Here is a 57,671-nt window from a genome sequence, read left to right as displayed (position 1 = left end):
GTATAGTGCACAGCCCGCTCAGTACAAACCGGCGGTTTTACAATATGAATCAGCGCGTTTTTATGCTGTTTTGTCCGTTCGCTTAAGGTTACCAAATCGAGAGTGGTCATTGCGTCATCCTCTTAAAATTGCGGTAAGACCCTTGTCACGGGCATAACTTTCCGCAAAGGCCAGCAGGTCAGGAGAATCTAAAGGTGTCTTGGCTGCCAGATACTCTTCACCCAGCAGTGAATATTTGTTGATGCCCAGCGTGTGATAAGGCAAAAAGTGAATCTCTTTCACGCCAATTTCATCCGCAGCAAAATCGACAATGCCTTGTACCGAGCGGCGGTCAGCATTGAAATCTGGGATTAAGGGCACCCTTACGGTGATATTGGTACCTGCCGCCGCTAATTTGCGAAAATTTTCCATCACCCGCCTGGCTGAACCGCCCGTCCACTGTTGAAAACGTTGCTCATCGGTGTGTTTCAAATCCGCCAGCATCAAATCAAGCCATGGTAAAGAAGGGGCGATATAGCGCCACGGGGTATGCAGGCAAGACTCAACCGCAGTATGGATACCTTGCTGGTGACAGCGCTGCAATAATTCAGCCGCCACCGCTGGTTGCATAAAAGGCTCACCGCCGGACAACGTTACCCCACCGCCGCTACGCCGATAAAATGGCAAGTCGCGTAACAATGTCTCCATAGTGGCATCAATATCAATCGGGCTGCCACACACTGTCAGGGCACCGCTAGGGCAGCGAACCGTCAGTGCCTGAATATCGTTTTCTGCTAATTGCTGGCGATGAATAACAATTTTATTATCAATACGTTGGATGGCTTGCGGGCAAGTTTGCTGACACAAGTCACAGCCTGCTAAACACAGGCGCGAGTCAAATAACACCTCTGGCTGGCGTGAGCGACTTTCTGGGTTTTGGCACCAGCGGCAGCTCAGTGAGCAGCCTTTGAGAAATACCACGCTGCGAATACCGGGGCCGTCATGGGTGGAATAACGTTGTAAATTAAAAATCATCTTATCCCTCCCATTGGCTGTGATTGCGCCGACATTGCCGCGTTAACTTACTTTCATTGGCAACCAGTATCTGCGTAATATAGGGAAAGAAAAATTGATGAAATTTGCCGAGGAGTTCCTCTTTTATGTCTACCTCTCGCCTGCAACAACAGTTCATTCGCCTCTGGCAACGTTTTAGCGGTTTACCAACAGAAACCACCTTGCAGGAGCTGGCCGAAGTGCTGTGCTGTTCGCGCCGCCATGTGCGTTCTTTGCTGGGGAGCATGCAGCAAGAAGGGTGGCTTAGCTGGCAGGCGGAAGCGGGCCGAGGTAAGCGCTCACAATTGACCTTTCTCTATTCCGGTTTAGCCTTACAACAACAGCGGGCCGAAGAGTTACTGGAACAAGAGAGTATTGATCAGTTGGTGCAATTGGTCGGGGATAAAAAAGCGGTACGCCAAATGCTGCTATCTCAGTTAGGGCGCAGCTTTCGGCAAGGTAAACATATTCTACGCGTGCTCTATTACCGCCCATTACAGAACCTCCTGCCCGGCACAGCGCTACGCCGATCAGAAACCCATATGGTACGGCAGATTTTTAATGGTCTGACGCGGATAAATGAGGAAAATGGGGAACTAGAACCAGACTTATCTCATCACTGGCAAGCCATCAGCCCATTGCATTGGCGCTTTTATTTACGCCCGGCGATACATTTTCACCACGGCCGTGAGCTGGAAATGAATGATGTGATTACCAGTCTGACCCGATTAATCCCGCAACCGCTGTTTTCACATATCACGGCGGTGCGTTCACCCACGCCGTATGTCATTGATGTGCATCTTAGCGCCCCAGATAACTGGCTGCCGTGGTTGTTGGGCAGTGCGCACGCCATGATCTTGCCACAAGAGTGGGAAAATCAACCTGATTTTCGTCGGCATCCTATTGGGACTGGCCCTTATTCTGTGATTCGTAATCACCAGAGCCAATTGAAAATTCAGGCTTTTGATAACTATTTCGGTTTCCGTGCACTGATTGATGAGGTCAATATCTGGGTGCTACCAGAGCTATCCGAAGAGTTGGTTTATTCCGGCGTACAATTGCAGGCTGACGATACCAGCAAAAATGAGCTGGAAAGCCGGCTGGAAGAAGGCTGCTATTTTTTACTGTTTGACCAGCGCTCTCCCCTGACCCGCAATCCTGCTATTCGCCGCTGGCTCTGTGAACTGATTACGCCCGTCGCTCTGCTCAGCCACGCAGACCCTTTTTATCAGCGCTATTGGTCACCGGCTTACGGCATGTTGCCACGCTGGCATCACAACCGGCTCACCGCTCTGGAAGCGAAACCGGAAGGTTTAACCGAACTGACTCTCACCTTTTACAGTCACCATTCAGAGTTTGATGCCATCAGTCAGACGCTAACAAAATTGCTAGAAGATCAAGGTGTTAATTTAAAAATACATGTGGTGGACTACACACAGTGGTATCAGGGGGATGCCCAGAGCGACATGTGGCTTGGCAGCGCAAACTTCTATCTGCCACTGGAGTTTTCTCTGTTTGCCACTTTATATGAGCTGCCGCTACTGCAATATTGCCTGGATGAAGAGTTACACCAAGATGTTGAATTATGGCGCAATAATACCTTGCAGATGGCGGATTGGAGCCAACGACTGGTCAGCCAAAATCAATTCCATCCCTTGTTCCATCACTGGCTAGAATTATACGGGCAACACAGTATGCGTGGTGTACGTATGAATACACTCGGCTGGTTTGATTTCAAATCGGCCTGGTTTACACCGCCTGAGACTTAAAACTCTATTCACTTTCCCTGCGGAGAATAATACCCTGCGGGGATGTTGATAATAACAACTTCAATTAATACATTGGACGGCACCATCTCCTTAACGATATAATACCAACTGACGCAGAATAAGGAGATAGCGCGGTGACAGATAGCGAAATGGAAAAAGAACTGTTAGCTAACGGTTTTACGGAAAAAGAAGTCAATAGATTAAAAAAAGTTCTGACCCATGAGCATGTTAATGATGCTGGAGGTGAGACATTGGAATCGCTCATCCTTGATTTAAAGAAAGGTTTTATTCCAAGTTGTATTGTTATTGGGACGATTCCATTATTATACCCGCTAATAGTTACCGAACCTGTTAGAATAGGGGCAATAGCTTTCTCAGTAGTTGCAATAATGTTATTATTTGGTATTAATTTAATTAACCCAATAAAATTGTCATATAAGTCATATATGTTTTTAAAAAAACAAAGCAGAAATTAAGGGGAATAATTCCCCTTACCTATTATTTTAAATAACTAACATCATCATGCTCGTTAATATCTGAAATGATACGTACTTTATTTCCAGCACCAGCAATTTTCAGTAGTAAAGCGCCCTGACTCATTTTTGTATAGTTTCTATAGTAATCACTCGGAATATATTTATATAATCGCCATACATCAGGTTTTAAACTCAGGGCAACCACACCATACAGTGATGATGCCATATCTACAGCATGATAAGCCATCGAGCCTGCTTTTGGCTCAAATCCCATAAACTTAGCGGTTATTCTGTAACCTTTTTCCATAAACCCTACATAGTTATCTTGACCGAGTAAATGATATACTTTTTCAGCGACTGTACTAGCACCACTAAGCGTTAAATGTGCGCCAGCCAATTTTCCTATAACAAATCCCGACTTTACTATAAGTCCTACCCCGGAAATAGCTTGTAATCCCCCACCGACAACACCAATGGCATTTATGGTATAACCAATTTCATTATTGTATTTTTCCATATTAATCGTCATATAGACTTTTGCTCTATCCAGAGAAAGCATAGTGCCTTGCCTTTCTATATTGGCACACTCATCCTGGATATTACTGATCGCAGTCCGACACTCCGAATCGGTTTTTGCATTACGAATAATATTTAGATTGCCATCTGACAGTTGTTTTACTTCACTTTCAAATCGCGCTTTAAGGAAGAAATCCTTAATATGGCGGGAGGAAACAATCTTTGCTGTTTTCATTAAGTCATTGGCCGCCGAGTGAGCCAATGCAAGAAAGTAATTATTGTCCCTTTCTCTTCTATTTAAGTAAATATCCATCAGTATCATCCATAATTAAATTATCAAAAAGAGATAATATCTTATCTTCCAAGCGGTATCACTGGGGCGTCTACTTATAGATGTCTATTTCAGCCTTTGCGTGGGTTTATCTCTCTATTTTGAGAATACACCCCGGGCGTTAATCTGATTTATTAATATTCTATTGGTATTTAATATTGGGTAATTATTGACTGCATTTACTGGCTCATAAACATCTTATCGACCAACAATGCCCTTTCCCCTACTCGAATTAATCTCTACAATAGCGGCGTCTCAACGGGGTGCTAAATTGTAGAAAGGCCACAAGTTAGCTGAGAGCAAACCCGTCGAACCTGATCCGGTTAACACCGGCGGAGGGATTTGAGAAAGATAACGCCGGTACTCCCTATGGATACAGATGTTAGCTACCGCCTCAGATACCTTTGCCACCTTTATCCTTAAGGAGTGCAAAGTGTTTAAACGCCTTATTCCCTGCTTGTTTTTGCTGTCTGCGGCAGCCGTCGCTGCTGATAAACCCACATTGACAGTGTATACCTATGACTCCTTTGCCGCCGATTGGGGGCCAGGGCCTGCCATTAAAAAAGCCTTTGAAGCCGAGTGCGATTGCCAACTTAAATTTGTCGCGCTGGAAGATGGCGTTTCACTGCTAAACCGCTTGCGGATGGAAGGTAAAAACAGTCAGGCCGATGTCATTTTAGGTTTGGATAACAATTTAGTACAAGCGGCGGAACAAACCGGATTATTCGTGCCAAGTCAGGTAGATATCAGCAAACTGACCTTGCCGGAAAAATGGCAGAATAAGACCTTCGTCCCATACGATTATGGCTATTTTGCTTTTGTGTATGACAAAAACAAATTAAAAAACCCGCCGAAGAGCCTGCAAGAATTAGTCGACAGTAAAGAGCCGTGGAAGGTCATTTATCAAGACCCACGCACCAGCACGCCTGGCCTTGGCTTAATGTTGTGGATGCAAAAAGTGTATGGTGACAAAGCTCCGCAAGCATGGCAGCAACTGGCGAAGAAAACCGTTACCGTGACCAAAGGCTGGAGCGAAGCCTATGGCTTGTTCCTGAAAGGTGAAGGGGATTTAGTGCTGAGTTACACCACCTCTCCGGCTTATCATCTGATTGAAGAGAAGAAAAGTCACTATGCCGCCGCCGATTTTAGCGAAGGCCACTATTTGCAAGTGGAAGTCGCCGGTGTGGTGGCATCCAGCAAGCAGCCGGAACTGGCGCAGCGCTTTATGCAATTTATGGTCACACCTGCATTCCAGAATCATATCCCGACCGGCAACTGGATGTATCCAGTGATCAAAATGGATTTACCGGCCGGATTTGACACCCTGACCGTGCCACAAAAAGCATTACAATTTGATGCTAAAGACGTGGCTGATAATCGTGGCAAATGGATCCAGGTATGGCAATCCGCCGTCAGCCGCTGATCCCCGCGTGGTTATGGCCGGGGCTACTGGCCGCTTTGCTGATAGTCGGTGTCGCTTTGCTGGCGTTCACGGCTATCTGGCGGCACGCCCCGGACACGAATTGGCAAAGCATCTGGCACGACAGCTATCTGTGGCATGTGATTCGTTTCACTTTCTGGCAGGCGTTTCTCTCTGCATTACTGTCAGTTATTCCGGCGATTTTTTTGGCGCGCGCTTTATACCGCCGCCGCTTTCCCGGCCGCCAACTGCTGTTGCGCTTATGCGCCATGACACTGGTGCTGCCGGTGTTGGTCGCCATCTTTGGTATTCTGACCGTTTATGGTCGCCAAGGTTGGTTGGCGGCGCTATTTGGCGGATTGGGGCTGAATTACCGCTTCTCGCCTTATGGCCTACAGGGGATCTTGCTGGCGCATATTTTCTTTAATATGCCGCTGGCGACCCGCTTGCTATTGCAGTCATTGGAAAGCATTGCCGTTGAACAGCGCCAGTTAGCTGCACAACTGGGCATGAATGGCTGGCAGCATTTTCGCTGGGTTGAGTGGCCCTATCTGCGCCGCCAGATCCTACCCACTGCCGCACTGATTTTTATGCTGTGTTTTGCCAGCTTCGCCACTGTGCTCTCACTCGGCGGCGGGCCGCAAGCCACCACTATCGAACTGGCTATTTATCAAGCACTCAGTTATGACTACGATTTGGGGCGTGCGGCATTATTGGCACTGATTCAACTGGGGTGTTGCCTGGGATTGGTGGTCATGAGCCAACGGCTAAGCTCAGTATTGGCGGTGGGCAATACTCATGGACAAATCTGGCGCAGCCAGCAGGACAGTGCCTGGTCGCGCATCAGCGACACCCTATTAATCGGCGCGGCATTATTATTGATGGTGCCGCCATTACTGGCAGTCGTGATTGATGGCAGCAATAAAACGATATTGACCGTGCTCCAGCAGCCGGCACTGTGGCACGCCTTCTTTACCTCACTGACCATCGCCATTGGCGCGGGGCTATTGTGTGTCACTCTGACCATGATGCTGTTATGGAGCAGTCGTGAACTGAAACTGCGCCACCACACGGCTTACGGACAAGCCATGGACGTCAGCGGCATGGTGATTCTGGCGATGCCGGGTATCGTGCTGGCGACCGGCTTTTTCTTATTACTCAATGATACGTTGGGCTTACCGCAATCCCCCTATGCACTGGTGATTTTAACCAATGCGCTGATGGCGGTGCCCTATGCTTTAAAAGTGCTGGATAACCCGATGCGGGATCTTGCCGAGCGCTATACGCCGCTGTGTTTATCACTGGATATTCGCGGCTGGCACCGGTTGCGCCATATTGAACTCAGTGCGCTAAAACGCCCTCTGGCTCAGGCGCTGGCCTTCGCCACGGTACTTTCCCTTGGGGATTTTGGTGTGGTGGCGCTGTTTGGTAACGAGCACTTCCGCACCTTGCCATTTTATCTTTATCAGCAAATAGGATCTTATCGCAGCAATGATGGCGCAGTGACTGCCCTATTGCTGCTATTACTGTGTTTCCTGCTGTTTACTCTTATTGAACGACTGCCGAGCCGCCATGTTAAACCTTGAGAAAATCACCTATCTGTATGACCACTTACCGATGCGCTTTGATTTGCGCATCCAACCGGGTGAGCGGGTGGCTATCCTTGGCCCAAGTGGAGCGGGTAAAAGCACTCTGCTAAGTTTGATTGCGGGATTTTTGGCACCGGCCAGTGGCCGTATGCTGCTGAATAATCAAGACCACACCATGACTCCGCCCGCCCAAAGGCCGGTATCGATGTTGTTTCAGGAAAATAATCTGTTCGCGCATTTAACTGTCGAACAGAATATCGGATTGGGATTGCATCCGGGGCTAAAGCTCAATCATGAGCACAAGTTGCTGCTCGGCCTAATAGCGCAACAAGTCGGATTGGAAGCGTGCCTTGACCGGCTACCGGCACAGCTTTCTGGCGGCCAACGCCAGCGGGCGGCGCTGGCACGTTGCTTAGTGCGTAGCCAGCCTATCCTGTTGCTGGACGAGCCGTTTTCTGCATTAGACCCGGCACTGCGCAATGAGATGCTGCAATTGGTCAGTCAGGTGTGTACTAACCGCAATCTGACATTACTGATGGTGTCACACAATTTGGATGACGCCGCCCGCATTGCCGAGCGCACTTTATTGGTGGTCGATGGCCGCATTTACTACGACGGCCCCACTCAAGCACTGGTTAACGGCACCGCCCCCGAAGCCAGTGTGCTGGGTATTTTTAGCCGGCGAGCACCTTCCACAACAAATGACGATAAATCGGCATAATGGGCTGCATATGCAACCAGATAAAGCTGGCAATGGCCACGATAATAGAAAGCACCGTCACCCAACGCAAGCGGGCCAAAGGCAACCATTTGCTCAAGCGATCCGGGCTGCGTTTGCCAAAACGCCACCAGCGCCAGGACAACCCGCACGCCAGCCAAATCAGCATCACCACCACAAACAAGAGCCACTTAAACATGTAACTGTTGGCATTCGGTGGGATATCAATCGCCACGCCCGCCAATATACCGGGGAAGAAATAGAGCGGTGGCCAGGTCAGGCAACCAATCACATTTGGTAAGGCAAATTTTACCGGCGGTAGATTCAGCATCCCCGCGACCATCGGGACAATAGGCCGTGTCGGGCCAATAAAACGCCCCAGCAGCACGGTAGCCATACTGTGGTTATGCAATGCATGCTCAGTTTTTGCCAATAGCGATTTATGTTTTTTCAGAAAAGACCAGCGGTGCAACGGCTCTTTGAAGCGGCGACCAATAAAGTATGAGAGCCAATCCCCCATCAGGCAACCTACTGTCGCGGCAGCCCAGGCGGTATAAAAACCCACTTCTCCACTGCCAATCAATGCGCCGACACTGGTCATCATGACCGTGCCGGGCAGTAACATGCCCACCAGCGCCAACGATTCTAAAAAAGTGACTAACATGACGACAAATAGCGTGAAAGCCAGAGATTGCGTCAGTAAATGTAATAAATAGGCTTCCATAGATTTGTCCGTTGGTTAACACCCAAGGCTCAGGGGCGAGGATTGTCCGGCGTGCCGCGAAATGAGTCAATCAGCGAATTGTATGTATTATTAGTAAATCATCATTGAAATAGACAAATACTGTATAAATACCCATACTATTATAGTATAAATTTTCAGGCGTAATAGCCTGTACATTATTTCATTTAAAGGTATACCGTGGTGCAAACTCGTCAGGGCTTCCTGCTCACCCGCCACTGGCGCGACACGCAGGTAGGCACCGAAGTTGAATTCTGGTTAGCCACCGATGAAGGCCCGCAGCAAGTCAGACTGCCGCCTCAACCCTCGGTAGCGTTTATCCCGGCCGAACAGCGGCAACGGGCTGAAACCGTGCTGCGTGATGAGCGCCGCTGGCAACTGCGACCGCTTGACCTGACCGATTTCCATCAACGCCCGGTTCTGGGCTTGTATTGCAGCCAACATCGCCAACTTATTCGCCTGGAAAAACTACTCAAAGAAAGCGGTGTGAATGTCTACGAAGGTGATATTCGCCCACCAGAGCGCTTTCTTATGGAGCGTTTTATTACCGCGCCGGTCTGGTTTAGCGGCGAAGACAATGGCAATGGCCCACTGCTCAATACCCAAATGAAACCTGCCGATGACTATCGCCCGACACTGAAGCTGGTGTCGCTGGATATCGAAACCAGCGAACACGGCGAGCTTTATTGTATTGGTTTGGAAGGCTGCGGCCAGCGGCAGGTATACATGTTGGGGCCGCCCAATGGCAATCAGGCCGATGAAGCGGCACTGGATTTCAATCTGGAATATGTCGCCAGCCGCCCGCTATTATTGGAAAAACTCAACCAATGGCTGGAACTGCACGATCCCGATGCCATTATCGGCTGGAATCTGGTGCAATTTGACTTGCGCGTGCTACAAAAGCACGCTGACCGCTATCAAATCCCACTGCGCTTTGGCCGTGGCGGCAACTTGCTGGAATGGCGGGAGCACGGTTTTAAGCAAGGGCACTTTTTTGCTTCGGCCGCGGGGCGGTTAATCATTGATGGCATTGAAGCACTGAAATCCGCCACCTGGAATTTCCCGTCATTCAGCCTGGAATCGGTGTCGCAAACCTTATTGGGCGAAGGTAAAGCCAGTGATAGCCCCTATCAGCGGATGGATGAAATCAATCAGCGCTTTGCCAATGATAAAGCGGCTCTGGCGCGCTATAACTTGAAAGATTGTGAACTGGTGACGCGGATTTTTGCCAAAACCGAATTACTCAGTTTCTTACTTGAGCGCGCAACGGTCACCGGGTTGGCCGCGGATCGCAGTGGTGGCTCAGTCGCGGCCTTCACCCACCTTTATATGCCACGCATGCACCGTATCGGCTATGTTGCGCCTAATTTGGGCGAGTTGCCGGAAGAGCACAGCCCCGGCGGCTTTGTGATGGATTCTCAACCGGGTTTGTATGATTCAGTGCTGGTGCTCGACTATAAAAGTCTGTATCCCTCCATTATTCGCACTTTTTTGATTGATCCGGTGGGATTGGTGGTGGGAATGTCCCAACCTGATGAGCAACATGCTGTGCCCGGTTTTCGCGGGGCCTGGTTCTCGCGCGAAAAGCACTGTCTACCGGCGATTGTTAACCAGATCTGGCAAGGTCGGGAAGCGGCAAAACGTCAGCAAAACAAGCCATTATCCCAAGCCTTAAAGATAATCATGAATGCCTTTTATGGTGTTCTGGGTTCCAGCGGATGCCGCTTTTTCGACCCCAGACTGGCTTCGTCAATTACTATGCGCGGCCACGAAATTATGCGAAAAACCCGCGAATTAATTGAAGCACGGGGCTATCAGGTCATTTATGGCGATACCGACTCAACCTTTGTTTGGCTGAAAAACGCCCACAGTGAAGAACAGGCCGCCAGTATCGGCAAAGAGCTGGTGCAGTATGTAAATCAATGGTGGCAAACCCATATCCGTGAAACCTTTGATCTGCCCTGTGCGCTTGAATTGGAGTTTGAAACCCACTATCGACGTTTTTTGATGCCCACCATCCGGGGCGCGGAGCAAGGCAGTAAAAAACGCTATGCCGGATTGATTTCAACCCCTGCGGGTGACCAGATGATCTATAAGGGGCTGGAGACGGTACGCACGGATTGGACACCTCTGGCCCAGCAATTCCAGCGCGAACTGTATCTAAAGATCTTTCAGCAGCAACCTTATCAGGACTATGTACGGGATTATGTCGCCCGCACCCTCAATGGCGAACTAGACGAGCAACTAATTTACCGTAAACGCCTGCGTCGCCGGCTGGATGACTACCAGCGCAATGTCCCACCCCATGCCAGAGCTGCGCGGCTGGCGGATGAGTTTAATCGCAAGCTTGGGCGGCCATTGCAATATCAAAACGGCGGCTGGATTAGCTATGTTATGACCACCGCTGGCCCCGAACCGCTGGAAACCCGGCAATCGCCCATCGATTACGATCACTATCTGACACGTCAGCTACAGCCAGTAGCAGACGCTATACTTCCCTTCATGCATGATGACTTCACCACACTGATAACCGGTCAGATGGGGTTATTCTGATACCTTATATCCTAAATAATTCGAGTTGCAGCAAGGCGGCAAGTGAGAAAGTCCCGATAAGCTTACTGTAGTGGATTATTGAACGCAGCCAACGCACATGCAGCTTGAAGTATGACGGGTATTTTACAGGTGACGCGGCGCTCTGCTTCCATTACCATAGCGCCCTTGCCAAAATTCGCATCAATCATATTTACCAGACTTTTCTATTCATAACAGTCCAACAAAAAAATCGAGCCGATAATTTATGCCTTTTACACTTGGTCAACGCTGGATCAGCGATACAGAAAGCGAACTTGGATTGGGTACTGTCGTTGCCATTGACGTACGCATGGTCACCTTACTGTTTCCCGCAACCGGTGAAAACCGCCTTTACGCCAGAAATGATTCTCCAATTACCCGTGTCATGTTTAATCCGGGCGATACCATCACTCACCACGAAGGCTGGCAGCTGAAAGTGGAAGAAGTGTCTGAGGAGAACGGGCTGATTACCTATATTGGTACTCGCCTGGATACCGAGGAAACCGGCGTTTCCATGCGTGAAGTTTTGCTCGATAGCAAACTGACTTTTAGCAAACCGCAAGACAGGTTATTTGCCGGCCAGATTGATCGCATGGATCGGTTTGCCCTGCGTTTTCGCGCCCGTAAATACCAAAGTGAGCAGTTCCGCCTGCCCTGGAGTGGTTTGCGCGGCATCCGTGCCAGCTTGATCCCACACCAATTACATATCGCCTATGAAGTGGGTCAACGCCATGCGCCACGCGTCTTGCTGGCCGATGAAGTCGGGTTGGGTAAAACTATCGAAGCGGGGATGATTATCCATCAGCAACTGCTGTCAGGCCGTGCTGAACGTATCCTGATTGTGGTGCCGGAAAGCTTGCAACACCAGTGGCTGGTGGAAATGCTGCGCCGCTTCAATCTGCGCTTCTCGCTGTTTGATGACAGCCGCTATTCCGAAGCCCTGCTCGACAGCACCAATCCATTTGAAACCGAACAGATGGTCATTTGCTCGCTGGACTTTGTGCGCCGTAATAAACAGCGTCTGGAGCAATTAGCCGATGCATCCTGGGATCTGTTGGTGGTGGATGAAGCACACCATCTGGCCTGGAGTGAAGAAGCACCGAGCCGCGAATATCAAGTGATTGAACAACTGGCCGAGCATATTCCCGGCGTCTTGCTGCTGACCGCAACACCAGAGCAACTGGGCCAACAGAGCCACTTTGCTCGCTTGCGTTTGCTTGATCCTGACCGCTTCCACGATTACGAAGAATTTATTAATGAGCAGCAAAAATACCGCCCAATTGCCGATGCTGTCACCTTGCTGCTGGGTGGTGAGCGCTTAACTGACGATAAGCTGAATCTGCTCGGTGAGCTGATTAACGAGCAGGATATCGAGCCACTGCTGAAAGCAGCAAACAGCCAAACTGAAGATAGCGAAGCGGCACGTCAGGAGTTGGTGACCATGCTGATGGACAGACATGGCACCAGCCGTATCCTGTTCCGTAACACCCGTAATGGGGTGAAAGGCTTCCCACACCGTGTCTTGCATCAGATTAAGTTGCCACTGCCGACTCAATACCAAACGGCCATTAAAGTGTCAGGCATTATGGGGGCTAAGAAAAGCCTCGAAGCACGGGCCAAAGACATGCTTTATCCAGAGCAAATCTACCAGGAATTCGAAGGCGAAAACGCCACCTGGTGGAACTTTGACCCACGGGTTGAATGGCTGCTTAACTATCTGATTGCTAACCGTAATGAGAAAGTGCTGGTTATCTGTGCACAAGCCGCCACCGCATTGCAGCTTGAACAAGTGTTACGTGAGCGCGAAGCTATCCGTGCCGCAGTGTTCCATGAAGGTTTATCACTGATTGAACGTGACCGCGCGGCGGCCTATTTTGCCTCCGAAGAAGACGGCGCACAGGTATTATTGTGTTCAGAAATCGGCTCTGAAGGGCGTAACTTCCAGTTTGCCTGTCAACTGGTGATGTTCGATTTACCTTTTAATCCGGACTTGCTTGAGCAACGTATTGGTCGTCTGGATAGGATCGGCCAAAACCGTGAAATCCAAATAATGGTGCCGTATCTGGAAAATACCGCGCAGGCGGTACTGGTGCGCTGGTATCACGAAGGTTTGGATGCTTTCGAGCACACCTGCCCGACAGGCCGCACTATTTATGATAGCGGTTATCAGGAATTGATTACTTATCTGGCGACGCCAAATGAACAGGAAGGGCTGGATGAATTTATCCACACCTGCCGCCAGCAGCATGAAGGGCTGAAACTGCAATTGGAACAGGGCCGTGACCGCTTACTGGAGATGCACTCCAACGGAGGCGAACATGGGCAAGAACTAGCGCAAATCATTGCGGATCAAGACAATGACGTCAATTTAGTCAGTTTTGCGCTGAACCTGTTCGATATTGTCGGGATCAACCAGGAAGATCGCAGCGACAATTTGATTGTGCTGACACCATCTGACCATATGCTGGTGCCGGATTTCCCAGGATTACCACAAGATGGTTGCACGGTGACATTTGATCGCGAACAGGCGTTATCGCGCGAAGATGCTCAGTTTGTCAGTTGGGAACACCCGATCATCCGTAACGGTTTGGATCTGATCCTCTCCGGTGACACCGGAAGCTGTGCGGTTTCGCTATTGAAAAACAAAGCATTACCAGTGGGTACTCTGCTGGCTGAATTGGTCTATGTGGTTGAAGCGCAAGCACCGAAACACTTGCAATTGACCCGCTTCTTACCGCCAACACCGGTACGGATGTTGATGGACAAAAACGGCACCAATTTGGCGGCACAAGTCGAATTTGAAAGTTTTAACCGCCAGCTTAATGCCGTCAATCGCCATACCTCCAGCAAGCTGGTCAACGCGGTTCAGCAAGAAGTTCACGCGATGTTGCAGCAAGCAGAAGCATTGGTGGAAGAACAGGCGCGTTTGCTGATTGAAGCGGCCAAACATGAAGCGGACGATAAATTGAGTGCCGAGCTGGCACGTTTGGAAGCCCTGAAAGCAGTTAACCCCAATATTCGTGATGACGAAATAGAGACTCTGGAACATAACCGTAAAATGGTGCTGGAGAATCTTAATCAAGCGGGCTGGCGTTTGGATGCCATTCGTCTGGTGGTGGTGACACATCAGTAATGGAACCCTATAACCCTCCGCGCGATCCCTGGCTGCTCATCCTGTATCAGGATGAGCACATCATGGTGGTGAATAAACCGAGCGGATTGCTTTCGGTGCCCGGTCGCGCACCAGAAAATAAAGACAGCATAATGACACGGATTCAGGCTGACTTCCCGACGGCTGAATCTGTTCACCGGCTAGATATGGCGACCAGCGGCGTGATTGTGGTGGCGTTGACGAAAGCGGCAGAGCGTGAGTTAAAGCGGCAATTTCGTGAGCGTGAACCTAAAAAATCTTATATTGCAAGGGTTTGGGGACATTTAGCACAAGATGAAGGGTTGATTGATCTGCCGTTAATTTGTGACTGGCCGAATCGGCCAAAGCAGAAAGTGTGTTATGAAACCGGTAAACCCTCGCAAACGCTGTATCAGGTACTATCACGGGATGCTGACGGCAGTACGCGAGTCAAGTTATCCCCGATCACCGGGCGCTCACATCAGTTGCGGGTTCATATGCTGGCGATAGGTCACCCTATTCTTGGTGATGGCTTCTATGCCCCTCCGGAGGCCAAAGCCATGGCATCCCGGCTACAGTTGCATGCGCAGGAATTATGTATTACTCATCCGGAGTTTGGGACGGTAATGCATTTTAAATGCGAACCCGAATTTTGATTTTTCAGTAGAAAATCGATTCAGAATCAAACCAGATCGGAACAGCGGCTCCGATCTGGTTTTTACTTTCCTGACACAAGAACTGTTACTTGAATCCCTTCTCACGCTTGATCAAATCATACGCAGCCTGGATCTCTTGGGCTTTTTGCTTAGCCATCTCCATCATTTCAGGCGGCAAACCTTTCGCCACCAGTTTATCCGGATGATGCTCTCCCATAAGCTTACGATAAGCACGTTTGATGGTGACACTATCATCGGTACTGCTGACCCCCAGCACCTTGCAGGCATCCTCTAATGTCGGGCCATTTGATGTTTGCTGGTAGCCACCTTGAGAGTATCCTCCCTGCTGACCATGCCAGGCACCACCGCCAAACTGACGCCCACCTTCGATCATGCTCAGGAACTGATCAAACTGACCGCGGGAGATCCCTAACTCTTCAGCAATGACATACAACACTTGCCGTTCATTAGGATGCAATGAGCCATCAGCAAATGCGGCCTGTAACTGAATTTCCAGAAACATCCGAATTAAATCAAAACGACCAAAGCAGACACCACGTAATTCCTGCAACCGCTCACGTAACGGGAACCCACTCTCTTTCCCCTCACGAAATGCTTGTTGTGCCGCTGTTCGGGCCTCGCCATGCAATTGCATTCTATCCATCAATTGGCTGGCGAGTTGAATATCAACCTCCGTTACCCGACCTTTAGCCTTGGTTAAATGCCCCATGACCTGAAAAGTGGTGCGGAAAAAAATTAATTGTCGTGTTTGTTGATCGGCAAAAAAGCCGCGGCGCTTTGTGCTACGCGCCCTGTCGACCATATGGCCGACAAGCAACCCAAGTATCGCACCCCAGACTCCACCGGACAGAAAGCCCAATATCAGACCGAGCAGTTTTCCCCAATACTGCATATACTCCTCAATTCATCATGCCGTCAGTCAAAATTTGCATTATCATACTCGGCATTCAGCTCAGCGCCTAACAGCGAGACGTGTAAACGGCCGGATTTAACACTAGCGCAACTGTGATGAGTAATATAGTCTCAGACCGTTTGCCGGCATGATGCCCCCCGATGACGGAACACCAAAACCGCGTATGAAAAAAAGATTCCCAACACTGCTGGCCACATTGATATGGACGGCACTATATAGCCAGCACACTCTGGCTGACCTTGCCGAGCAATGCATGCTTGGCGTACCTACTTATGACCAACCTTTGGTCACAGGCGATCCGAATCAGCTACCGGTTCGTATTAATGCGGATAAAACCGAAGCCAATTACCCGGACAACGCCCTGTTTACCGGCAATGTTATTGTCGAACAAGGTAATAGCACGCTGACGGCCAATCAGGTGGAGCTGACACAGGTACAAAAACCCGGTGAAGCGATCCCGATTCGTACCGTAACAGCCACTGGCGACGTTAATTACGACGATCCGCAAATCAAGCTGAAAGGCCCGAAAGGCTGGTCAAACTTGAATACCAAAGACACTGATATGGATAAAGGCAAATATCAGATGGTTGGTCGTCAAGGCCGTGGTGATGCGGATTTAATGAAATTACGTGGTCAAAACCGCTATACCATTTTAGAAAATGGGACATTCACCTCTTGTCTGCCGGGTGATAATAGCTGGAGTGTGGTCGGCTCAGAAGTTATTCACGACCGCGAAGAGCAAGTTGCAGAGATCTGGAACGCCCGCTTTAAAATCGGCAAAGTACCGGTGTTCTACAGCCCGTACATGCAATTACCGGTGGGTGATAAACGCCGATCTGGTTTCCTGATCCCTAATGCGAAATATACCAGTAATAACGGCTTGGAATTCATGCTGCCATATTACTGGAACATTGCGCCAAACTTCGATGCCACCATTACGCCTCACTACATGGAGCGGCGTGGTTTGCAGTGGCAAAACGAGTTCCGTTATTTGTTGGCTCCCGGTTCCGGTACCATGGCATTGGACTGGCTACCGAATGACCGCTTATATCACGGTGTTGATGGCACAGAAAAAGACCCCACTCGCTGGTTGTACTACTGGAAGCACTCAGGTGTAATGGATAAAGTTTGGCGTTTCAATGTCAACTACACCCGCGTCAGTGATCCCAATTACTTTACCGACTTAACATCACAGTACGGCTCAACCACTGACGGCTATGCCACACAAATATTCAGTGTGGGTTATGCTAACCAGAACTGGGATGCCACTCTGGCCTCCAAGCAGTTCCAGGTATTTACGACCGGCGGTAACAGTAACGCTTACCGCGCTCAGCCTCAACTGGACATGAACTACTACAAAAACGATGTTGGCCCGTTTGATCTGCATGTCTATGGTCAGGCCGCCAAGTTCACCAGTGTTAATCCGAAAAATCCTGAGGCTGAACGTTTCCATATCGAACCGTCGATTAGCCTGCCTTTGTCCAACGGATGGGGGAGCTTAAATACCGAAGCTAAATTACTGGCAACACATTACCAACAAGACATTCCCAACGGTTTTGCCAGTAATTACAAAAACCAAAATGGTCAAGATGCGACGGTTCCAGACCTAAAAGATTCGGTTAACCGTGTGATGCCGCAATTTAAAGTTGATGGCAAAGTGGTCTTTGACCGGCCAATGGATTGGGCGAAAGACTTCACCCAAACATTGGAACCGCGCGTACAGTATCTCTACGTTCCTTATCGGAATCAGGATGATATCTATATTTACGACACCACGTTGATGCAATCGGACTACTCTGGCCTGTTCCGTGACCGTACTTATAGTGGCCTGGATCGCATAGCATCAGCAAATCAAGTGTCGACCGGTTTAACTTCTCGCATTTATGATGATGAGCTGGTTGAACGTTTTAACGTCTCTGTGGGTCAAATCTATTACTTCAGCCGTTCGCGGACAGGCAATAGTGAAGCTATTGATAACAGTGATGATACTGGTAGCCTGGTTTGGGCAGGGGATACATTCTGGCGTATTAACGATCAACTGGGCCTGAAAGGCGGGGCACAGTATGATACCCGGTTGGGGAGTTTAACCCTCGGCAATGCGGTGATGGAGTATAGGAAAGACGCCGAGCGTATGATTCAATTGAATTATCGCTATGCCAGCCCTGAATATATTCAAGCAGCAGTACCAAACGTGAAAAGCCCGGGTTACCAACAGGGTATTTCTCAGATTGGTACCACCGCCAGTTGGCCGATTGCTGACCGCTGGGCATTGGTTGGGGCTTATTACTACGATACCAAAGCCAATCAGCCTGCAAGCCAATTGGTTGGCGTACAATACAATACTTGTTGCTGGGCCATTAACTTAGGTTATGAACGGAAAATCACTGGTTGGAACAACCAAAATGAAACCAGTAAGTATGACAACAAAGTCAGCTTTAACATCGAATTACGTGGTCTGAGCAGCGACCATAGCCTGGGTACTGCGCAAATGCTTGGCTCAGGTATACTGCCTTATCAAAGTGCATTCTGATACTGTGTAACACACTGAATACAGTGAATTTTAACCCGCAAAAGCGGATTACATAAATGGAAAAGGTATGAAGAACTGGAGAACGCTTATTCTCGGATTGGTTGTCTGTGCCAATACCGCGTTCGCAGCACCACAAGAAGTTGATAAAGTTGCCGCTGTGGTTGATAACGGCGTTGTTCTGCAAAGTGATGTCGACGGTCTGTTACAATCAGTGAAACTGAATGCACAGCAAGCTGGGCAACAAGTTCCGGATGATGCGACATTGCGCCATCAAATTCTTGAGCGCCTGATCATGGATAATATCCAATTGCAGATGGCCAAGAAGATGGGGATTACCATCAGTGACGAAGCGCTGGATAAAGCTATTGCTGACATTGCCGCGCAAAACCGTATGACACCCGCTCAGATGCGCAGCCGCTTAGCTGCCGATGGCCTGAATTACGACACTTATCGTGAGCAAATCCGCAAAGAGATGCTGACATCAGAAGTGCGCAACAATGAAGTGCGCCGCCGCATTACTATTCTACCGCAAGAGGTTGAGTCGTTAGCCAAACAAATTGGCAACCAAACCAGCGGTGATGCTGAACTGAATCTCAGCCACATACTGATCCCATTACCAGAAAATCCATCGCAGCAACAAGTTGATCAAGCAGAAGATCTGGCGAACAAATTGGTGTCAGACATTAAAGGCGGCGCTGATTTTGGTAAATTAGCTATCGCAAACTCTGCTGACTCTCAGGCGCTGAAAGGCGGCCAGATGGGTTGGGGTAAACTGCAGGAATTGCCTTCTCTGTTTGCGGAAAGACTGCAATCAGCGAACAAAGGTGATGTTGTTGGTCCAATCCGTTCCGGTGTTGGCTTCCACATTCTGAAAGTGAATGATATTCGTGGCGCTGATAAGTCTGTTTCAGTTACCGAGGTTCACGCGCGCCACATCTTGCTGAAACCCTCACCGGTCATGACCGATGATCAGGCTCGTGCTAAGTTAACGGCGGCGGCGGCGGATATTAAGAGCGGCAAAGCCAACTTTGCGACAATTGCTAAAGAGATCTCACAAGATCCTGGCTCTGCTATGCAAGGCGGTGACTTGGGCTGGGCCTCACCTGATATTTACGATCCCGCATTCCGTGACGCGCTGATGAAGCTGCAAAAAGGCGAAATCAGCGCACCGGTTCATTCTTCTTTCGGCTGGCACTTAATTCAGGTTGTTGATACCCGTCAGGTAGATAAAACTGATGCAGCGCAGAAAGATCGGGCGTACCGTATGCTCTTTAGCCGTAAGTTTGCAGAAGAAGCTCAAACCTGGATGCAAGAGCAACGTGCCGCAGCTTATGTGAAAATTCTTGATGGTAGTGATGCAAAACCACAATAATCGTATTGTTATCACCCCCGGCGAGCCTGCCGGGGTTGGGCCGGATTTAGTCGTCGCCCTGGCGCAGCAGGATTGGCCTGTTGAACTCGTGGTGTGTGCTGATCCGGCTTTACTACTTGCCCGCGCCAGCCAACTTAATCTGCCATTACAGCTACGTGAATATCAGCCAGATAACCTCGCATTGGCACAACGTGCTGGCACTCTGACTATTTTGCCGGTGAAAATAGCGGCTGAGGTGATACCAGGCCAGCTTGATGTCAAAAACAGCCACTATGTGGTGGAGACACTAGCGAAAGCCTGTGATGGTGCCATCAGTGGCGAATTTGCCGCATTAGTCACCGGCCCTGTGCAAAAAAGCATTATCAATGATGCGGGTATCCCTTTTATCGGGCATACCGAATTCTTCGCTGACCGCAGCCACTGCTCACGGGTGGTGATGATGTTGGCAACAGAAGAACTGCGTGTAGCGCTGGCGACCACTCACTTACCTTTACTGGCTGTGCCTGATGCAATAACACAAACCAGTCTGCATGAAGTGATCTCCATTCTTGATCATGATCTGAAAACCAAATTTGGTATTAGCCACCCACAAATTTATGTGTGTGGGCTTAATCCTCATGCGGGCGAAGGTGGTCATATGGGCCATGAAGAGATCGATACGATAATTCCCGCGCTAGATGCATTGCGTCAGCAAGGGGTAAACCTTATCGGCCCGCTCCCGGCAGACACACTATTTCAGCCTAAATATCTGCAACATGCAGATGCCGTTCTGGCCATGTATCATGATCAAGGGCTACCAGTGCTGAAATATCAAGGATTTGGTCGGGCAGTCAATATCACTCTCGGCTTACCTTTTATCCGCACTTCTGTGGATCACGGTACCGCTTTAGAACTCGCCGCAACTGGTTCTGCCGATGTTGGTAGTTTCATTACGGCATTAAATTTAGCCATTAAAATGATAAATAACAGCAATGAATAATAGAGTCCACCAAGGGCATTTTGCCCGCAAACGCTTTGGACAAAACTTTTTAAACGATCAGTTTGTCATTGACAGCATTGTCTCCGCTATCCATCCGGTTCCAGGTGAAGCGGTCGTTGAGATTGGCCCCGGTTTAGGTGCATTAACTGAACCCGTTGCAGCTCGTATGGATCATATGACGGTCATTGAGTTAGACCGCGACTTAGCCGCTCGTCTGGCCAGTCATCCTCAACTGAAAGACAAGCTCACTATCCATCAAGAAGATGCGATGAAAATCAATTTTTCTGAATTGGCCGAGCTTGCTGGGCAGCCATTACGGGTCTTTGGTAACTTGCCATACAACATCTCTACCCCGCTGATGTTCCATCTTTTCAGCTATACTTCTGCTATTCGTGACATGCATTTCATGTTGCAAAAAGAGGTGGTTAATCGCTTGGTTGCCGGGCCTAATAGTAAAGCTTATGGTCGCTTGACAGTCATGGCGCAATATTATTGCAACGTCATCCCTGTGTTGGAAGTGCCGCCAACTGCTTTTACTCCTGCCCCAAAAGTGGATTCAGCTGTAGTGCGTCTAATTCCTCATGTGAACACGCCGAATCCGGTGGGTGATGTGCGTATGCTTAGCCGCATTACGACACAAGCTTTCAACCAACGCCGAAAAACCGTGCGTAACAGCCTGGGTGATCTATTTACTCCAGAGCAGTTAATCGAATTAGGTATTGACCCGATATTGCGGGCAGAGAATATTTCGGTAGCGCAATATTGTAAGCTGGCTAACTGGCTTTCAGCTCAATCGACACCGCAAGAATAAGTAGGAGCACATTATGATTGAACAGCCCCGCGTTTGTGTACAGGTGCAAAGTATCTATGTGGAAACTCAATCGATACCAGACGAGGAACGTTTCGTCTTTGCCTATACCGTGACGATTCGTAATCTGGGCCGTTCAAATGTGCAACTTATGGGCCGCTATTGGTTAATCACTAATAGCAATGGCCGACAGACAGAAGTTCAGGGCGAAGGGGTTATCGGTGAACAGCCGTTGATCCTGCCAGGTAACGAGTTCCAATACACCAGCGGAGCTGTGCTAGAAACCCCGTTGGGTACCATGGAAGGGCATTATGAGATGGTTGATCACCTTGGTCAGGCTTTCCGTACTGCGATTCCGGTGTTCCGCTTAGCGATCCCAACACTTATCCATTAAGCCTGACCTCAACTATGTCTACTTATCTTATTGGTGATGTTCACGGCTGCCTTGACGAGTTGCTTGCGCTATTAGCGCAAGTGGACTTTGATCCGCAGCAAGATACCTTGTGGTTGACCGGTGATTTAGTTGCCCGCGGCCCCGCTTCACTGGATGTGTTACGTTACGTCCGCTCATTAGGGCCAGCCGTTCGTATGGTTCTGGGTAACCATGACCTGCATTTATTGGCGGTTTACGCTGGCATTAGCCGTAACAAACCTAAAGACCGCATCACTCCACTGCTTGAAGCCCCTGATGCTGACGAACTGATTAATTGGTTACGTCGCCAACCGGTTTTGCAGGTTGATGACGAACTAAAATTAATTATGGCTCACGCCGGTATCACTCCTCAGTGGGATATCGAAACCGCCCAGATGTGCGCCCGTGAAGTAGAATCCGTCTTGAGCAGCGACAGCTATCCGCTCTTTCTCGACGCAATGTACGGTGATATGCCCAACAACTGGTCACCGGAGTTGACGGGGTTAGCACGCTTACGTTTTAGCACTAATGCGCTGACCCGTATGCGTTTTTGCTTCCCAAATGGGCAACTGGATATGATCTGTAAAGACACACCAGAAAATGCCCCTGCCCCGCTTAAACCTTGGTTTGAGCTACCACGACGGGTTAGCCCTGAGTATTCGATTATCTTTGGTCACTGGGCATCATTGGAAGGAAAAGGTGTACCAGAAGGAATTTATGGGCTGGATACGGGATGTTGCTGGGGAGGCAATTTAACCCTACTTCGCTGGGAAGATAAACGTTATTTCACACAACCCGCTTTCAAAGTTGAAGCTGAAATAACCAATGCTGACGAAATAGCCGCAGCAGCACAAGATCCCTCTAGTTACTTGTAAGATATAAATAATTAGATATTGAAAATTAAAAAAAGCCCGCTAATAACAGGCTTCAGACTGCTGACAAACCCCAACGACTCGATCTTGCAAGGTGAGAACAGGTAGAAGAGTAAAGCGTCCGCGCCAAGGATGGCGCGGCTCGAGCCGCCAGGGAAGGGTTTACGGCGTCTTTACGATCTGCCTGTTTTCTCCGTTACGGGCACTTTGCCATTAACCTCAAGCCTGCTAATAAGAGGCTTTTTCTCATTTCGGATTATAGCTGCAATTAGCGACGTTCCAGGATCTCGAAACAATAGCTGTGTGAATTAGCCTCGTCGGCATCATGGAACTCACTAAAGGTGCTTTCCCACTCATCTGGCTCATAATCTGGAAAATGGGTATCGCCCCCAACTTCAGCATCAATGTGAGTAAGATACATACGGTTAGCGCGGTCTAAGAATTGCTTATAGACACGACCGCCCCCCATCACCATCACTTCTTCCACATCACCTGCTAAAGCGAGTGCGTCGTCAATAGAGGTTGCCCACGTAACCCGATCATCCGTCCCCGGTTGACTGCTGATAACAATATTTAATCGCCCCGGCAAAGGGCGACCGATAGATTCGAATGTCTTGCGACCCATAATTACCGGTTTATTTAGCGTGTTACGTTTGAACCAGGCTAAATCAGCCGGTAAGTGCCATGGCATGGCGTTTTCCATACCAATAACGCGATCCGCTGCCAATGCAGCGATCAGGCTGATAATCATTGTTAAACCCTGTAGGCTGCGAGAGCCAGTACCGAAAAATTGCTCACACTATACGTAAAGCCTAATCCAGCGTCGATAGCGATAAGCAGGCTAATCACACATATAAGACAGCTCTTAGCCCGATACCAAAAACAGGAAAGAAAAAAACCTTATACACCAGGACGTTTGCGATATAACCACAATCCAGGCAAGGATAAACCAATCGATAACGAACCAACAATAAATGACGCCTTTAAGAAATTGGTCACCATTGTGGACATCAATACCTCGCTGTAACCCAAGTGAGAAATCTCAACGACCGATATCATTGCGGTATAGGCGGAAATCCCAGGAAACATCGGGATTACGGCGGCAACAGTGAAGACTTTTGGGTGAGCCAGTAACCAGCGCGACCAATTGATGCCAATGATGCCAATCATTATCGAAGCCAATAATGAAGCCAGTTCAATATTCATACCAAAGTGAACCATCAACATACGCGAGCCGTGGCCGATAGCTCCTAACAAAGCACAATAACGTAGCGCCCGCACTGGCACGTTGAATACCATCGCAAAACCCAATGCCGGAATAGCCGCCAACACCATGTCTTGCAATAACGCCCAGAGTAAACTCATGACCACCCCCGCAATCCCCACGTCGCCATTGCAAATATCACCCCGATACAGGTTGATAGCGTCAATAAACTTGCCATCGCCCAGCGAGCCAAACCGGTATTAACGTGCCCTTTAAACATATCCGCGACCGCGTTTATCAATGGGAATCCGGGAACTAACAACAGCACGCTAGCTGCCATCGCTACACTAGATGCTTCGTGGAAAAACGGTAACCGCATTAATAGCCCGGAGACAGATGTCGCGACAAAAGCCGTGATACAGAAGTTAATCAGCGGATTCATATGCCGGGCAGTTAAACTTTGGCGCACAAACATCGCTAGTCCACTGGCTAAAAAAGTGATGGAAAACGCATCCCAACCGCCACCATTTAGCTTGCTAAAACAGCCACATGATAAGGCGACCATCAGCACCACCAGCCAGCGCGGATAACGCAGCGGTTTAATATTCTCAAAGCGTTTTTCTACATCTTTTGCATCCAACAGATGATGTTCCGCCATGATCACAATATGCTGCACCTCTGTCACAACATGCATATTGATACCACGGTCAGTATTCTTGCGCGTGGAAGTTAGGCAATTCCCCTCGCTAATGGTGGTTAAAACGACGGCATTGGCTGAGATAGAACTTTCAACACTGTCCATCCCCAAGGCGATACCAAGGCGCGCGGATAATTGCTCAACCAGCATACTTTCTGCACCGTGTTGCAGCAGCAACAGCGCGCACTTGATACATAACCGTGTAATTTCCCGCTGCTTCTGATTTGGTATCTCACTGCTTATCACATTATCCAGGCTCATATTCGTGCATCACTGTCCATCAAAAGAGTAAAAAATAAATGCTCAATGTATCCGACTGACAACTCCCCCTCCATTGAAATATACCCTAAATAATGCGAGTTGCAGAAAGGCAGCCAACGCACATGCAACTTGAAGTGTGACGGGTATAAATAAGAATATGCAGCGGGAACCCAGTGGCGCTATTATCGTCAAAACACCCCACTCTCATTCGGTAATCCTTATGCTAGAAACGTCTTTATTCGTCGCGACTATTGCTACATTGGGGATGCTCTCCCCCGGCCCCGATTTCTTTTTGGTGATTAAAAACGCTGCCCGCTATCGTCGCCCCGCAGCAATGATGACGGCACTTGGCGTAATTTGGGGTGTCGCTACACATATGTCTTATTGCGTGGCTGGCCTGGCAGTAGTTATCACCACCACCCCATGGCTGTTCAATTTTCTGAAATATGCCGGAGCCTGCTACTTGATCTGGATTGGTATCCAGGCACTGCTATCACGCGGAGAAAGTAAGCTCAGCATCGATAACGCGACACAATCCCCCATCACACTGAAAGCCGCATTCTTGCAGGGATACCTTTGCAATCTATTGAATCCCAAGGCAACGCTCTTCTTCCTCGCCGTTTTCACACAAATATTACAGATCAACTCCGGCGTGGGTGAAAAACTGTGGTACGCCTCAATCATCTGGGTACTGGCCGTTATCTGGTGGCCTCTGCTGGTTATTCTGATTCAAAGTGCGCCAGTCCGTCGTGGCTTGGCAAAAGCACAAAAAGTTGTCGATAAATTGCTGGGCGGCCTGTTGATCGGCCTGGGTATCAAAGTGGCACTAAGCTAGCAGCACCAGCGCTGAACTGCCCCAGAGCCTACTATCAACAATTCAGTGAGAGCTAACATTGGTGAAGATCAATGTTGTTTATGAACAATATTATTGTTTATGAATAATACTGTTCTTGTGGTTAAAAGCCGCAGTTCACTAAATAGTGAGCATAAAAAAGGGCGATGTCTCCATCGCCCTGCTATTTATGCCGAAAATTAACCTTTCATCTTCTTAATCTTGGCATGCATTTCTTGTACTGAAATCACTTGCTCGGTTGGGTCAGCATTCAATGCCATCGCCGTGGCAAAACCGCCGTTTAAAGTGGTGTCGTAATGCACCTTATATTGCAAAGCACTGCGGCGGATCAGTTTAGAGTCTTCAATCGCCTGACGCCCGGCCGTGGTATTCACGATATAAGTGTATTCACCATTCTTGATTCGGTCCTGAATGTGTGGACGACCTTCATGCACCTTGTTGACCAGACGTGGATTTATTCCAGCCTCGCCCAACACCACCGCGGTACCGTGAGTAGCATCCAGTTCAAAGCCCTGTTTCAGTAATTTGGCTGCTAAATCAACAACCCGATGCTTATCACCCTCGCGCACGGATAGCAGTGCACGGCCACTCTTTTTCATACCAGACTGACTGCCCAACATGGCTTTAGAGAAAGCTTCGGCGAAAGTACGGCCAACCCCCATTACTTCACCGGTAGAGCGCATTTCTGGCCCTAAAATCGGGTCAACACCAGGGAATTTGTTGAATGGCAACACCACTTCTTTTACCGAATAATAAGGCGGAATAATCTCTTCCAGCACACCTTGCTGTGCCAGTGTCTGCCCTACCATCACCCGCGCGGCAATTTTTGCCAGCGGCATGCCGGTCGCTTTAGAAACGAATGGCACGGTACGAGCAGCTCGTGGGTTGACTTCAATCAGGTAAACTTCGTTATTTTTTACCGCAAACTGCACGTTCATCAAGCCGCGGACACAAAGTTCAAAGGCCAATTTTTCCACTTGCTGGCGCATCACATCCTGAATTTCCTTGCTCAGGGTGTAAGCTGGCAATGAACATGCTGAGTCACCGGAATGAACCCCCGCTTGCTCGATGTGCTCCATAATGCCGCCGATTAACACGCGCTCACCATCACAAATGGCATCTACATCCACTTCTACCGCATCATCAAGGAAGCGGTCGAGCAGCACTGGCGCATCATTTGACACACTCACCGCATTTTGGAAGTAACGGCGCAGGTCAACTTCGTCATAAACGATTTCCATCGCGCGGCCACCCAACACATAAGATGGGCGAACCACCAGCGGATAACCTAAACCAGTTGCTTTTTCAACGGCTTGCTCGATAGTCGCTACCGTAGCATTAGCTGGTTGTTTCAGGCCCAGCCGGTTTACTGCCTGCTGGAAACGCTCACGGTCTTCGGCGCGGTCAATAGCATCCGGGCTGGTACCGATAATCGGCACACCGGCAGCTTCCAATTCACGCGCTAATTTCAATGGTGTTTGACCGCCGTATTGCACGATAACACCTTGCGGTTTCTCAATGCGCACGATTTCCAGCACGTCTTCCAGTGTCACTGATTCAAAATAGAGGCGGTCAGAGGTGTCGTAGTCAGTTGAAACCGTTTCAGGGTTACAGTTCACCATGATGGTTTCATAACCGTCTTCGCGCAGTGCCAGTGAGGCGTGTACGCAGCAATAGTCGAACTCAATCCCTTGGCCGATACGGTTCGGGCCGCCACCCAGCACCATAATTTTCGGGCGATCGCTGGTTGGGTTGGATTCGCACTCTTCCTCGTAAGTCGAGTACATGTAGGCGGTGTCGGTTGAGAATTCGGCCGCACAGGTATCTACACGCTTATAAACCGGGTGCAAACCATACTTGTAACGCAACTTGCGCACTTCGCTTTCAGCCGCTCCGACCAATTTTGCCAAACGGGCATCAGCAAAACCTTTGCGTTTCAAGTGGCGCATGAACTCTGCGGTCAAACCATTGATACCGAGTTCTGCTACGTTCTCTTCCAAACGCACCAGTTCTTCAATCTGAACCAGGAACCAGCGGTCGACGTTGGTCAGGTTAAAGACACCATCAACAGACATACCGGCGCGGAATGCATCGGCGATATACCAGATACGGTCAGAACCCGCTTCTTTCAATTCACGGCGAATTTTAGTCAGGGCTTCTGGATCATCAAGGCTGACTTTAGGGTCAAAACCGGTCGCGCCAACTTCCAAACCGCGCAGTGCTTTTTGCAGTGATTCCTGCTGAGTGCGACCAATAGCCATCACTTCACCCACAGATTTCATCTGGGTTGTCAGGCGGTCATTGCTGCCAGCAAATTTTTCGAAGTTAAAACGAGGTATTTTGGTGACAACATAATCGATAGATGGCTCAAAAGAAGCCGGAGTGCGGCCGCCAGTGATGTCATTCATCAGTTCATCAAGCGTGTAACCCACGGCCAACTTGGCGGCAATCTTGGCAATCGGAAAACCGGTAGCTTTAGATGCCAAAGCAGAAGAGCGAGATACACGTGGGTTCATTTCAATGACGATCAAACGGCCATTTTTCGGGTTAACCGAGAACTGCACGTTGGAGCCGCCAGTCTCCACGCCGATTTCACGCAGCACTGCCATCGAGGCATTACGCATGATTTGATATTCTTTGTCAGTCAGAGTCTGCGCCGGTGCCACAGTGATGGAGTCGCCGGTATGAATACCCATGGCATCGAAGTTCTCGATGGAGCAGACAATGATGCAGTTGTCGTTTTTATCACGAACAACTTCCATCTCATACTCTTTCCAACCAATCAGTGACTCGTCAATCAGCAACTCTTTGGTTGGCGATAAATCCAGACCGCGTTCGCAGATTTCTTCAAACTCTTCACGGTTATACGCGATACCGCCACCGGTGCCACCCATGGTAAAGGATGGACGGATAATGCACGGGAAGCCAACATCTGCCGCAACAGCGAGGGCTTCTTCCATATTGTGCGCGATACCTGAACGAGCGGTATCCAAACCAATTTTCTTCATCGCGATATCAAAGCGACGGCGGTCTTCGGCTTTGTCGATGGCATCAGCGGTGGCACCAATCATGGTGACACCGAACTCTGCCAACACACCTTGACGCTCCAATTCTAGTGCGCAGTTCAGTGCGGTTTGGCCACCCATGGTTGGTAATACTGCATCTGGGCGCTCTTTTTCAATGATTTTGCGCACCACTTCCCAGTGAATCGGCTCGATATAAGTTGCATCAGCCATTTCCGGGTCAGTCATGATTGTGGCTGGGTTAGAGTTTACCAAGATAACGCGGTAACCCTCTTCACGCAGCGCCTTACAAGCCTGGGCTCCAGAGTAGTCAAACTCACAAGCCTGGCCGATAACGATTGGGCCTGCGCCCAGAATCAGGATGCTTTTTATATCTGTACGTTTTGGCATGGTTTGACGCTCCTGATTATTTATTGGTATGGCTAGCAGTTGTCGCGCGATAAGCTTCAATCAGCTCGATAAAGTGATCAAACAGCGGGGCGGCATCGTGCGGCCCAGGGCTGGCTTCAGGGTGACCCTGGAAGCTGAAAGCTGCTTTATCGGTACGGTGAATCCCTTGCAGGGAACCATCGAATAAAGAAACGTGCGTAGTGCGCAGGTTGGACGGCAATGTGGTTTCATCAACGGCGAAACCGTGGTTCTGCGCAGTGATCATCACGCAATTGGCATCCAAGTCTTTCACTGGGTGGTTGCCGCCATGGTGGCCAAATTTCATTTTCACGGTTTTCGCGCCGCTAGCCAGTGCCAGCAGTTGGTGGCCTAAACAGATACCGAATACCGGAATATCAGTTTCCAGGAAGCGTTTAATCGCCGCGATAGCATAATCACATGGCTCTGGGTCACCTGGGCCGTTGGATAAGAAAATGCCATCCGGATTTAACTTCAAAACATCTTCAGCCGGGGTCTGGGCCGGAACAATAGTCAGACGGCAACCACGGTCGACCAGCATGCGCAGAATATTGCGTTTTACACCGTAGTCGTACGCCACAACATGGAATGGCAGGTCTTCAGGCTGTTTCGCCGCCGGTAAGTCACCTTCCAGAGTCCAGCTGCCTTGCAGCCAGTGATACACTTCTTTGGTGGTCACTTCTTTGGCCAGATCCATCCCTTTCAAGCCTGGGAATGCTTTTGCTTTTTCCAGCGCCAGCGCAGCATCGGATAAGTCACCCACAATAATACAGCCGTTTTGCGCGCCTTTCTCACGCAGCAACCGTGTCAGCTTACGTGTATCAATATCTGCAATCGCAACAATATTGTGGCGTTTGAGATACTCAGATAAGCCTTCTTCATTACGGTAGTTGCTGGCAATCAATGGCAGGTCGCGAATAACAAGACCTTGGGCGTGTACTGCGGAGGATTCTTCATCGGAGGCATTGGTGCCGACATTGCCGATATGAGGATAAGTAAGAGTGACGATCTGGCGGGAGTAGGAAGGATCAGTAAGGATTTCTTGATAACCGGTCATCGACGTATTGAAGACCACTTCCCCCACTGCCGTACCTTCTGCCCCGATGGCCCGACCGTGAAATTGGGTTCCGTCTTCGAGAACCAATAGCGCTGACTTAATCAAAACATCCTCCAAGGAATAAACAGTCACATTATTTGCATATTAATTCATATCTAGCGACCTAAATCAATGCAAAAACCGCCCTCAAAGCTAATTTTTGGCAAATTGGGCGCATTTTAATGATGAGTGACGCTCTTGTCTAGCCAAAGTGCCATTTTTTCTCTGTTTTTTACCGTTCTCATTAAAATGAGATGATTATAGCGGCAAAAACACATGCTAACTTAGCATAGTAAACGGTTGCGAGAGTATGTGACTGAAAAAATCGTTCTGAAGTGATGAAAACAAGTGCCAATATATAATGAGAACACTAAAAGACAAAAAAAACGAAAGAAAACACGATAAAAAACATGTTACATATAAAAAAACAAACAAAACATGTTATTTTACACACAAATAAAAAGGACAATAAAATATTGCCCTGTTATCATATGATTATGATAAAAACAACCACATCACGGGTTGTGCTTTACACCTTTAAAGTTCATTCAAATTCAGTACATCTCGCATATCAAACAGACCATTATCACGCTCAGATAGCCATATAGCAGATTTAACCGCACCATTGGCAAAAGTCATGCGACTGCTGGCTTTATGAGTGATCTCGACCCGTTCGCCAATGTCGGCAAACATCGCGGTGTGTTCCCCGACAATATCGCCCGCACGCACTGTGGCAAAACCGATAGTGCCTGGTTTGCGTTCTCCGGTATGGCCTTCGCGGGTATAAACCGCACAATCTTTCAGTGACCGCCCTAAGGATTCAGCAATAGCCTCCCCCATTGCTAACGCAGTTCCTGACGGCGCATCCACTTTATGGCGGTGATGTGCTTCAATAATTTCGATATCAGTGTAATCACCCATCACTTTGGCGGCTTTTTCAAGCAGCTTAAGCACCACATTGACCCCAACACTGAAATTCGCGGCGAACACAATGCCAATATCAGCTGATGCAGCGCTGATGGCGGCTTTGCCGGCATCATCAAAACCGGTGGTGCCAATCACCATTGCCTTATGATGTGCGCGGCAAATGGCTAAATGTTCCAGAGTGCCCTCTGGTCGAGTAAAGTCGATCAACACATCAAAATGATCAGTTACTTTGGATAAATCATCATTTACGGCGATGTTTAGCAAACCTGTTCCAGCCAGTTCACCCGCATCACTTCCCACCAGAGTGGATCCCGCGCGCTCGACTGCGGCACCCAGCACAACACCTTTAGTCTGCGTGATTGCCTGAATAAGTTGTCGACCCATACGGCCGCCTGCACCGACAACGGCGATGCGAATTGTTGAATTAGTCATGAGTTCTCCCAATATTGTGTCATCTACCCTGACAAGGGTTCAGATTAGCCGCCCGTCATGGACTCTGCCAGCCTATTTAATCTGTATTAGAAAAAAATGATATGCGCCTGCTTTTATCAGTGAAACCACTTAATGCCTTACATACCCGTCATACTTCAAGCTGCGTGTGCATTGGCCGCCTTCCTGCAACTCGAATTATTTAGGGTAAAATGCTTGGTAACACTTCACTTTGCATAGTGCAGTTATTTCGCATATTCATGCAGCTATGCCGAAATACATCCATGAAAAAGCAGCCACTAGGGCTGCTTGATATGAGTTATGAATGCATATCTGAGATCAATCGATCTGCTTAACCTCAACGCGTAACTCTTTTGGGACTTCGAATACGATACTTTCTTCTCGGCCACGAAGCTCAACCGACCCACCCGCACCCAGCGCTTGTAAGCGGGCAATCACTTGCTGTACCAAAATATCGGGCGCAGAGGCTCCTGCGGTCACGCCAATGCATTTCGCATTCTGTAACCATGACTCTTGGATATCAGCTGCTGAATCAATCAGATAAGCGGGTTTACCCATACGTTGCGCGAGTTCAGCTAACCGGTTTGAGTTAGATGAGTTTTTCGATCCCACCACCAAGACGACATCTGCATCATTCGCCAAATTCCGCACTGCTTCCTGGCGGTTAGTTGTGGCGTAGCAGATATCATCTTTACGTGGGCCGATAATCTTCGGGAAACGCCGGTGTAAAGCATCGATAACAGCGGAGGTATCATCAACTGACAAAGTGGTCTGAGTCATAAAGCAGAGGTTATTCTCATCTTTAACATTCAGTTTCCAAACATCATCAGGTGACTCAACCAAATACATCCCCCCTTTCGGGTTGTTGTATTGCCCCATCGTGCCTTCAACTTCCGGATGGCCAGCATGACCAATCAAGATAGCCTCTTTCCCTTTGCGGCTAGCACGCGCAACCTCCATATGGACTTTAGTGACCAAGGGACAAGTTGCGTCAAACAGCATCGTCAATTCACGGGCACGGGCTTCGGCCCGTACCGCTTGTGATACACCATGGGCCGAGAAAATCAAAATGGAGCCATCTGGCACCTCAGCGATATCCTCGATAAAAATAGCTCCGCGCTCACGCAGGCTATCAACCACATAGCGGTTATGTACCACTTCATGGCGAACATAGATTGGCGCGCCATACATCTCGATCGCGCGTTCAACAATACTGATAGCCCGATCAACTCCGGCACAAAAGCCGCGTGGATTAGCCAGCAATATCTGCATGCATTGCCTCCTGTTGGGGGTCTATCTCCAGCACTTCAATGTCAAAGCTGACGATATGCCCTGCCAACGGGTGATTAAAATCAACAGTAATCGACTCTTCTGCGACTTCCCGCACCACGCCCGGCATTTCACTGCCATCACGAGTGGTAAACAGCATAATCGTCCCCGCATCCGGCACACCGGTTTGTGCAAAATCACGTTGCGTAAAATACTGAATTAAATCAGGGCTTTCTAAACCGAATGCATCTTCAGGTTGTAAGCTGAAAGCATGTTTATCACCTACCTTCAAGCCTATCAACTGCTGCTCCAGCGCATCGGAAAGGCTGTTATCGCCTAACCGAAATAGCGCGGGTTTACCGTGAATATGAGTTGATTCTGCCGTCGAACCATCTTCCAGCTTCAGAGTGAAATGTACCAATACAGCACTCTTGTCTTGTATAAAATGGCCTTGTATCAGCTCTGACATATCACTCACCTTTATTCATGGCCGTTTTTTCAGCCGGGCTTAAGAAGCCTTCAAATATGACCAATGCAGCACCGATACAGATGGCGGTATCAGCAAAGTTAAATGTCGGGAAATGCCAGTTATTGACGTGGAAATCGATAAAATCGATCACCGCGCCATGCACCATACGATCAAATAAGTTACCTAATGCCCCACCGATAATCAGAGCATAAGCGCAATTGAGCAAACGCTGCTTGGCAGTAGAACGATACATCAGCACCATTAATAGAACTGAAATACCAATAGCTATCCCGGCAAAGAACCAACGCTGCCAGCCACTTTTATCCGCGAGGAAGCTAAATGCTGCACCAAAGTTCTGCGCGTAGGTCAAGTTGAAAAAAGGAATCAGTGGCACAGACTCATACAGCGCAAAGTGGGTCATAACCCACTGTTTGCTACTGAGATCGACAATCACCACCAGCACAGCCAGCCATAACCAGCGCAATCCGGTCGAACAAATAGGTTTACTCATTAGGCGTACTTACGCTCTTCACCGTCGCCGGCAACGTTAGTGACACAGCGGCCGCACAGTTCAGCATGTTCCGCTACCAAACCGATGTCTTGAGTGTAATGCCAGCAACGCGGACACTTCTCACCATCAGCTTTATTAAAGGTAATTTTCAGCCCAGAGATCAGCTCGCTTTGCAGCGCGTCATTACCGGCATCGGCATAATCTGCAACTTTGGCCGCTGACGTCAGCAACACAAAACGCAACTCATCTTGCAAGCTATTCAGACGGGCAGCCAGCTCTGGTGTAGCAAACAGTGTCACAGCCGCTTCTAACGAACCGCCGATACGTTTATCACTACGCGCTTGCTCCAGCACCTTATTGACTTCGCCACGCACTTTTAACAACTCAGCCCAGAAAGTATCGTTCATACTTTCATCACCCGCCAACCCGAACAGACCGTCATACCACTCTTCAGTGAAGACATACTGTGGACGCTCACCCGGCATTTCGTTCCAGATTTCGTCTGCGGTAAAGGACATGATCGGAGCCATCCAGCGAACCAAGGCTTCAGCAATATGGAACAGTGCGGTCTGACAGCTACGGCGCGCAACGCTATCGCCTTTCGCGGTGTACTGACGGTCTTTAATGATATCGAGGTAGAACGATCCCATTTCAACCGAGCAGAACTGCATCAGCCGCTGCACGACCAAGTGGAAGTCGTAGTTTTCGTACGCTTCCATAATCTCGGCTTGCGCAGCTTGCGCACGGCCTACAGCCCAGCGGTCTACTACTACCATCTCTTCTGGTTTCACCTGATGCAACGCCGGATCAAATCCATTCAGGTTAGCTAGCAAGAAGCGCGCAGTGTTACGAATACGGCGATAAGAGTCAGCTGAGCGTTTCAGAATTTCATCAGAAACAGCGATTTCACCGGTGTAATCGGTTGATGCTACCCACAGGCGCAGGATGTCGCCACCCAATTTATTCATCACATCTTGCGGGCTGATAGTATTACCGATGGATTTGGACATTTTACGCCCCTGACCATCCACGGTGAAACCATGAGTCAGTACCTGGCGATAAGGTGCTTTACCCTTCATCGCAGTCGCAATCATCAGTGAGGACATAAACCAGCCACGGTGTTGGTCAGAACCTTCCAGATACATATCTGGGCTATGACCACCAAACTCTGGGCGAGCATCGACGACAGAAGAGTGGGTTGAACCGGAGTCAAACCATACGTCCAGAGTGTCTGGAACTTTAACGTAATCAGCTGCATCAGCACCCAGAATCTCGGCCGGATCCAGATCCCACCAGGCTTGAATGCCGTCTTGTTCTACACGCTTAGCAACTTCTTCCATCAGCTCAGTGCTACGTGGGTGAAGCGCTTCAGTCTCTTTATGCACAAACAGAGACATTGGTACGCCCCAGGTACGCTGGCGCGAGATACACCAATCTGGGCGGTTTGCTACCATGGTTTCGATACGCGCCTGGCCCCAGTCAGGGATCCACTGCACACCTTTGATCTCTTCCAGCGACTGCTTACGCAGACCTTTTTGATCCATGCTGATGAACCATTGCGGGGTAGCTCGGAAGATGATAGGTGTTTTATGACGCCAACAACATGGATAGCTGTGAACCAGTTTTTCAACTTTCAGCAATGCGCCTTTTTCGCGCAGCAACGCAACAATCACATCATTGGCTTTAAAGACAAACAGGCCATCCAGTGTTGGGTAAGTACCCGCCAAATAGCAGCCGTTCGGACCAACCGGGTTAGCCACTTCCAAACCATATTTCTGGCCGATAACAAAGTCATCCGGCCCGTGGCCTGGTGCGGTATGAACTGCGCCAGTACCAGCATCCAGAGTGACATGGTCGCCCAAGATTGCTGGAACATCAAAGCCCATAAACGGGTGAGTGAAGCGCAGCAGTTCCAGATCAGAACCTTTGCAACTACCCAATACCGTCCACTCAGCAATACCAGCGCGCTTCATGACGCTCTCAACCAGATCTTCTGCCAGAATCAGGCATTCGCCTTCAACCTGCACTAACTGATAGTTGTATTCAGCATTCAGTGAAATTGCACGGTTGGCAGGTAAGGTCCACGGCGTGGTGGTCCAAATAACCAGTGAAATCGGGCCATTAGCATTTGCTGCACCGAATTTAGCGCTTACTGCCGCTGCATCGACCGCGTTAAAACGCACATCAATGGAAGGCGAGGTTTTGTCGTAATATTCGACTTCAGCTTCAGCCAGTGACGAACCGCAATCGGTACACCAGTGCACTGGTTTCGCACCTTTGTGCAAGTGACCGTTATCAATGATTTTGCTTAGCGCACGAATGATATTAGCTTCGGTTTTGAAATCCATCGTCAGGTAAGGATGGTCCCAATCGCCCAACACACCCAAGCGGATGAAATCTTTCTTCTGGCCTTCAACTTGCTCCGCTGCGTATTTACGGCAGGCAGCACGGAACTCCGCGGCACTGACTTTTTCGCCCGGCTTCCCAATTAATTGTTCAACTTTTAACTCGATCGGCAAGCCGTGGCAGTCCCAACCTGGAATATAAGGTGAGTCGTAGCCGGACATTCCTTTCGCTTTAACAATAATATCTTTGAGAATTTTGTTAACAGAGTGACCAATGTGAATGTTGCCGTTCGCATAAGGAGGGCCGTCGTGCAAAATAAAGGTCTTTTTACCCTTCTTGGCCGTACGAATAATCCCGTACAGATCCTGCTCATACCAACGTTTCAGCATGTCAGGTTCACGCTTAGCCAGATCGCCGCGCATCGGGAACCCTGTTTCAGGCAAATTCAGGGTATTCTTGTAGTCACTCATTAGATTCTCGGTTCCGTTTCGGCTAGAAATATTAAACCGGTGTCTTTAGCCCGAAAAATGTTCGGGCCGTCACCACATCATTGGCGATTTGCTGCTTCAACGCATCGAGCGAAGCAAAACGCTGTTCGTTGCGCAGTTTTGCGCGGAGCACCACATCAATATGACGCCCATAAAGATCCATAGTTACATCAAGCAGATGAACCTCTAGCTGCTGGCGAACACCAGCAACGGTAGGCCGAGTGCCAATATTGGCAACGCCGGGCAATGGCTTTGGACCCAAGCCATAAACATCAACCGCATATACTCCTTTTACTGGAGCAACTAAACGTTTTAACGGCAAATTTGCCGTGGGGAAACCTATCGTCCGCCCCAGTTCGTCACCGTGAACCACTCGGCCGGAAATACGGTATGGGTGACCGAGCAGTGTCTCAGCCAACACCAAATCGTCATCAGAAAGTGCCTGACGAATCGCGGTGCTGCTAATGCGCAGACCACCATCACAAAAGCTATCTGTGCTGATAACATCAAAACCGAATTCAGCCCCGGCTTGTTGTAACAACTGAAAATCCCCCTGACGCCCTGCGCCGAAGCGGAAATCATCACCCACAGTTAAAAACTTAACACCCAACTTCTCTACCAGCAACTGGGCAACAAAAGCTTGCGCAGTAATAGCTGCAAAACGCGGATCAAATTTAACGCACAATAGATAGTCAACACCGGCGTCGGCCAGATATCTGGCTTTGTCGCGCAAACGCGTCAATCGAGCTGGTGCTTTATCCGCTGCAAACAATTCCAGTGGTTGCGGTTCAAATATCATGACCATAACGGGCAGCCCCAAACGCTGACCTTCACGCTTTAGCTGCTCCAATAAGGCTTGATGTCCGCGATGGACACCATCAAAGTTACCGATAGTTAGCACGCAACCATGGTGGCGTGCCCGGATATTATGTATACCGCGAATTAGCTCCATAGCTGGCTCAAAACAGTGGAAATCGCCGGATTATACCTTGTACAGCGGTTAAGGTTAACCCGCGATTGGTACCTTTAACCGAAAGTCATATCATTTTGCTAAAATTACGCAGGTAAAATCCCTTTTACTCACTTTATCCTGTAGAATACGCACGCCGTTGAGTACAGAAGCAGGCTGAGATTTTTACAAGAACCACCGTCGAATCCCTTCGAGGCAGTGAACTGTGGAATTTTCTTTCGAAAGACTGTATTCCACAGCGCGAAGCTGGTAAAATCCCGCTCCATCACAACGTAGCAAGTGCCGCCCGTACAAACGGCGCTTATTTGCACAAATCCATTGACAAACGAAGGCTAAAAGGGCATATTCCTCGGCCTTTGAATTGTCCTCAATAGAATATATTTGGGAGTTGGACCTTGGCTAATATCAAATCAGCTAAGAAACGCGCCGTACAGTCTGAGAAACGCCGCAAGCATAACGCTAGCCGTCGCTCAATGGTGCGTACCTTCATTAAGAAGGTGTATGCGGCAATCGCAGCTGGCGATAAAGACGCAGCGCAAAAAGCATTTAATGAGATGCAACCAATCGTGGATCGTCAGTCCTGTAAAGGTCTGATCCACAAAAACAAAGCAGCGCGCCATAAGTCAAACTTAGTAGCGCAAATCAACGCAATGCAGTAATGCATCACGTTGGCTGCTTCGTAAAAAGACCGGCCTAGGCCGGTTTTTTTATATCTAAAATTTGGCTGATTCATCAATAGCAGAACTTTTCTTGGTCACGGGTAACTGATAGCTGTGCTATTTACGGCTTGAGTCAATTCGTCTAACCGCTAAAAAGTGCGGAAAAATCTTTGTTACATACCCGCTGTACTGCTGGATGTTGAATCATTCGTTCGGCGAAAATAACGTAATACTCTTCCTGTACATTGTCTAAACGACCAATTTCGACAATTCCATCATCTTTGCCATAGGTGTCTGCTGCGTACAGAGTTGGTGCAACAAAAATAGCGTTATTATAGATTGCAAAGGCTTTCATTAACGCCGCATCATCAAACTCCCCCAAGATTTCCACCTGTAGTCCTTTGCTGTTAATCCAATTCAATAATTTGCGCCCCAGCATTGAACGACGTCCGGGTATCAATAATTTCTTTTGCTGTAAACAGGCCGGGAAAGGTAGATCTGGAATAGGCTGGCGACAGTAAAAACTGACACTGCACTCGCCAAGTTTTACGGAGAACAACCCTTCTTGTTGACTGGAATCAACCGGACAATCAGACAGAATCATATCCAGCTTATGCTGGCTTAACTGCTCAAGTAGCATTTCATGAGTGGATTCAAAACAGCGTAAATGAATTTTTTCATGATCCACCACGGCAGTTTCCAATACTTGGCTCACTAAGCGCTTGGACAATGCATCAGCTACACCGACATCAAATAACAAGTTGGATTCTTTACGATAGTTAACAATATCCAGCATTTCATGGCTGAGCATGAACATCTTATCGGCATAGCGAAAGACCAATTGTCCCAATTCTGATGGTACCAACCCACGTCCTTGACGTTTAAATAATTTCCCACCGAGACGCTCTTCTAATGCTTTAATTTGCCCGGTAATGGTTTGTGGTGTCAAAAATAAAGCCTCAGCCGCCCCAACGACCGAGCCTTCCTTACAAACTTGCCAAAAATAATAAAGATGATTGAAATTGATGTGTGACATTCGCATGTTGTTATCCCCTTAACATATCGGTGAGCCAGCCAGCCCCATGCACGACCAAACGTTCCCTGTTCTAAGACTCCACAAACGGTAAGCCTGGAAATCCATCATCAGGTAGAAGCCAGTGCCTTTACGAGCGGCACTGGTCATTCAAATATTGAATCAGTGTGTTATTTTTCTCTTCGCTGGCAAGGCCAGGCGCAGCAAGCTATAACCTACAATTGCTGCAGTAGTAGAGCCCAGTAATATGCCCAATTTGGAATAGGTTGTCAGGGCAATATCAGCACCGTCAAATGCCAGTGAAGCGATAAATATCGACATCGTGAAACCGATACCGCATAACACGGATACAGCAAAAATCTGCTTAAAGTTGATTGCATCGGGTAGCTTAGCAACCCCTAACTTAACCGCGAGCCAACTGAAGGTAAAAATCCCCAGTGGCTTACCAATAAACAGCCCGCTTGCAATCCCCAGAGGCAATAGCGATGTCAATCCAGAGATTGAAACGCCTTGCAACGAAACGCCTGCATTGGCGAATGCAAATAACGGCAGAATCAAATAGGCAACCCACGGGTGCAAACCATGTTCCAATGATTCCGATGGTGAACGCTTATCTTGAGTGTGCAGCGGAATCATAAAACCAACAATCACACCGGCTAACGTTGCATGTACCCCTGATTTAAGGATACAGACCCACAGCACCAACCCAACCAGTAGGTAAGCCGATGTTTTCCCCACACCACGCCAGTTCATATAACCCAACAGCGCAATAGCTGCGGCAGCAATCCCCAGGGCTTGCAGTGAAACCTCATGGGTATAGAACAACGCAATAATAATGATGACACCAAGGTCATCAATGATAGCTAATGCCAGTAAAAAGACCTTCAGGCTGGTTGGAACCCGGTTCCCCAGTAATGCCATCACACCCAATGCAAAGGCAATATCAGTTGCTGCCGGGATTGCCCACCCTTGGCGGGTAACTTCATCCGCCCCATTAAAGAGTAAATAAATCAGGGCCGGAGCCAACATACCACCTAAGGCAGCAATTGCTGGGAAAACAGCTTTATCACGCCCAGCCAGTGAGCCTTCCAGCAATTCGCGCTTAACTTCCAGGCCAACGACCAGGAAGAATATCGCCATTAAACCATCATTGATCCACAACAACAGCGGCTTACTGATATCCAGTGACGCTATTTTTACTGATACCGGCACATCAAGAAATGATTGATAAAACCCTTGAAGTGGGCTGTTGGCCATAAATAAGGCTACGGCGGCGGCAAAAATCAAAATCAGGCCACCGGCAGCCTCTTGGCGTAAAAATTGACGAATTATATTTGTCACAATGAACGACTCCCTTACATCGGACAGTGAGCTTGTGCCCGGCAAATTAATTCATAGATTTTAGGATAATCATTAACTCGAAAATAGTCGTTTTTATTACACTTAATGCTCGTTAAAACCGATCTATTAGTGATTCACATCACACTATTTGATGAGAAACAGATGAAAAAAAATCCCCGAACTTCATCGAGGATTTTTTATTTTTCTGTTTTATTAGCCTGTTAGCTAATAATTAGCGGGTCAAGTCATCAAAGAATTTCTTCACGCCGTCTAAGAAGCTTTTAGAGCGGGGGCTGTTTTTCTCACCCGCAGCACCAACAAAACTTTCTTCCAGTTCACGCAATAATTGCTTCTGTTTTTCACTCAGATGCACTGGTGTTTCAACCACAACGCGGCAGAGCAAGTCGCCTTGGCTACCGCCACGAACAGATTTAACCCCTTTACCGCGCATCCGGAACAGTTTGCCGGTTTGTGTTTCCGCAGGTACTTTCAGCTTAACGCGACCATCCAACGTCGGGACTTCAATCTCACCGCCCAAGGCTGCCATAGCGAAGTTAATCGGCACTTCACAATACAGATTATTACCTTCGCGCTCGAAGATCGGATGCGCTTTAACCTGCACCTGAACGTATAAATCGCCTGCTGGTGCGCCGTGCTCGCCAGCTTCACCTTCACCACTTAAACGAATGCGGTCACCGGTATCAACGCCTGCTGGAATTTTAACCGACAGCGTTTTTGACTTCTCAACCCGGCCATGTCCATGACATTTGTTGCATGGATCTTTAATGATTTGACCGCTGCCATGACAAGTAGGACACGCCTGCTGCACGGTGAAGAACCCTTGGCGCATATGTACCTGACCGGCACCACGGCAAGTCGAACACGTCACCGGAGAACTGCCTGGTTTAGCACCGCTACCATGGCAAACATCACATTCATTTAGCGTTGGGATGCGGATTTCTTTGGTCACGCCGCGTACCGCTTCTTCCAGTGTCAGATCCATGTTGTAGCGCAGATCTGAACCACGGGAAGCTCGCTGACGACGGCCACCACCAAAGATATCACCGAAAACATCACCAAAAATGTCAGTAAAATCAGCACCACCACCGAAACCGCCGCCGCCCATACCACCTTGTTCAAAGGCGGCATGACCATACTGATCATAAGCTGCACGCTTTTGTGGGTCGGTCAGAATTTCGTAGGCTTCCTTAACTTCTTTGAAATTTTCGCCGGTGTCGTTTTCGTCCTGATTACGGTCCGGATGATACTTTACCGCCAGGCGTTTATAGGCCTTTTTGATCTCACGTTCATCAGCGTCCTTTTTAACGCCTAAAACCTCGTAATAATCTCTCTTCGCCATTCTCTTTTTTCCTACCCTTAACATGCGTGCACGGGCGTAGAGTTTCCTCGACGCCCGTGCTGGTTTCCAGCAACAGTAAGGCCTACTACTGCTGTGCCCGCTTAAGGGCTATTATTTTTTGTCTTTTACTTCTTCGAATTCGGCGTCTACAACGTCGTCTTCTTTCTTAGCACTGGTATCACCAGCATCACCGCCTGCGGCTGCTTGCTGCTGCTGAGCCATTTCCAGCAATTTGCCAGAAACTTGTACCAGAGCCTGAGTTTTGGCTTCGATTTCAGCTTTATCTTCGCTTTTCAGCGCCGCTTCGAGTGCTTTCACTGCCTCTTCGATAGCAGTTTTGTCTTCTGCTGGCAGTTTGTCACCGGCTTCTTCCAGCTGTTTACGAGTCCCGTGAATCAGGTGGTCAGCTTGGTTACGGGTCTGAACCAGTTCCTCAAACTTACGGTCTGCTTCAGCGTTAGCTTCAGCATCGCGTACCATTTTCTGGATCTCTTCCTCGTTCAAACCAGAAGATGCCTTGATGGTAATCTTCTGCTCACGGCCAGTATTTTTGTCTTTAGCAGACACATGCAAAATACCGTCGGCGTCGATATCGAAGGTCACTTCGATTTGCGCCATGCCGCGAGGTGCCGGCTGGATACCATCCAGATTGAACTGACCCAGAGACTTGTTATCCTGAGCACGTTTACGTTCACCCTGAAGCACATGGATGGTTACCGCAGACTGGTTATCTTCCGCAGTAGAGAACACCTGGCTGTGCTTGGTCGGGATAGTGGTGTTTTTAGTGATAAGCGGAGTCATCACACCACCCATGGTTTCAATACCCAGTGACAGTGGGGTAACGTCCAACAACAGAACGTCTTTCACTTCACCAGACAGAACACCACCCTGTACTGCCGCACCAATCGCTACAGCTTCATCTGGGTTAACGTCTTTACGTGGTTCTTTACCGAAGAAATCAGCAACTTTCTTCTGAACCATTGGCATACGAGTCTGACCACCGACCAGGATAACATCCTGAATATCTGAAACAGACAGGCCAGCATCTTGTAAAGCCACTTTCAACGGTTCAATAGAACGGTTGACCAAATCTTCTACCAATGACTCCAACTTCGCACGAGTCACTTTGATATTCATGTGTTTTGGACCGCTGCCATCCGCCGTGATGTACGGCAGGTTAACGTCGGTCTGCTGAGCAGAAGACAGCTCGATCTTCGCTTTTTCAGCCGCTTCTTTCAGGCGCTGCATTGCCAGTGGATCGGTACGCAGATCCATACCCTGGTCTTTCTTGAACTCTTCAACCAGATAGTTGATCAGACGGCTATCGAAGTCTTCACCACCCAGGTGGGTATCACCGTTGGTTGCCAGAACTTCAAAGGTTTTTTCGCCATCAACTTCGTCGATTTCGATAATTGAGATATCGAAAGTACCACCACCGAGGTCGTAAACCGCGATAGTACGGTTACCCACTTCTTTATCCAAACCGTAGGCCAATGCCGCTGCGGTTGGTTCGTTGATGATACGTTTTACTTCCAGACCTGCGATACGACCAGCATCTTTAGTTGCCTGACGCTGAGCATCGTTGAAGTATGCAGGTACAGTGATAACCGCTTCAGTTACTGGTTCGCCCAGATAATCTTCAGCTGTTTTCTTCATTTTCTTCAGCACTTCAGCAGAGATCTGCGGTGGTGCAATTTTCTGGCCTTTAACTTCTAACCAAGCGTCACCATTATCTGCTGCAATGATTTTGTACGGCATGATGTCTTTATCACGCTGTGCTTCTTCGTCCTGAAAACGACGACCAATCAAACGCTTGATGGCAAACAGTGTATTTTGTGGGTTAGTGACAGCCTGACGTTTAGCCGGTTGACCAACCAGAGTTTCACCATCTTGGGTATAAGCGATGATAGAAGGCGTGGTGCGATCGCCTTCGCTGTTTTCCAGCACGCGTGCTTTAGTACCATCCATAATTGCTACACAAGAGTTGGTAGTACCCAAGTCGATACCAATAATTTTACCCATCTAAAACGCCTCCACTAAAAAGTCATATTCGGTCAAGTTACTAATCTATATGTGGGCGGATTGTTTAATTTCAACTGCCCGTATTTTCATAATCAATGTTTTCATACCCAGCATTCTACTGATGCATGTCTCCGCTGATTCGTGATTAGTCCCTGCGGTTGGGAATAAGATGGGGCCATGAAACGCAGCATCAAGGGGGGAGATGAAAAAAAATTACTTTTTATCACCCTCAAGATCATTGTTTCCAATCGCGCGGATCATTATGATGCCGCGCGCACTGAGGGAATAGACGACTTTTTAGTCATTCAGGCGCTTTATACTTATTCGGATATTTATCCATTATTTTTAGCAATCTGTTATTGCAGAGGACTTATGAACACCACCAAGTTGGCGAATCCTGGCCCATTAGGCCTGATGGGTTTTGGGATGACCACCGTCTTGCTTAACCTGCACAACGCAGGCTTCTTCCCCTTAACCTCTGTTATTTTGAGTATGGGGATTTTTTATGGCGGTTTGGCACAAATTCTGGCAGGTATGCTGGAATATAAGAAGGGTAATACCTTTGCTGCCACTGCATTTACCTCTTATGGCGCATTTTGGCTGAGTTTGGTTGGTTTGCTGATGCTACCTAAAATGGGTATGGCAGAAGCAACGGATGCACAATTCCTCGGCGTTTATTTAGGTTTATGGGGCATCTTTACACTGTTTATGTTCTTCGGTACGTTGCCCGCTAACCGCGCTTTGCAGTTTGTGTTCGGTAGCCTGACGCTACTGTTTGCTCTGCTGGCCGTCGGTAACTTCACCGGTAACCATGCGCTGCTGGTTTTCGCCGGTTTTGAAGGCATCATTTGTGGTGCCAGCGCAATTTATCTGGCCATGGCGGAAGTATTGAACGAACAATACGGCCGCACAGTATTACCTATCGGTGAACCAAGCCCGACTTTACGCGTACAACCTGTAGTTTAATTACAGTTCACTGCGCAAACTTACATTTAATGGCCCTTTGAACATTCATGTTCAGAGGGTTTTTTATGTTTAGTTATCACGTTTAAAGTGAAATTAATTATATGCTTAAAATTAACATTACAAAATAATAAAACAGAATAATGAAAAAAGATAAAGTAAATAAAAAACACATCATATAACATCAAGGCTCCGTAGGTAATATGAAACATTAAAATTAAATATACTGAAGGACTAGCCTATGAAAATAGCCAAAGAACTATTAATAATCGCTATATTAATAATATCGCCCCCCACTCATTCGGAACAGGGGGACGTTTGTTTTTATGAGCTAGAGGATTTTAGAGGAGCGTCATTTTGCTCTAAAGAAAGTGAAAAAAAATCCACTGAACATGATGATTTCAATAATAAAATAGAATCAATTTCTGTTCCGCCAGGTATGATTGTTACCCTTTATGATGATATTGATCTTTCTGGTAAGAAATTAAGGTTAAAGAATGATATTAATCTACAGGAACTAAAAAAAGCAGGGTTTTATAAAAAAATAAACTCATACAAAATAGCACCTGCAATTTGTTTTTACACCGAAGATAATTTTCAAGGGAGCAGTACTTGTTTAGCAGCAAATAAACAAATAGATTTTTATCATGATGCAGCAGCAATCATTGAGTCTGACAGACAAACACTACCTATTTATAATGATAGCATTCAGTCCATCACCATACCCCCAGGCATGATTGCAACAATCTACAAAAATGATAATTTCGGCTCTCCTTTTTTCAAGTTAACAGAAAGCATTACTGATAATAATTTAAAAGCACTGGAAATGAGCAATGCAATCACAGGAAGCAAAGTATCAAAAATAAAAGGCCTGAATTGCGACCAACAATGTGTCATTGTAAACAGCCATAAAATAAAACTTGCTGATGTATTTGGTGAATACTGGGATGATGAACGACTGAAAAACAAACAAGTTTTATTGGTGTTTAATAGTCAAGATATCGGTGAAAACGATAATTATGATATCAAGTTCTTTAGTAACCCAGCCATTAGTATAAATAAGAGATTCATAACATTCGCCGATCATCGTATGGTCGATAAATTTTATTTTGAACGAGATAAGGAAAATGATAATTTATCATTTATTATTCAAATACAAGAAGATTCCGTTAAAGTACAATATATCCAGACATTGAATCACGATTTGGTGGATATTTCCCCTATCATCTATTTTGATAGAGACACTGAGATTACCACTCCACAAGAGATAATAATAACCAACTACAATAAAGATAATCCTTTAGTGCTCGAAAAATCTATACTTACCGCTGATACCGGAGAGCAAGATTGGGAAAAAAGAGATTTAACACAAACAAGTAAAATAATATGCGCTTTTACTCCTTTTTTAAATATCTATAATTATTTGATACAAGGCAAATGCCAACAATTGGATGGCCTCGTATTTAGTGCAGATGCTTTTTTCAGCAGTAATACCAAAGGAAAAACATTACATATTGCAGGAAACAGCAGTCCACTTAAACCAAAATTAGCCCCCAAAGCAGAGCCACAAATGCCTGAAGGTGTTGATAATCATATGATATTGACTTATATCGACAATAATAAACATCGTCATTCTCTGAGCCTCCCTGCTGTCGCCAAAACCTGCATGGTTCCTATCCATTCCTTACTTAATTCTCGGCCAATACGTCAAATAAGGCCTCAGTGTATTGATTGGACACTGGAAATCATGACTGATTTTACCTTTTTATTCGGTCATAGCTTAGAAACCTGGAATACAGCGTTTTTTGGTCGAGTAATAGATTCAATCATTCGTACCGGAAGCACCGGCACTGCGGTAGAAGATCAAGAGGTGGAAAACAGGTTAATCCAAGCCGTAAAAGAAAAAGTAACCGATAGAACAACCCATAATGCTCTTGCCGATATTAAGACTGCTTTTGATTATGCCCAGCTTGGTTATCTATCCTATAGTTTCTATTCCTCATCTGATGAACCTCCAGCACGGGTGGAACTCTTACCGTTAGGCGTTTATGAGTTGTTATTAGAGAATTTCGTTTATAGACAGACGACCCCAATAATCATTTCACACGGTGAGTTCGTTGAACAAACTGAATTAGAGTTCGAAATAGAAATACTCCCAACCCCTACCCCCGAGGAACAAGAAAAGCTTTCAGATGTAGAGGTTAGTAATGCCAAAGCTATGCGGGAAAAATTGAGGGAAATAGTTGTTCTCTGGGAGCAGCAGTATGAGCAAGGCTACCCCGCTCAAGGTGCCAGTGCGGATTTCTATACAGATGAAATTAATGATGCCCAGACCCGGTTGCTCCGTGCTGGAAATGTTGTCACGGGCATTATCAGCCGACGGCTGGTTATTAATCGCCCTGGTGAAATATATGTGATAGTTAAATTTCAAGGCCGAGTTATCGCGGTCGTACTGGCTGATCGTTTTAATAGCCGCGAGGAAGTTGAACTGGTCGCATCCGCAACGCTGCCAGATTATGTTTTATTTCCTGATCGCGAAGGAACAGTGAGAGGTGCTGGCACCGCAGCAGTCAGAGAACTGAGCCGATATTTACAGCAACAGGGCGCCAGGACATTATTCTCTGAAGTCATTTCTCAACCCTCGGCCCGGGTCAAGCAGAAAGTCGGCTTTAATTTGAAGAATGAATTTTAAATTATTCCGGATAACAAAATAGCCCATACCGTTATGGGCTATTTCTTATCAGTGAAATTTATTTAATTACCCACTTACTCAGCCAGAGCTTTCTTTGGTAAATGCACTTTCACTTCACTATTAATATCTTTGCGTAGATAAATTCCTAACAGGAGCCCAACCAGCGATAGCAGCAGCATGTAATACGCCGGTGCCATAGGCGTCACTTTCATCAATAGCGTCACCAGAATGGGTGTCAACCCACCAAAAATCGCATAAGCCACATTGTAAGAGAAAGAAATTCCGGTAAAACGAACCTCTGCCGGAAACGCGCGCACCATCACATAAGGTACTGCGCCAACAATACCGACACAGAACCCAGCCAACATATAGTGGGTAAATAACTGGCTCGGATCAGTTAGATTCGTGTGATAAAACGACCAGGTTGATACTGCCAACATTAGGCTACCAATAATAAAGGTTTTGCTGGCACCAAAACGGTCAATCGCAAGCCCTGCAATGACACAACCACATACCAACGCCACAATTGCCAGACTATTGGCCTGCAATGCCAGTGCTGGCAAAACACCAAACTGCTTCTGTAAATAAGTCGGGGTCATCAGGATAACCACCACGATCCCGGCAGACAGCAACCAGGTCAGCAGCATCGACACCAACACTTCTTTCTTATAATTCACCACGACAGATTTCAGTGGTAATTCATCAGCCAAAGTTTTACGCGCCTGCATCTCTTTAAAGATAGGTGTTTCCTGCAACCAACGGCGCAAGTACATAGCGAACAAGCCGAAAATTCCACCAAGGAAGAATGGTACACGCCAACCGCCATCTAAAATGGCCTGAGGACTTAAGGTGGTGTTCATCGCGGTGGCCACCAATGACCCCAGTAAGATCCCCGCCGTCAAACCAGCAGTGAGTGTTCCGCAAGCAATGCCAATACGCCGACGTGGTACATGTTCTGCGACAAAGACCCATGCACCGGGTACTTCGCCACCAATCGCCGCACCTTGTAATACGCGCATTAACAGCAATAGTAATGGCGCTGCGATGCCGATAGAGGCATACGTCGGCAACATACCAATCGCCAACGTTGGTAATGCCATTAGCAAAATACTTAGAGTAAACATCTTCTTACGGCCAACCAAGTCGCCAAAATGCGCCATGATAATGCCACCAAGCGGACGTGCCAGATAACCCGCAGCAAAAATACCGAATGTCTGCACCTGACGCAGCCACTCAGGCATATCGACCGGGAAGAAAAGATCGCCAATCACCGCAGCAAAGAAAACGAAAATAATGAAGTCATAAAACTCAAGCGCTCCGCCTAAAGCGGCCAGAGTGAGCGTTTTATAATCTTGCTTATTCAACCGACGATTATGATTATGTTGTTGGGCAACATGAGGTTGCGATAAGTCGACTTGAGATGAATTGTGTTCTTGGGACATATGACACCGTAATAAACCAGAGTAGGGGAAGAAAAATATTTTCAGCCTTTTGTAAAGTAAACATGACTATACCGTACAAAATTCCCCACACTGTTAGAATGGTATCTTATGTTGCAAAAAGTTTTAATTTAGCTTTTTATATCGACAACTGCATTTTTCGGACGAAAAGCCGCTACCACTTCAGCATTGGTCTCTATATAAGGCCCATCCAGTAGTTGAATGCAATAAGGCACACTGGCAAAAATCCCCGCGACCACCACTTTCGACTCAGCATCTTTCACCCCTTCCAGGGTTTCTTTGATGGATTTAGGTTGCCCCGGTAAGTTGATGATCAATGCTTGCTTACGGATAACGCCGACTTGACGGGATAATATCGCGGTAGGAACAAAATGAAGGCTGATTTGACGCATTTGCTCGCCAAAACCGGGCATTTGCCGATCGGCGATTGCCAGCGTGGCGTCAGGAGTGACATCGCGTCTTGCCGGGCCAGTTCCACCGGTGGTCAACACTAAATGACAGCCCATCTCATCGACTAACTCACATAGGGTCTGTTCAATCAGAGTTTGTTCATCGGGGATAAGGCGGGTTTCTATTTCAAAAGGGGTCGTTAGCGCACTTGCCAACCACTCTTCCAGGGCTGGGATGCCTTTATCCTGATATACCCCACTTGATGCGCGATCAGAAACGGAAACTAAACCTATACGTAATGTATTCATGTGACTACCTCGACGAAAAACCCTTTATCTGTGGCGAATAATAGCATATCCCATGTTATTGGGACTGCCCTCAAACCCAGGTAACAGGCAATAAAAAAGGCAGCTTATGCTACCTTTTCGTCAAGTCACTGCGGAGCATCAAGCACCGCGAGTCAAATTACAGCAGGTCTGAGATCATTTTCTCAAGTTTGCCCTGGTCGATAGCAAACTTGCGAATACCATCAGCCAGTTTATCAATCGCCATTGGATCCTGATTGTGCTGCCAGTAGAACTCAGCTTCAGTCAGTGGCGTTGGTTTAGCTTGAACTTCACCGGTATAAGCCAGTTTACGCTCGACCGGGCCTTCGCTTTCTGCCAACTCTTTCAGCAGAGATGGAGCAATAGTCAGGCGGTCACAGCCAGCCAGTTCGATGATCTCACCCAGATTACGGAAGCTTGCGCCCATAACCACAGTTTTATAACCGTGTTTTTTGTAATACTGGTAAATCTCGGTCACGGAAACCACACCTGGATCTTCGTGTGGTGCGAACTCTTTCTTGTCGCCATTGGCTTTGTACCAGTCAAGAATACGGCCAACAAACGGTGAAATCAGGAACACACCCGCTTCAGCACAAGCACGAGCCTGAGCGAAGGAGAACAGCAGAGTCAGGTTACAGTTGATACCTTCTTTTTCCAGTTGTTCCGCAGCACGGATACCCTGCCAGGTAGAAGCCAGTTTGATCAGAATACGGTCATTGCTGATACCGGCTTCGTTGTACAGTTTGATCAAACGTTTCGCTTTTGCCACGCTGGCAGCAGTATCGTAAGACAGGCGAGCATCAACTTCGGTAGAAATGCGACCAGGGATCAGTTTCAGAATTTCCAAACCGATATTAACGGCCAGTTTGTCAGTTGCATCAACGATTTGCTGAGCGTGATCACTGCTTTGTTCACGCGCCCAAGCAATGGCTTCGTCGATCAGCTTGCGGTATTCAGGAATCTGGGCAGCATTCAGAATCAGTGATGGGTTAGTGGTTGCATCTTGCGGCTGATACAGCTTCATTGCCGCGATATCCCCAGTATCTGCTACTACAGTGGTGATTTGACGTAGGGAAGTAAGTTTATCGGTCATGTTGTCGTTTCTCATCGTTTGTGCATGAACTTTTGGCATGTCGCAACTTTTATCTCGGTCGAAATGGCGCTTCATCTCATTCGGAATGTTAGCGGTTTCGCAATATTAGCTATTTCGACGCCTGCCTTGTCTTGATAATAACATGCGTAAGCCTTGGTGCAAGGCAGTTAAACTGATTAAAAAAAGCGCAAACAGCCAGTATTCGGTTCGCAACCGTTTTCGCCTTTTAAAACAGCCAGAAACCGGCAGGTTAATAGCAATTTCATCCATTCTTATCGTGCTGAGACGATTTAGCTAAACTATATCATCTCTGACAACTCAATCTATCTATCCTAGCAATCGTCCAATCTTCTTTTTGCTACACTGCGCTTTTTGCTACAGTGTCTTATGTGGATTAACAGGATATCGTCATGCTAATTATTATCTCCCCGGCAAAAACCCTTGATTATCAAAGTCCGCTCGCGACCAAAAAGTTTACTCAGCCAGAGATGTTGGATAAATCACAACAGCTTATCGAGATCTGCCGTGAGCTGACACCAGCCCAAATCAGCAGTCTGATGGGAATTAGCGACAAACTGGCCGGTTTAAATGCCGCCCGTTTCAGTGAATGGCAGCCTGATTTCACACCAGACAATGCGCGTCAGGCGATTCTGGCTTTTAAAGGCGATGTTTATACCGGCATGCAGGCACAGGATTTCAGCGCTGCCGACTTTGATTTTGCCCAACAGCATTTACGCATGCTTTCCGGGCTCTACGGCGTATTGCGCCCGTTAGATTTGATGCAACCCTATCGTCTGGAGATGGGGATCAAACTGGCTAACCCACATGGCAAAGATCTCTATTCCTTCTGGGGCGACCAGATAACAGAGAAACTGAATCAGGCGCTGGAGCAGCAAGGTGATAACGTGCTGATAAATCTCGCCTCGGATGAATACTTTAAGGCCGTGAAACCTGCCAAATTAGCCGGTTCATTGATTAAGCCGGTCTTTTTGGATGAGAAAAACGGCAAATATAAAATTATCAGTTTCTATGCCAAAAAAGCCCGTGGCCTGATGAGCCGATTTATTATTCAGAATAAGCTCACCAAACCAGAACAACTGGTTGATTTTAATCTGGAAGGTTATGAATTTGATGCCGGGCTGTCGGCGAAAAATGAATTAGTCTTTAAACGGGCTGAACAGCACTAGAAATGACCGCGCAACGATTAAACTAGTTGATAAACGGGGAAATGTACCGAATGGGTCGTAGCGGCGTGCGCCGCCAGAGCGCCCATCGGTGCAGTCGCCCCGCCAAACTTCGGAGCCAATCAAATTGGCCCCTTATGCGTTTAATTACTTAGGCAAAGCCATCAGGAAAGTGCGTAATTGTGCAAAATCTGCTGGCAAATCATGAGACAACAATGGTAATTGTGCCCGCACTGCCAGTGGTTTTGGCAGCGGCAATTCTTGCCCCAGAATCTCTTCTACACTTTCTTTGAATTTCGCCGGATGAGCGGTACCGATAAATAGCCCAAACTCACCGTCTTGCAATTGATCACGCAGCACGCGGTAAGCAATGGCTGCATGAGGTTCTGAGATATAACCCAAACCAGCAAGCTCGCGCATCGTCTCTTTGGTGACATCATCACTGACTGCGCCGTGGCCCAATTCTTTCAACTGCCAGATTTTACGACGATAAAGCTCCTCAACACGCGGCCAGTTATTCGGCTGGCTGACATCCATAGCATTCGATAACGTCGCCACCGTCGGCTTCGGCTGCCACTGGCCGTTAACCAGGAAGCGCGGCACAGTGTCGTTGGCATTGGTGGCAGCGATAAAGCGTTTTACTGGCAAACCTAACGATTTTGCCAATAAACCGGCGGTCAAATCACCGAAGTTGCCACTTGGCACGGAGATAACCAATTGGTTACGCGCTTCTTGCGGTAACTGGGCTACAGCTTCGAAGTAATAGCAAATCTGAGCCAGCAAGCGGCTGATATTAATGGAGTTAGCGGAGTTAAGGCTCAACTCCTGCTTCAACTCTTCATCATCAAAGGCTTGCTTGACCAGCGCCTGGCAAGCATCAAAATCGCCCTCAATCGCCACTGTGTGGATATTGCCACCTAACGTACAGAACAGCTTCTCTTGCAGCGGGCTGATTTTGCCACGTGGATAGAGGATAACCACGCGCACATTTTTCAAGCCATAGAAAGCATGAGCCACCGCCGCCCCGGTATCACCAGAGGTTGCGGTTAAGATAGTGACCGGCTGGTCGCCAGCCACTTCAGCCAGCATTTGCGCCATAAAACGTGCGCCGAAATCTTTAAAGGCCAATGTCGGGCCGTGGAACAGCTCCAGTGCGGCGATATCATTTTCAACCTGAGCAACCGGTGCCGGAAACTCAAAAGCAGCCTGAACACGCTTGGTTAATACTTCTGGTGCGATTTCATTACCAATAAAAGCAGACAGAATACGGCTGCTGCGGGTGACAAAATCCAGATCCAGCAGTTTATCAATTTCTGTCAGTTCAAACTCTGGTAACTCCAGCGGGAAGAACAACCCCTGCTGCTTACCCAGGCCCTGTTTGATCGCTTGCGCGAAGCTGACCTGCTCGTTGTGATCTTTAAGGTTATACAGTTTCATGCGTTATCCCAGTAGTCGTGCGCCTGCGGTATCCAGACGGCAAATATGAACAAAACCTTCATCGTTTTGCAGGTAATGATTTTGTAGCCAGCTCGCCATGCGCTGCGCGGTCTCACTATCATTGCAGACAGCAAACAACGTAGGGCCAGAACCAGAAATACCACAGGCCAGCGCGCCAATATCCTGCGCGGCTTGCCTTGCCGCAGCAAAGCCCGGCAACAATTGAGTGCGGTAAGGTTCGGCGATGACATCTTTCATCATTTTAGCGGCCAGACTCGGCTGCTGAGTGTGGCAGGCGTGAATAAATCCAGCCAAGTTACGCCCATGAGCAATACAATCCTGGCGGCGGTACTGTGCGGGTAAAATAGCCCGCGCCTCAGCGGTAGAAACTTTAATCCCCGGATAAGCCATCACCCACAGCCAGTCGTCAAAACCGGGCACATCCTGACTGATATAGCCCGGTTGCTCGAGGATCAATTGCATCCCGCCTAAATAGCAAGGTGCAACATTATCAAAATGCACACTGCCAGAAACGCGCCCTTCCAGCTCGCCCATCATGCCCAGCAGCGTAACTTTATCCAGCGGTTGGCCGCAGAATTCGTTCATTGCCATCAAGCCAGCAACAACAGAACAGGCACTGGAGCCTAGCCCTGAGCCAATCGGCATGTTCTTTTCCAGCACCATGGCAACCGGGATCTCTTGGCCCATTTCCTGACAAAAACGATCCCAGCATTGATAAACGATATTTTCTTTTGGATCATCAGGCAACTTGCTGACAAAGCGGCCTTCATTGCGCAGACTAAAACTGTCCGCTGCGGTCACGCTGACACAATCGCCCAATAAAGTGCCGTCTACTGGTGAAACCGCAGCACCCAGCACATCGAAGCCAACGCTGACATTGCCAATCGATGCCGGAGCATAGATCTTAACCATATTTAAACTCCCAACTTCCATGATAATGTGCGTAAAAGATCAGCGAACACCCCAGCAGCAGTCACGTCATTACCCGCACCATACCCGCGCAGCACCAACGGGATCGGCTGATAATAGTGGGTATAGAAAGCCAACGCATTCTCACCATTTTTCACTTTATACAGCGGATCGTTACCATCGACCGCATCCATCCGGACGATACAACGCCCCTCTTCAATCACCCCGACATAACGCAGCACTTTGCCCTGTTCTGCGGCATTTGCCACCAAACGGCTAAATTCGGCATCCAGTGATGGCAGTCGAGCGAGGAAGCTGTCTACATCACCGCTGGCATCGAAACTTGCTGGCAGAACGGACTCAACTTCGATATCAGCCAATTCAAGTTTGTACCCTGCTTCACGGGCCAGGATCAACAATTTACGAGCAACATCCATGCCGGACAGATCATCGCGAGGGTCTGGTTCGGTATAACCCAGCGCCTTGGCCTGTAATGTCGCCTCAGATAAGGTCATCCCTTCGTCCAGCTTACCGAAGATGAAAGAGAGTGATCCTGACAGAATGCCAGAAAAACGCATCAGTTCATCACCCGCATTGAGCAAGTTTTGTAAGTTTTCGATAACCGGCAGGCCCGCACCGACGTTGGTGTCATACAAGAATTTGCGACATGACTTCGCTGCCGCCGCGCGCATCTGACGGTAGTAATTCATGGATGAGGTATTGGCTTTCTTGTTTGGTGTCACCACATGGAAACCATCGGCCAGAAAATCTGCATATTGATCCGCAACAGCCTGACTGGATGTGCAGTCGACAATCACCGGATTGAGCAAGTGATACTCTTTCACCAGGCGAATTAAGCGACTTAAGTTAAAAGGCTCTTGCACTTCGGCCAGTTCATGACGCCAGTTATCCAGCGAAATACCGTGCACATTGGTCAGCATGGCTTTGGAATTGGCGATACCACAGACGCGTAAATCGATATGGCGCTGCTTCAACCAGGGTTGTTGACGATAGATTTGCTCGATTAATGCCCCACCGACACCACCGACACCGATGACAAACACTTCAATAACCTGATCGGTATTGAACAGCATCTGGTGACAAACCCGCACACCGGTAGTGACGGCATCATTGCTAACCACCACAGAGATAGAGCGCTCGGACGAGCCTTGCGCAATCGCTATAATATTAATATTGGCACGGGCCAGTGCTGAGAAGAAGCGAGCCGAGATGCCACGTAAAGTACGCATACCATCACCGACCACCGAGATAACCGCCAGATGCTCCATCACATCTAATGGCTCTAACAGACCATCTTTCAATTCCAGATAAAACTCTTCGTCTAATGCTTTACGGGCGCGGGCTAACTCACTTTGCGGCACACAGAAACTGATGCTGTATTCAGAAGAAGACTGGGTGATTAGCACCACTGAAATACCGCTGCGTGACATCACCGCGAATACGCGGGCAGCCATACCAACCATGCCTTTCATGCCTGGGCCAGACACGTTAATCATCGCCATATTATTCAGGTTGGTGATGCCTTTCACTGGGAAACCATCATCACTGCCTTCCCCACCAATCAAGGTGCCGGGGGCTTGCGGGTTAGAAGTATTTTTAATCAGACAAGGAATTTGGAACTGGGCGATAGGAGCGATAGTGCGGGGGTGGAGAACTGAAGCGCCAAAATAGGACAGTTCCATCGCTTCCTGATATGACATCGATTTCAATAATCGGGCATCAGGTACCACGCGGGGGTCACAAGTATAAACCCCGTCCACATCAGTCCAGATTTCACAACAATCAGCGCGTAAACACGCGGCCAGCACCGCAGCAGAGTAATCTGAGCCATTGCGCCCCAGTACCACCAACTCCCCTTTATCATTACCAGCAGTGAAACCAGCCATCAGGATGATATGGTCAGCAGGAATACTACTGGAACCGATGCGGCGGGTAGATTCCGTGATATCAACTGTGGATTCGAGGTAGTGACCCTGTGCCAACAATTTCTCGACCGGATTAATCACGCTGACCTGATAACCTTTCGCCTGGAATAATGCTTCCATAATGGCAATGGACAATTTCTCGCCGCGGCAGATGATTGCAGCATTGATGCTGTCCGGGCATTGACCGAGCAGAGAGATACCGTGCAGGACGTGTTTGAGTTGCGCAAACTCATGGGCCACCAGCGCTTTTAAACGTTCATATTCAAAGCCCGGTTGCGCATCAGCCAAGCCACGCAATAGCTCGGAAAAAATCCGTTCCGCATCGCTGATGTTCGGCGAGATATCTTGCCCAGCCACCATTTTGTCGATCATCGCCACCAGATGGTTGGTAATCTTAGCGGGAGCAGACAATACCGTCGCCACTTGTCCCTGACGCGCATTACTTTCAATGATATCGGCAACACGCATAAAGCGTTCTGCATTTGCTACTGATGTCCCGCCAAATTTCAGCACTCGCATTTCTGATTCTCTCCCGCTTTCGCGCTTTTTTATCGCAAACTTTTTTGCAAATATTTGATTGAAAAAAAAAGCCCGCACTGTTTAGGTGCGGGCTTTTTTCTGTTGTTTCCTGTACGCGTCAGCCCGCCCCGTAACCTGTGGTTTCGGTGGTGGTAATAATTGTTGTGTTCAGGCTGATGTATCGCATTTCGTCTGTCTGTCTCATAAATAATGTGGCTCTACCTCTATTGGTTAAAGCAATCGTCCCCTCAAGTCAAATTTTTTCAGTCTCCGCTCTGGAGAAATGAACCACTCATTGCTGAGCTATTGTCTTATTTGTCGAGCTTTTTTAGGCGAAATAAATAAAAAAATCCACTTAAAGCCAGATAATAAAACTTAAAAATAAGTCATTATCACTACGATATACTTTGTAATTTTTTTCACTTAATAAGCAAAAATAGGGTAATAAGCAATAGCTACGATCTTTAAACGCTAATAGGGCGTCAGG

46 protein-coding genes, 1 riboswitch and 1 other annotated feature (1 of these 48 running past the window's edge) are annotated in these 57,671 nt (G+C 48.1%); of the genes, 19 read left to right on the top strand and 27 right to left on the bottom strand.

Annotation, left to right across the window (positions count from 1 at the left end):
- Nucleotides 1-110, bottom strand: partial view of a formate C-acetyltransferase/glycerol dehydratase family glycyl radical enzyme gene (locus HU019_RS10860; protein WP_174850100.1) — the start only. Its footprint begins 2,323 nt before the window's first position; the window shows 110 of its 2,433 coding nt (coding positions 1-110); the start codon lies at nt 108-110; the stop codon falls past the left edge of the window.
- A 4-nt stretch (nt 111-114) separates the two neighbouring features.
- Nucleotides 115-1,014 (bottom strand): glycyl-radical enzyme activating protein, encoded by a 900-nt coding sequence (locus tag HU019_RS10855; RefSeq protein ID WP_174850101.1) that lies wholly within the window; start codon nt 1,012-1,014, stop codon nt 115-117.
- A gap of 125 nt (nt 1,015-1,139) precedes the next feature.
- Between HU019_RS10855 and sgrR the strand changes: the two genes are divergently transcribed.
- Both sgrR and HU019_RS10845 read left to right on the top strand, forming a co-directional pair.
- A complete protein-coding gene (gene sgrR / locus HU019_RS10850) occupies nt 1,140-2,801 on the top strand; it encodes an HTH-type transcriptional regulator SgrR (protein ID WP_174850102.1) in 1,662 nt (553 codons plus the stop codon).
- Between the two features lie 149 nt (nt 2,802-2,950).
- Entirely contained in the window at nt 2,951-3,277 is a 327-nt protein-coding gene (locus HU019_RS10845) for a hypothetical protein (RefSeq protein ID WP_174850103.1), read from the top strand.
- 22 nt (nt 3,278-3,299) lie between these two features.
- On the opposite strand, the gene HU019_RS10840 is transcribed toward HU019_RS10845, so the two are convergent.
- Complete coding sequence (locus tag HU019_RS10840) at nt 3,300-4,106, bottom strand: DUF4225 domain-containing protein (protein WP_174850486.1); 807 nt, start codon at nt 4,104-4,106, stop codon at nt 3,300-3,302.
- Nucleotides 4,107-4,373: 267 nt separating this feature from the next.
- Nucleotides 4,374-4,483: riboswitch (TPP riboswitch) on the top strand.
- 74 nt (nt 4,484-4,557) lie between these two features.
- Here HU019_RS10840 and thiB point away from each other — a divergent pair.
- Genes thiB through thiQ form a run of 3 tightly spaced genes read left to right on the top strand, consistent with a single transcriptional unit; the run spans nt 4,558 to nt 7,854 of the window.
- Complete coding sequence (thiB, locus tag HU019_RS10835; RefSeq protein ID WP_174849753.1) at nt 4,558-5,547, top strand: thiamine ABC transporter substrate binding subunit; 990 nt, start codon at nt 4,558-4,560, stop codon at nt 5,545-5,547.
- Nucleotides 5,523-7,130: a thiamine/thiamine pyrophosphate ABC transporter permease ThiP gene (gene thiP, locus HU019_RS10830; protein WP_174849754.1), complete on the top strand. Its 1,608-nt coding sequence runs from the start codon at nt 5,523-5,525 to the stop codon at nt 7,128-7,130. Before thiB ends, thiP begins: the two co-directional genes overlap by 25 nt.
- A complete protein-coding gene (thiQ, locus tag HU019_RS10825; RefSeq protein WP_174849755.1) occupies nt 7,117-7,854 on the top strand; it encodes a thiamine ABC transporter ATP-binding protein ThiQ in 738 nt (245 codons plus the stop codon). Before thiP ends, thiQ begins: the two co-directional genes overlap by 14 nt.
- On the opposite strand, the gene HU019_RS10820 is transcribed toward thiQ, so the two are convergent.
- A complete protein-coding gene (locus HU019_RS10820; RefSeq protein WP_174849756.1) occupies nt 7,808-8,575 on the bottom strand; it encodes a DedA family protein in 768 nt (255 codons plus the stop codon). The genes thiQ and HU019_RS10820 overlap by 47 nt on opposite strands.
- A gap of 198 nt (nt 8,576-8,773) precedes the next feature.
- Here HU019_RS10820 and HU019_RS10815 point away from each other — a divergent pair, with 198 nt between their 5' ends.
- From HU019_RS10815 to rluA, 3 genes are all read left to right on the top strand, one after another.
- A complete protein-coding gene (locus HU019_RS10815; protein ID WP_174849757.1) occupies nt 8,774-11,146 on the top strand; it encodes a DNA polymerase II in 2,373 nt (790 codons plus the stop codon).
- A 244-nt stretch (nt 11,147-11,390) separates the two neighbouring features.
- Nucleotides 11,391-14,297 (top strand): RNA polymerase-associated protein RapA, encoded by a 2,907-nt coding sequence (gene rapA, locus HU019_RS10810; protein ID WP_174849758.1) that lies wholly within the window; start codon nt 11,391-11,393, stop codon nt 14,295-14,297.
- A 32-nt stretch (nt 14,298-14,329) separates the two neighbouring features.
- Nucleotides 14,330-14,950, top strand: coding sequence for a bifunctional tRNA pseudouridine(32) synthase/23S rRNA pseudouridine(746) synthase RluA (gene rluA / locus HU019_RS10805; RefSeq protein WP_235921099.1), 621 nt, complete (start codon nt 14,330-14,332; stop codon nt 14,948-14,950).
- An 85-nt stretch (nt 14,951-15,035) separates the two neighbouring features.
- Here the strand turns inward: rluA and djlA are convergent, their stop codons facing one another.
- Nucleotides 15,036-15,863, bottom strand: a complete 828-nt coding sequence (djlA, locus tag HU019_RS10800; protein WP_005167009.1) for a co-chaperone DjlA — start codon at nt 15,861-15,863, stop codon at nt 15,036-15,038.
- A gap of 184 nt (nt 15,864-16,047) precedes the next feature.
- Here djlA and lptD point away from each other — a divergent pair, with 184 nt between their 5' ends.
- From lptD to apaH, 6 genes are all read left to right on the top strand, one after another.
- Nucleotides 16,048-18,414, top strand: a complete 2,367-nt coding sequence (lptD, locus tag HU019_RS10795) for an LPS assembly protein LptD (protein ID WP_174849760.1) — start codon at nt 16,048-16,050, stop codon at nt 18,412-18,414.
- 67 nt (nt 18,415-18,481) lie between these two features.
- Nucleotides 18,482-19,786, top strand: a complete 1,305-nt coding sequence (gene surA, locus HU019_RS10790; RefSeq protein ID WP_174849761.1) for a peptidylprolyl isomerase SurA — start codon at nt 18,482-18,484, stop codon at nt 19,784-19,786.
- Nucleotides 19,770-20,765 carry a 4-hydroxythreonine-4-phosphate dehydrogenase PdxA gene (gene pdxA, locus HU019_RS10785; protein WP_174849762.1) on the top strand — a complete coding sequence of 332 codons (996 nt, stop codon included), beginning with the start codon at nt 19,770-19,772 and terminating at the stop codon, nt 20,763-20,765. Before surA ends, pdxA begins: the two co-directional genes overlap by 17 nt.
- Nucleotides 20,758-21,576: a 16S rRNA (adenine(1518)-N(6)/adenine(1519)-N(6))-dimethyltransferase RsmA gene (gene rsmA, locus HU019_RS10780; RefSeq protein ID WP_005167002.1), complete on the top strand. Its 819-nt coding sequence runs from the start codon at nt 20,758-20,760 to the stop codon at nt 21,574-21,576. The genes pdxA and rsmA overlap by 8 nt, the downstream gene beginning before the upstream one ends.
- Nucleotides 21,577-21,589: 13 nt before the next feature.
- A complete protein-coding gene (apaG, locus tag HU019_RS10775; protein ID WP_005270600.1) occupies nt 21,590-21,967 on the top strand; it encodes a Co2+/Mg2+ efflux protein ApaG in 378 nt (125 codons plus the stop codon).
- Nucleotides 21,968-21,981: 14 nt separating this feature from the next.
- Nucleotides 21,982-22,860: a bis(5'-nucleosyl)-tetraphosphatase (symmetrical) ApaH gene (gene apaH, locus HU019_RS10770; RefSeq protein WP_174849763.1), complete on the top strand. Its 879-nt coding sequence runs from the start codon at nt 21,982-21,984 to the stop codon at nt 22,858-22,860.
- Nucleotides 22,861-23,125: 265 nt separating this feature from the next.
- Here apaH and folA read toward each other — a convergent pair whose 3' ends face one another.
- The 3 genes from folA to HU019_RS10755 form a co-directional block, all read right to left on the bottom strand.
- Nucleotides 23,126-23,608 carry a type 3 dihydrofolate reductase gene (gene folA / locus HU019_RS10765; protein WP_174849764.1) on the bottom strand — a complete coding sequence of 161 codons (483 nt, stop codon included), beginning with the start codon at nt 23,606-23,608 and terminating at the stop codon, nt 23,126-23,128.
- A 149-nt stretch (nt 23,609-23,757) separates the two neighbouring features.
- The gene (locus tag HU019_RS10760) at nt 23,758-24,222 is read right to left on the bottom strand and encodes a threonine/serine exporter (RefSeq protein WP_019080545.1); all 465 of its coding nucleotides are present in this window, start codon (nt 24,220-24,222) and stop codon (nt 23,758-23,760) included.
- Complete coding sequence (locus tag HU019_RS10755) at nt 24,219-25,019, bottom strand: threonine/serine exporter family protein (protein ID WP_174849765.1); 801 nt, start codon at nt 25,017-25,019, stop codon at nt 24,219-24,221. The genes HU019_RS10760 and HU019_RS10755 overlap by 4 nt, the downstream gene beginning before the upstream one ends.
- 220 nt (nt 25,020-25,239) lie before the next feature.
- On the opposite strand from HU019_RS10755, the gene HU019_RS10750 reads away from it, so the two are divergent.
- Entirely contained in the window at nt 25,240-25,854 is a 615-nt protein-coding gene (locus HU019_RS10750) for a LysE family transporter (protein WP_174849766.1), read from the top strand.
- Between the two features lie 197 nt (nt 25,855-26,051).
- On the opposite strand, the gene carB is transcribed toward HU019_RS10750, so the two are convergent.
- From carB to ribF, 8 genes are all read right to left on the bottom strand, one after another.
- Nucleotides 26,052-29,285 carry a carbamoyl-phosphate synthase large subunit gene (carB, locus tag HU019_RS10745; protein WP_174849767.1) on the bottom strand — a complete coding sequence of 1,078 codons (3,234 nt, stop codon included), beginning with the start codon at nt 29,283-29,285 and terminating at the stop codon, nt 26,052-26,054.
- A gap of 16 nt (nt 29,286-29,301) precedes the next feature.
- Nucleotides 29,302-30,465, bottom strand: coding sequence for a glutamine-hydrolyzing carbamoyl-phosphate synthase small subunit (carA, locus tag HU019_RS10740; RefSeq protein WP_050075853.1), 1,164 nt, complete (start codon nt 30,463-30,465; stop codon nt 29,302-29,304).
- A 471-nt stretch (nt 30,466-30,936) separates the two neighbouring features.
- Nucleotides 30,937-31,758 (bottom strand): 4-hydroxy-tetrahydrodipicolinate reductase, encoded by an 822-nt coding sequence (gene dapB, locus HU019_RS10735; protein ID WP_174849768.1) that lies wholly within the window; start codon nt 31,756-31,758, stop codon nt 30,937-30,939.
- A gap of 336 nt (nt 31,759-32,094) precedes the next feature.
- Entirely contained in the window at nt 32,095-33,048 is a 954-nt protein-coding gene (ispH, locus tag HU019_RS10730; protein ID WP_050075850.1) for a 4-hydroxy-3-methylbut-2-enyl diphosphate reductase, read from the bottom strand.
- Entirely contained in the window at nt 33,029-33,514 is a 486-nt protein-coding gene (gene fkpB, locus HU019_RS10725; protein ID WP_174849769.1) for an FKBP-type peptidyl-prolyl cis-trans isomerase, read from the bottom strand. The genes ispH and fkpB overlap by 20 nt, the downstream gene beginning before the upstream one ends.
- A gap of 1 nt (nt 33,515) precedes the next feature.
- Nucleotides 33,516-34,025, bottom strand: coding sequence for a signal peptidase II (gene lspA, locus HU019_RS10720; protein ID WP_174849770.1), 510 nt, complete (start codon nt 34,023-34,025; stop codon nt 33,516-33,518).
- A complete protein-coding gene (gene ileS / locus HU019_RS10715; RefSeq protein WP_174849771.1) occupies nt 34,025-36,841 on the bottom strand; it encodes an isoleucine--tRNA ligase in 2,817 nt (938 codons plus the stop codon). The genes lspA and ileS overlap by 1 nt, the downstream gene beginning before the upstream one ends.
- A 31-nt stretch (nt 36,842-36,872) precedes the next feature.
- Nucleotides 36,873-37,811, bottom strand: a complete 939-nt coding sequence (gene ribF / locus HU019_RS10710; protein ID WP_174849772.1) for a bifunctional riboflavin kinase/FAD synthetase — start codon at nt 37,809-37,811, stop codon at nt 36,873-36,875.
- Nucleotides 37,812-38,224: 413 nt separating this feature from the next.
- Between ribF and rpsT the strand changes: the two genes are divergently transcribed.
- Nucleotides 38,225-38,488 (top strand): 30S ribosomal protein S20, encoded by a 264-nt coding sequence (rpsT, locus tag HU019_RS10695; protein WP_002220715.1) that lies wholly within the window; start codon nt 38,225-38,227, stop codon nt 38,486-38,488.
- A gap of 142 nt (nt 38,489-38,630) precedes the next feature.
- On the opposite strand, the gene nhaR is transcribed toward rpsT, so the two are convergent.
- The 4 genes from nhaR to dnaK all read right to left on the bottom strand — a co-directional run bounded on the left by nhaR (nt 38,631) and on the right by dnaK (nt 44,244).
- Complete coding sequence (nhaR, locus tag HU019_RS10690) at nt 38,631-39,530, bottom strand: transcriptional activator NhaR (protein WP_174849773.1); 900 nt, start codon at nt 39,528-39,530, stop codon at nt 38,631-38,633.
- A gap of 153 nt (nt 39,531-39,683) precedes the next feature.
- A complete protein-coding gene (gene nhaA / locus HU019_RS10685; protein WP_174849774.1) occupies nt 39,684-40,862 on the bottom strand; it encodes a Na+/H+ antiporter NhaA in 1,179 nt (392 codons plus the stop codon).
- 232 nt (nt 40,863-41,094) lie between these two features.
- A complete protein-coding gene (gene dnaJ, locus HU019_RS10680) occupies nt 41,095-42,222 on the bottom strand; it encodes a molecular chaperone DnaJ (protein ID WP_174849775.1) in 1,128 nt (375 codons plus the stop codon).
- 111 nt (nt 42,223-42,333) lie between these two features.
- Nucleotides 42,334-44,244 carry a molecular chaperone DnaK gene (dnaK, locus tag HU019_RS10675; RefSeq protein ID WP_174849776.1) on the bottom strand — a complete coding sequence of 637 codons (1,911 nt, stop codon included), beginning with the start codon at nt 44,242-44,244 and terminating at the stop codon, nt 42,334-42,336.
- 372 nt (nt 44,245-44,616) lie between these two features.
- Between dnaK and satP the strand changes: the two genes are divergently transcribed.
- Nucleotides 44,617-45,210, top strand: a complete 594-nt coding sequence (satP, locus tag HU019_RS10670) for an acetate uptake transporter (protein WP_174849777.1) — start codon at nt 44,617-44,619, stop codon at nt 45,208-45,210.
- Nucleotides 45,211-45,448: 238 nt separating this feature from the next.
- Nucleotides 45,449-47,899: a peptidase inhibitor family I36 protein gene (locus HU019_RS10665; protein WP_174850485.1), complete on the top strand. Its 2,451-nt coding sequence runs from the start codon at nt 45,449-45,451 to the stop codon at nt 47,897-47,899.
- 74 nt (nt 47,900-47,973) lie between these two features.
- On the opposite strand, the gene HU019_RS10660 is transcribed toward HU019_RS10665, so the two are convergent.
- The 3 genes from HU019_RS10660 to tal form a co-directional block, all read right to left on the bottom strand.
- Nucleotides 47,974-49,341, bottom strand: a complete 1,368-nt coding sequence (locus HU019_RS10660) for an MFS transporter (protein ID WP_174849452.1) — start codon at nt 49,339-49,341, stop codon at nt 47,974-47,976.
- 128 nt (nt 49,342-49,469) lie between these two features.
- Entirely contained in the window at nt 49,470-50,057 is a 588-nt protein-coding gene (gene mog, locus HU019_RS10655) for a molybdopterin adenylyltransferase (RefSeq protein WP_174849453.1), read from the bottom strand.
- Nucleotides 50,058-50,214: 157 nt separating this feature from the next.
- Complete coding sequence (tal, locus tag HU019_RS10650) at nt 50,215-51,168, bottom strand: transaldolase (protein ID WP_174849454.1); 954 nt, start codon at nt 51,166-51,168, stop codon at nt 50,215-50,217.
- Between the two features lie 410 nt (nt 51,169-51,578).
- Here tal and yaaA point away from each other — a divergent pair, with 410 nt between their 5' ends.
- On the top strand, nt 51,579-52,355 hold the full coding sequence (gene yaaA, locus HU019_RS10645) for a peroxide stress protein YaaA (RefSeq protein ID WP_174849455.1): 777 nt from the start codon (nt 51,579-51,581) through the stop codon (nt 52,353-52,355).
- 144 nt (nt 52,356-52,499) lie between these two features.
- On the opposite strand, the gene thrC is transcribed toward yaaA, so the two are convergent.
- From thrC to thrL, 4 genes are all read right to left on the bottom strand, one after another.
- Nucleotides 52,500-53,789, bottom strand: a complete 1,290-nt coding sequence (thrC, locus tag HU019_RS10640; RefSeq protein ID WP_019084003.1) for a threonine synthase — start codon at nt 53,787-53,789, stop codon at nt 52,500-52,502.
- Nucleotides 53,790-53,792: 3 nt separating this feature from the next.
- Nucleotides 53,793-54,722, bottom strand: coding sequence for a homoserine kinase (gene thrB, locus HU019_RS10635; protein ID WP_174849456.1), 930 nt, complete (start codon nt 54,720-54,722; stop codon nt 53,793-53,795).
- Nucleotides 54,723-54,724: 2 nt separating this feature from the next.
- Entirely contained in the window at nt 54,725-57,184 is a 2,460-nt protein-coding gene (gene thrA, locus HU019_RS10630; protein ID WP_174849457.1) for a bifunctional aspartate kinase/homoserine dehydrogenase I, read from the bottom strand.
- 61 nt (nt 57,185-57,245) lie between these two features.
- Nucleotides 57,246-57,364: a sequence feature (Thr leader region), on the bottom strand.
- Nucleotides 57,303-57,371 (bottom strand): thr operon leader peptide, encoded by a 69-nt coding sequence (gene thrL, locus HU019_RS10625; protein WP_002231504.1) that lies wholly within the window; start codon nt 57,369-57,371, stop codon nt 57,303-57,305. (Overlaps the previous feature by 62 nt.)
- Between the last annotated feature and the right edge of the window lie 300 nt (nt 57,372-57,671).

Origin of the sequence: Yersinia artesiana (assembly GCF_902726545.1) — a bacterium.
GTDB lineage: Bacteria > Pseudomonadota > Gammaproteobacteria > Enterobacterales > Enterobacteriaceae > Yersinia > Yersinia artesiana.
Note: the sequence above shows the minus strand (reverse complement) of the source record. Positions and strands in the feature narration are given on the sequence as shown.

Bases quoted from the DNA above. Each gene is read 5' to 3' on its own strand.
- HU019_RS10855 (WP_174850101.1), bottom strand. From the start codon at position 1,014: ATGATTTTTAATTTACAACGTTATTCCACCCATGACGGCCCCGGTATT.
- sgrR (WP_174850102.1), top strand. From the start codon at position 1,140: ATGTCTACCTCTCGCCTGCAACAACAGTTCATTCGCCTCTGGCAACGT.
- HU019_RS10845 (WP_174850103.1), top strand. From the start codon at position 2,951: ATGGAAAAAGAACTGTTAGCTAACGGTTTTACGGAAAAAGAAGTCAAT.
- HU019_RS10840 (WP_174850486.1), bottom strand. From the start codon at position 4,106: ATGGATATTTACTTAAATAGAAGAGAAAGGGACAATAATTACTTTCTT.
- thiP (WP_174849754.1), top strand. From the start codon at position 5,523: ATGGCAATCCGCCGTCAGCCGCTGATCCCCGCGTGGTTATGGCCGGGG.
- thiQ (WP_174849755.1), top strand. From the start codon at position 7,117: ATGTTAAACCTTGAGAAAATCACCTATCTGTATGACCACTTACCGATG.
- HU019_RS10820 (WP_174849756.1), bottom strand. From the start codon at position 8,575: ATGGAAGCCTATTTATTACATTTACTGACGCAATCTCTGGCTTTCACG.
- rapA (WP_174849758.1), top strand. From the start codon at position 11,391: ATGCCTTTTACACTTGGTCAACGCTGGATCAGCGATACAGAAAGCGAA.
- djlA (WP_005167009.1), bottom strand. From the start codon at position 15,863: ATGCAGTATTGGGGAAAACTGCTCGGTCTGATATTGGGCTTTCTGTCC.
- lptD (WP_174849760.1), top strand. From the start codon at position 16,048: ATGAAAAAAAGATTCCCAACACTGCTGGCCACATTGATATGGACGGCA.
- surA (WP_174849761.1), top strand. From the start codon at position 18,482: ATGAAGAACTGGAGAACGCTTATTCTCGGATTGGTTGTCTGTGCCAAT.
- pdxA (WP_174849762.1), top strand. From the start codon at position 19,770: ATGCAAAACCACAATAATCGTATTGTTATCACCCCCGGCGAGCCTGCC.
- rsmA (WP_005167002.1), top strand. From the start codon at position 20,758: ATGAATAATAGAGTCCACCAAGGGCATTTTGCCCGCAAACGCTTTGGA.
- apaG (WP_005270600.1), top strand. From the start codon at position 21,590: ATGATTGAACAGCCCCGCGTTTGTGTACAGGTGCAAAGTATCTATGTG.
- apaH (WP_174849763.1), top strand. From the start codon at position 21,982: ATGTCTACTTATCTTATTGGTGATGTTCACGGCTGCCTTGACGAGTTG.
- folA (WP_174849764.1), bottom strand. From the start codon at position 23,608: ATGATTATCAGCCTGATCGCTGCATTGGCAGCGGATCGCGTTATTGGT.
- HU019_RS10760 (WP_019080545.1), bottom strand. From the start codon at position 24,222: ATGAGTTTACTCTGGGCGTTATTGCAAGACATGGTGTTGGCGGCTATT.
- HU019_RS10755 (WP_174849765.1), bottom strand. From the start codon at position 25,019: ATGAGCCTGGATAATGTGATAAGCAGTGAGATACCAAATCAGAAGCAG.
- HU019_RS10750 (WP_174849766.1), top strand. From the start codon at position 25,240: ATGCTAGAAACGTCTTTATTCGTCGCGACTATTGCTACATTGGGGATG.
- carB (WP_174849767.1), bottom strand. From the start codon at position 29,285: ATGCCAAAACGTACAGATATAAAAAGCATCCTGATTCTGGGCGCAGGC.
- dapB (WP_174849768.1), bottom strand. From the start codon at position 31,758: ATGACTAATTCAACAATTCGCATCGCCGTTGTCGGTGCAGGCGGCCGT.
- ispH (WP_050075850.1), bottom strand. From the start codon at position 33,048: ATGCAGATATTGCTGGCTAATCCACGCGGCTTTTGTGCCGGAGTTGAT.
- fkpB (WP_174849769.1), bottom strand. From the start codon at position 33,514: ATGTCAGAGCTGATACAAGGCCATTTTATACAAGACAAGAGTGCTGTA.
- lspA (WP_174849770.1), bottom strand. From the start codon at position 34,025: ATGAGTAAACCTATTTGTTCGACCGGATTGCGCTGGTTATGGCTGGCT.
- ileS (WP_174849771.1), bottom strand. From the start codon at position 36,841: ATGAGTGACTACAAGAATACCCTGAATTTGCCTGAAACAGGGTTCCCG.
- ribF (WP_174849772.1), bottom strand. From the start codon at position 37,811: ATGGAGCTAATTCGCGGTATACATAATATCCGGGCACGCCACCATGGT.
- nhaR (WP_174849773.1), bottom strand. From the start codon at position 39,530: ATGCGAATGTCACACATCAATTTCAATCATCTTTATTATTTTTGGCAA.
- dnaJ (WP_174849775.1), bottom strand. From the start codon at position 42,222: ATGGCGAAGAGAGATTATTACGAGGTTTTAGGCGTTAAAAAGGACGCT.
- dnaK (WP_174849776.1), bottom strand. From the start codon at position 44,244: ATGGGTAAAATTATTGGTATCGACTTGGGTACTACCAACTCTTGTGTA.
- satP (WP_174849777.1), top strand. From the start codon at position 44,617: ATGAACACCACCAAGTTGGCGAATCCTGGCCCATTAGGCCTGATGGGT.
- HU019_RS10665 (WP_174850485.1), top strand. From the start codon at position 45,449: ATGAAAATAGCCAAAGAACTATTAATAATCGCTATATTAATAATATCG.
- HU019_RS10660 (WP_174849452.1), bottom strand. From the start codon at position 49,341: ATGTCCCAAGAACACAATTCATCTCAAGTCGACTTATCGCAACCTCAT.
- mog (WP_174849453.1), bottom strand. From the start codon at position 50,057: ATGAATACATTACGTATAGGTTTAGTTTCCGTTTCTGATCGCGCATCA.
- tal (WP_174849454.1), bottom strand. From the start codon at position 51,168: ATGACCGATAAACTTACTTCCCTACGTCAAATCACCACTGTAGTAGCA.
- yaaA (WP_174849455.1), top strand. From the start codon at position 51,579: ATGCTAATTATTATCTCCCCGGCAAAAACCCTTGATTATCAAAGTCCG.
- thrC (WP_019084003.1), bottom strand. From the start codon at position 53,789: ATGAAACTGTATAACCTTAAAGATCACAACGAGCAGGTCAGCTTCGCG.
- thrB (WP_174849456.1), bottom strand. From the start codon at position 54,722: ATGGTTAAGATCTATGCTCCGGCATCGATTGGCAATGTCAGCGTTGGC.
- thrA (WP_174849457.1), bottom strand. From the start codon at position 57,184: ATGCGAGTGCTGAAATTTGGCGGGACATCAGTAGCAAATGCAGAACGC.